Origin of the sequence: Pseudomonas sp. 58(2021), assembly GCF_017491585.1 — a bacterium.
Lineage (GTDB): Bacteria > Pseudomonadota > Gammaproteobacteria > Pseudomonadales > Pseudomonadaceae > Aquipseudomonas > Aquipseudomonas fluorescens_BT.
The window spans coordinates 57,672-115,342 of sequence record NZ_JAFGYZ010000006.1; the positions used below are offsets into that span (position 1 = coordinate 57,672).

At 60.1% G+C, this 57,671-nt stretch carries 46 protein-coding genes (1 of these 46 only partly in view); 22 read left to right on the top strand and 24 right to left on the bottom strand.

Annotated elements, in window-relative coordinates:
* Positions 1-245 precede the first annotated feature (245 nt).
* Positions 246-545: a DUF6388 family protein gene (locus J5M72_RS08595; RefSeq protein ID WP_085685841.1), complete on the top strand. Its 300-nt coding sequence runs from the start codon at positions 246-248 to the stop codon at positions 543-545.
* 51 nt (positions 546-596) lie between these two features.
* Here J5M72_RS08595 and nadC read toward each other — a convergent pair whose 3' ends face one another.
* The gene (nadC, locus tag J5M72_RS08600) at positions 597-1,445 is read right to left on the bottom strand and encodes a carboxylating nicotinate-nucleotide diphosphorylase (RefSeq protein WP_169428811.1); all 849 of its coding nucleotides are present in this window, start codon (positions 1,443-1,445) and stop codon (positions 597-599) included.
* 252 nt (positions 1,446-1,697) lie between these two features.
* Here nadC and J5M72_RS08605 point away from each other — a divergent pair, with 252 nt between their 5' ends.
* The 5 genes from J5M72_RS08605 (at position 1,698) to J5M72_RS08625 (ending at position 8,100) form a co-directional block, all read left to right on the top strand.
* Positions 1,698-3,884 (top strand): DUF1631 domain-containing protein, encoded by a 2,187-nt coding sequence (locus J5M72_RS08605; RefSeq protein WP_169428812.1) that lies wholly within the window; start codon positions 1,698-1,700, stop codon positions 3,882-3,884.
* Positions 3,885-3,948: 64 nt separating this feature from the next.
* Positions 3,949-4,509 carry a 1,6-anhydro-N-acetylmuramyl-L-alanine amidase AmpD gene (gene ampD / locus J5M72_RS08610; protein ID WP_207865172.1) on the top strand — a complete coding sequence of 187 codons (561 nt, stop codon included), beginning with the start codon at positions 3,949-3,951 and terminating at the stop codon, positions 4,507-4,509.
* Positions 4,506-5,342 carry a regulatory signaling modulator protein AmpE gene (gene ampE / locus J5M72_RS08615; RefSeq protein ID WP_169428814.1) on the top strand — a complete coding sequence of 279 codons (837 nt, stop codon included), beginning with the start codon at positions 4,506-4,508 and terminating at the stop codon, positions 5,340-5,342. The genes ampD and ampE overlap by 4 nt, the downstream gene beginning before the upstream one ends.
* Positions 5,343-5,526: 184 nt before the next feature.
* On the top strand, positions 5,527-7,557 hold the full coding sequence (locus J5M72_RS08620; RefSeq protein ID WP_207865174.1) for a methyl-accepting chemotaxis protein: 2,031 nt from the start codon (positions 5,527-5,529) through the stop codon (positions 7,555-7,557).
* Between the two features lie 153 nt (positions 7,558-7,710).
* Positions 7,711-8,100: a hypothetical protein gene (locus J5M72_RS08625; protein WP_169428816.1), complete on the top strand. Its 390-nt coding sequence runs from the start codon at positions 7,711-7,713 to the stop codon at positions 8,098-8,100.
* Here the strand turns inward: J5M72_RS08625 and J5M72_RS08630 are convergent, their stop codons facing one another.
* Positions 8,101-8,877 carry a TatD family hydrolase gene (locus J5M72_RS08630; RefSeq protein WP_207865176.1) on the bottom strand — a complete coding sequence of 259 codons (777 nt, stop codon included), beginning with the start codon at positions 8,875-8,877 and terminating at the stop codon, positions 8,101-8,103.
* A 3-nt stretch (positions 8,878-8,880) separates the two neighbouring features.
* Complete coding sequence (cra, locus tag J5M72_RS08635) at positions 8,881-9,876, bottom strand: catabolite repressor/activator (RefSeq protein WP_169428818.1); 996 nt, start codon at positions 9,874-9,876, stop codon at positions 8,881-8,883.
* A 306-nt stretch (positions 9,877-10,182) separates the two neighbouring features.
* Here cra and ptsP point away from each other — a divergent pair, with 306 nt between their 5' ends.
* The 4 genes from ptsP to J5M72_RS08655 are packed head-to-tail and all read left to right on the top strand — an operon-like array spanning position 10,183 to position 17,331.
* The gene (gene ptsP, locus J5M72_RS08640; protein WP_207865178.1) at positions 10,183-13,044 is read left to right on the top strand and encodes a phosphoenolpyruvate--protein phosphotransferase; all 2,862 of its coding nucleotides are present in this window, start codon (positions 10,183-10,185) and stop codon (positions 13,042-13,044) included.
* Positions 13,044-13,985 (top strand): 1-phosphofructokinase, encoded by a 942-nt coding sequence (gene pfkB, locus J5M72_RS08645; RefSeq protein WP_207865180.1) that lies wholly within the window; start codon positions 13,044-13,046, stop codon positions 13,983-13,985. The genes ptsP and pfkB overlap by 1 nt, the downstream gene beginning before the upstream one ends.
* Before the next feature lie 11 nt (positions 13,986-13,996).
* Positions 13,997-15,730, top strand: coding sequence for a PTS fructose-like transporter subunit IIB (locus J5M72_RS08650; RefSeq protein ID WP_207865183.1), 1,734 nt, complete (start codon positions 13,997-13,999; stop codon positions 15,728-15,730).
* Positions 15,731-15,789: 59 nt separating this feature from the next.
* Positions 15,790-17,331, top strand: a complete 1,542-nt coding sequence (locus J5M72_RS08655) for an alkaline phosphatase D family protein (RefSeq protein WP_207865185.1) — start codon at positions 15,790-15,792, stop codon at positions 17,329-17,331.
* 54 nt (positions 17,332-17,385) lie between these two features.
* Here J5M72_RS08655 and J5M72_RS08660 read toward each other — a convergent pair whose 3' ends face one another.
* Together J5M72_RS08660 and J5M72_RS08665 are read right to left on the bottom strand one after the other, a co-directional pair.
* Entirely contained in the window at positions 17,386-19,914 is a 2,529-nt protein-coding gene (locus tag J5M72_RS08660; protein WP_207865186.1) for a sulfite reductase flavoprotein subunit alpha, read from the bottom strand.
* A gap of 132 nt (positions 19,915-20,046) precedes the next feature.
* The gene (locus tag J5M72_RS08665) at positions 20,047-22,368 is read right to left on the bottom strand and encodes a TonB-dependent siderophore receptor (protein ID WP_207865188.1); all 2,322 of its coding nucleotides are present in this window, start codon (positions 22,366-22,368) and stop codon (positions 20,047-20,049) included.
* Positions 22,369-22,575: 207 nt separating this feature from the next.
* On the opposite strand from J5M72_RS08665, the gene J5M72_RS08670 reads away from it, so the two are divergent.
* From J5M72_RS08670 to J5M72_RS08685, 4 genes are all read left to right on the top strand, one after another.
* On the top strand, positions 22,576-23,256 hold the full coding sequence (locus J5M72_RS08670) for a Fe2+-dependent dioxygenase (protein WP_011332426.1): 681 nt from the start codon (positions 22,576-22,578) through the stop codon (positions 23,254-23,256).
* Positions 23,257-24,015, top strand: coding sequence for a tetratricopeptide repeat protein (locus J5M72_RS08675; RefSeq protein ID WP_347709517.1), 759 nt, complete (start codon positions 23,257-23,259; stop codon positions 24,013-24,015). It begins immediately after the preceding gene.
* Positions 24,016-24,250: 235 nt separating this feature from the next.
* On the top strand, positions 24,251-26,470 hold the full coding sequence (locus J5M72_RS08680) for an alpha-xenorhabdolysin family binary toxin subunit A (RefSeq protein ID WP_207865190.1): 2,220 nt from the start codon (positions 24,251-24,253) through the stop codon (positions 26,468-26,470).
* Positions 26,471-26,515: 45 nt separating this feature from the next.
* Positions 26,516-27,394 (top strand): hypothetical protein, encoded by an 879-nt coding sequence (locus J5M72_RS08685; RefSeq protein ID WP_207865192.1) that lies wholly within the window; start codon positions 26,516-26,518, stop codon positions 27,392-27,394.
* A gap of 43 nt (positions 27,395-27,437) precedes the next feature.
* On the opposite strand, the gene J5M72_RS08690 is transcribed toward J5M72_RS08685, so the two are convergent.
* From J5M72_RS08690 to J5M72_RS08710, 5 genes are all read right to left on the bottom strand, one after another.
* Positions 27,438-28,601, bottom strand: a complete 1,164-nt coding sequence (locus J5M72_RS08690; protein ID WP_039769212.1) for a type III PLP-dependent enzyme — start codon at positions 28,599-28,601, stop codon at positions 27,438-27,440.
* 593 nt (positions 28,602-29,194) lie between these two features.
* Complete coding sequence (locus tag J5M72_RS08695) at positions 29,195-30,349, bottom strand: ABC transporter ATP-binding protein (protein WP_007953692.1); 1,155 nt, start codon at positions 30,347-30,349, stop codon at positions 29,195-29,197.
* Positions 30,346-30,999, bottom strand: coding sequence for an ABC transporter permease (locus J5M72_RS08700; protein WP_085729571.1), 654 nt, complete (start codon positions 30,997-30,999; stop codon positions 30,346-30,348). Before J5M72_RS08700 ends, J5M72_RS08695 begins: the two co-directional genes overlap by 4 nt.
* Positions 31,000-31,012: 13 nt before the next feature.
* Positions 31,013-31,906: a glycine betaine ABC transporter substrate-binding protein gene (locus tag J5M72_RS08705; RefSeq protein ID WP_207865194.1), complete on the bottom strand. Its 894-nt coding sequence runs from the start codon at positions 31,904-31,906 to the stop codon at positions 31,013-31,015.
* Between the two features lie 21 nt (positions 31,907-31,927).
* Positions 31,928-32,617, bottom strand: a complete 690-nt coding sequence (locus J5M72_RS08710; RefSeq protein ID WP_169432591.1) for an ABC transporter permease — start codon at positions 32,615-32,617, stop codon at positions 31,928-31,930.
* A gap of 357 nt (positions 32,618-32,974) precedes the next feature.
* Here J5M72_RS08710 and J5M72_RS08715 point away from each other — a divergent pair, with 357 nt between their 5' ends.
* From J5M72_RS08715 to J5M72_RS08725, 3 genes are all read left to right on the top strand, one after another.
* Positions 32,975-34,558 (top strand): peptide chain release factor 3, encoded by a 1,584-nt coding sequence (locus J5M72_RS08715; protein ID WP_102717839.1) that lies wholly within the window; start codon positions 32,975-32,977, stop codon positions 34,556-34,558.
* Positions 34,559-34,685: 127 nt separating this feature from the next.
* Complete coding sequence (locus tag J5M72_RS08720) at positions 34,686-35,894, top strand: MFS transporter (protein ID WP_169428829.1); 1,209 nt, start codon at positions 34,686-34,688, stop codon at positions 35,892-35,894.
* A gap of 160 nt (positions 35,895-36,054) precedes the next feature.
* Positions 36,055-36,315: a hypothetical protein gene (locus tag J5M72_RS08725; protein WP_085729575.1), complete on the top strand. Its 261-nt coding sequence runs from the start codon at positions 36,055-36,057 to the stop codon at positions 36,313-36,315.
* Positions 36,316-36,423: 108 nt separating this feature from the next.
* Here the strand turns inward: J5M72_RS08725 and J5M72_RS08730 are convergent, their stop codons facing one another.
* From J5M72_RS08730 to J5M72_RS08770, 9 genes are all read right to left on the bottom strand, one after another.
* Complete coding sequence (locus J5M72_RS08730; protein ID WP_169428832.1) at positions 36,424-37,404, bottom strand: peptide ABC transporter ATP-binding protein; 981 nt, start codon at positions 37,402-37,404, stop codon at positions 36,424-36,426.
* Complete coding sequence (locus J5M72_RS08735) at positions 37,404-38,372, bottom strand: ABC transporter ATP-binding protein (RefSeq protein ID WP_169428833.1); 969 nt, start codon at positions 38,370-38,372, stop codon at positions 37,404-37,406. Before J5M72_RS08735 ends, J5M72_RS08730 begins: the two co-directional genes overlap by 1 nt.
* Positions 38,373-38,382: 10 nt before the next feature.
* Positions 38,383-39,309, bottom strand: coding sequence for an ABC transporter permease subunit (locus J5M72_RS08740; RefSeq protein ID WP_115076533.1), 927 nt, complete (start codon positions 39,307-39,309; stop codon positions 38,383-38,385).
* Positions 39,310-39,320: 11 nt separating this feature from the next.
* Positions 39,321-40,331, bottom strand: a complete 1,011-nt coding sequence (locus tag J5M72_RS08745) for an ABC transporter permease subunit (RefSeq protein ID WP_007953665.1) — start codon at positions 40,329-40,331, stop codon at positions 39,321-39,323.
* 74 nt (positions 40,332-40,405) lie between these two features.
* On the bottom strand, positions 40,406-42,001 hold the full coding sequence (locus J5M72_RS08750) for an ABC transporter substrate-binding protein (protein ID WP_169428834.1): 1,596 nt from the start codon (positions 41,999-42,001) through the stop codon (positions 40,406-40,408).
* Between the two features lie 78 nt (positions 42,002-42,079).
* Entirely contained in the window at positions 42,080-43,492 is a 1,413-nt protein-coding gene (locus J5M72_RS08755) for an OprD family porin (protein WP_169428835.1), read from the bottom strand.
* A 178-nt stretch (positions 43,493-43,670) separates the two neighbouring features.
* Positions 43,671-45,269 (bottom strand): ABC transporter substrate-binding protein, encoded by a 1,599-nt coding sequence (locus J5M72_RS08760; protein WP_207865196.1) that lies wholly within the window; start codon positions 45,267-45,269, stop codon positions 43,671-43,673.
* 296 nt (positions 45,270-45,565) lie between these two features.
* Complete coding sequence (locus tag J5M72_RS08765; protein ID WP_207865198.1) at positions 45,566-47,188, bottom strand: ABC transporter substrate-binding protein; 1,623 nt, start codon at positions 47,186-47,188, stop codon at positions 45,566-45,568.
* A 260-nt stretch (positions 47,189-47,448) separates the two neighbouring features.
* Positions 47,449-49,050 (bottom strand): ABC transporter substrate-binding protein, encoded by a 1,602-nt coding sequence (locus J5M72_RS08770; protein WP_207865200.1) that lies wholly within the window; start codon positions 49,048-49,050, stop codon positions 47,449-47,451.
* Positions 49,051-50,039: 989 nt separating this feature from the next.
* Here J5M72_RS08770 and J5M72_RS08775 point away from each other — a divergent pair.
* Positions 50,040-50,399, top strand: coding sequence for a DUF6124 family protein (locus tag J5M72_RS08775; protein ID WP_207865202.1), 360 nt, complete (start codon positions 50,040-50,042; stop codon positions 50,397-50,399).
* Positions 50,400-50,567: 168 nt separating this feature from the next.
* On the opposite strand, the gene J5M72_RS08780 is transcribed toward J5M72_RS08775, so the two are convergent.
* Positions 50,568-51,284, bottom strand: a complete 717-nt coding sequence (locus tag J5M72_RS08780) for an SIMPL domain-containing protein (protein WP_085729587.1) — start codon at positions 51,282-51,284, stop codon at positions 50,568-50,570.
* Between the two features lie 226 nt (positions 51,285-51,510).
* Between J5M72_RS08780 and J5M72_RS08785 the strand changes: the two genes are divergently transcribed.
* From J5M72_RS08785 to J5M72_RS08800, 4 genes are all read left to right on the top strand, one after another.
* A complete protein-coding gene (locus J5M72_RS08785) occupies positions 51,511-52,773 on the top strand; it encodes an ATP-binding protein (protein ID WP_169428840.1) in 1,263 nt (420 codons plus the stop codon).
* Positions 52,766-53,326 carry a response regulator transcription factor gene (locus tag J5M72_RS08790; RefSeq protein ID WP_003221630.1) on the top strand — a complete coding sequence of 187 codons (561 nt, stop codon included), beginning with the start codon at positions 52,766-52,768 and terminating at the stop codon, positions 53,324-53,326. The genes J5M72_RS08785 and J5M72_RS08790 overlap by 8 nt, the downstream gene beginning before the upstream one ends.
* 96 nt (positions 53,327-53,422) lie before the next feature.
* A complete protein-coding gene (locus J5M72_RS08795) occupies positions 53,423-55,150 on the top strand; it encodes an ABC transporter ATP-binding protein/permease (RefSeq protein WP_207865204.1) in 1,728 nt (575 codons plus the stop codon).
* A 104-nt stretch (positions 55,151-55,254) separates the two neighbouring features.
* The gene (locus tag J5M72_RS08800; RefSeq protein ID WP_207865206.1) at positions 55,255-56,001 is read left to right on the top strand and encodes a FadR/GntR family transcriptional regulator; all 747 of its coding nucleotides are present in this window, start codon (positions 55,255-55,257) and stop codon (positions 55,999-56,001) included.
* 7 nt (positions 56,002-56,008) lie between these two features.
* Here the strand turns inward: J5M72_RS08800 and J5M72_RS08805 are convergent, their stop codons facing one another.
* The 4 genes from J5M72_RS08805 to J5M72_RS08820 all read right to left on the bottom strand — a co-directional run.
* Positions 56,009-56,359, bottom strand: a complete 351-nt coding sequence (locus J5M72_RS08805; RefSeq protein WP_207865208.1) for a hypothetical protein — start codon at positions 56,357-56,359, stop codon at positions 56,009-56,011.
* A 191-nt stretch (positions 56,360-56,550) separates the two neighbouring features.
* Positions 56,551-56,925, bottom strand: coding sequence for a hypothetical protein (locus J5M72_RS08810; RefSeq protein ID WP_207865210.1), 375 nt, complete (start codon positions 56,923-56,925; stop codon positions 56,551-56,553).
* Positions 56,926-57,027: 102 nt separating this feature from the next.
* Positions 57,028-57,219 carry a hypothetical protein gene (locus tag J5M72_RS08815; RefSeq protein ID WP_207865212.1) on the bottom strand — a complete coding sequence of 64 codons (192 nt, stop codon included), beginning with the start codon at positions 57,217-57,219 and terminating at the stop codon, positions 57,028-57,030.
* A gap of 11 nt (positions 57,220-57,230) precedes the next feature.
* On the bottom strand, positions 57,231-57,671 hold the final stretch of the coding sequence (locus J5M72_RS08820) for a phospholipase (RefSeq protein ID WP_207865214.1). It continues 858 nt past the right edge of the window; only the last 441 of its 1,299 coding nucleotides appear in the window; the start codon falls outside the window, past its right edge; the stop codon is at positions 57,231-57,233.

A 57,671-nucleotide genomic window follows, 5' to 3' on the forward strand; every position in this document is an offset into this window, starting at 1 on the left:
GTGCCGATGTGGCACATGGCTATGACTTGGAAAGGCGATTTATGTTCCCCCGGTCAACTTTTTGTGGGAGAGATGTAAAGACCCGTGTAATTCGCTCGCCAAACGTCCTATATTCGCTGTCTGCATGAGCATCGCCCAGCAGTTTTCAGATGATCCCGAATGGTTCCGAAGGCCGGACAATCCGCGTCAGAGAGATCCTTGATGATCCACATCCATCTTCCATTCTTACGATCAGCGAGAACGCCATGACCGAGTTAACTCAAGAGCAACGCCACGAACAAGCGCTGGAAAAGTACAAGCTTGATGCGCCTGAGCTGATGGACGAGATCAAGGATCTCAGTCCCGATGATCAGAAGGACCAGATTCAGTGGGCGTTCGAAGACGAAGCCGAAGCCCAGGGCCTGCAACCTTGGGAGTTGACCCTCAAGTACACCAGCACGCCTGAGGAGTTCGAGGCCAAACGCCTGGAACTGCACAAGGAAGCGGCCGAAGTGTTGGGCGTCGAGTGGGATGAATATTGCGAGATGAACAATCTGGTGGTCTGAAACAAAAACGCCAGCCTCGAAAGGGCTGGCGTTTTTTATTGCGCGTTCGAATCAGAGGCTCAGGCGCATCGACAGGTCGACGGCCTTCACGTCCTTGGTCATCGCACCGATCGAGATGTAATCCACCCCGGTCTGTGCAATCGGCAACAGCGTGCTTTCGTTGATGCCGCCGCTGGCTTCCAGTTTCGCCTTGCCGCCGTTCAGGCGCACGGCTTCGCGCATGTCGTCCAGGCTCAGTTCGTCGAGCATGATGATGTCGGCGCCGGCCGCCAGGGCCTCCTTCAACTCTTCCAGGCTTTCCACTTCGACTTCCACCGGTTTGCCCGGTGCGATCTTGTGCGCTGCCGCAATGGCCTGAGGAATTCCGCCGCTGGCGGCGATGTGGTTTTCCTTGATCAGGAACGCGTCATAGAGACCGATGCGATGGTTATGGCAACCGCCGCAAGTCACCGCGTATTTCTGTGCCAGACGCAGACCCGGCAGGGTCTTGCGGGTATCGAGCAGTTTCACCCCGGTTTCGCCCACAAAGTCAGCAAGGTATTGCGCGCGGGTGGCCACACCGGACAGCAATTGCAGGAAGTTCAGAGCGCTGCGTTCACCGGTCAGCAGCGAGCGGGCCGGGCCTTCCAGGTGAAACAACGGCTGATTGGGCGAAACCCGTTCGCCATCGCGCACCTGCCAGTGCACCGCGACTCGCGGATCGAGCTGACGGAACACCGTATCGACCCAGGCTGTCCCGCAGATCACCGCGGCGTCACGGGTGATGATGGTGGCTTTGGCCAGGCGTTCGGCCGGGATCAATTGCGCGGTGATGTCGCCGCTGCCGATGTCTTCGAGCAACGCACGGCGCACGTTGGCTTCGATTTCGGCGGTCAAATCGGCGAGACGTAGATTCGGCATAACGGGCTCCACAAACTAAGTGGCCCGATTATAGGGGTATGGCACGGGCCAACCCAAGGCGAGAACCGCGTGGCTGCCTGCATCTGGTCGACTCCATGGAGCGAAGCCGTTGGGCGGCGGTCACTCAAGGGTGCGCCCGTCTAGGGGAAACCCTGACGCCTCTGGCGCCGGAGACAACTTTTGCAAGATAATCCGCCTTGCATTTGACGCCATGTCTTTGACGTCGGCAAATCACCGTTTCAGGAGGCTTGGATGCACAACGACGGGAACGTAGTGCCTTTGCACAAGGCTGCTACCGATCAGGCGAACCACTCGCCGCTCGCCCGCCTGCCTGTGATTCTGCTTCAGGTTCGCGACAAGGCTGCACAACGCCTGCGCAACGGCCTGCAGGAACTGTTCGATAACGCCGACGACACTCTGTTCGAAATGGCCGACCGGGCGCGCAACGACGTCGAGCAGAACATCTTTTTCGAAGCCATGCGCGACCTGCGCCTCAAGCGCAAGAACATCGAGCGCGGCTTTCTCGAGCAATACTTCGAGGCCTTTGTCGGTCTCATTCAATCCGATCCTGCCCAAAACGTCGTTTCGCATGCATTGCAGTACGAAGACGCCACGCCGCGTACCGACGACATGGAGCGCAACGTAGCCATCGAGACCATGGTGGGTCGGGTGCTCAACCGCGACGGTCTTGCACTCGATCAGTTGACCGCTCGGCTCAATGCGTTGCTGGGTAAATCCCTCGATGATCGCCACAACCCGCTGGGGCCGGCGATGCTCTGTGAGTATTTCCTCCAGGCCGGGCGCAATCTGGGGGTGGAGATCAAGGTCAAGCTGATTCTGCTCAAACTGTTCGAGCGCTATGTACTGGCTGATACCGCTCAGTTGTTCGCCGAAGCCAATCAACTGCTGGTGGCCACCGGTGTGTTGCCCGAACTGAAACCGGCCCCTTCGCGCCGGGTCGGGGATCATGCTGTGGCCAGCGTGGACGGCGAGTTTGACGATCTCGATCAGGCGCCAGCGGACGCCGGTGTACAGGAGGTTTTTGCCGCACTTCAGGAACTGTTGTCACACCTGCGCGGCAGTGTGGCGCCGACTCTGGAGCCCAGCGCGGCGACCCTGCCGATTTCCACCCGCGATCTGTTGCGCCTGCTGTCGCACTTGCAGCAATACGTGCCGGCGCTGGCGGGGCAGGAAGACTTCGACCTGCGCAACCAGCTTGAACAACTGCTGACCCGGGTCAGTGTGAAAAGCGGCAAATCCCGGGTCGTCGGAGAGGCCGACGAGGATGTGATCAACCTCGTCGCCATGGTCTTCGACTGCATTCTCGACGATCGCAATCTGCCGGACTCCCTCAAGGCGTTGATCGCCCGGCTGCAGATTCCCATGTTGAAAGTCGCGGTGATCGACAAGAGCTTTTTCAGCCGCAGCAGTCATCCGGCGCGCCGCCTGCTCAATGAAATCGCCGAAGCGGCCATGGGCTGGGGCGAGTGCGACGGCGATGCACGGGGCAGCCTGTACTTGCGCATCGAGCAAGTGGTACAGCGGCTGCTGACGGATTTCGTTGATGACCCGGCGATCTTCTCCGAACTGCTGGCGGACTTCCTAACCTTCACCAGCGACGAACGTCGCCGCAGTGAACTGCTTGAGCAACGCCTGCGCGACGCGGAAGAGGGCCGGGCGAAAACCGAGCTGGCGCGTGTCTGCGTCGAACAAGCGATGACCCGGGCGCTGCTGGGCAAAGTCCTGCCACCGTCGGTGGTAGCCTTCGTGCAGACGGCCTGGAGCAAAGTGTTGCTGCTGACCTGTCTCAAGCACGGCGATCAGTCCGCCGAATGGCAGGCCGATGTGCAGACCATGGAACAATTGATCTGGAGTGTGCAGCGTCACGCCGAGGCTGACGCGGGCCTGCGCTTGCTGACGCTGGTGCCGGGGTTGCTCAAATCGTTGCGTGACGGGTTGAGCAGCTCGGCCTTCGACCCGTTTGCCACCAGCGAGTTTTTCAGTGAGCTGGAGGGGCTGCATGTGCGCTTGCTCGAAACGCCGGCAGTGGATCAGTGCGAATTGCCACCGATGATCGAGGTTTCCCGGGCCATCGTTTTGCAGACCGCTGACGAGGCCGCCCTCACCCTGACCCCGGAGCGCTTGCCGGCCGACGACGCGAGCCTGCGCCAGGTCGATCAGCTGCGTCTGGGCAGCTGGGTGGCGTTCGAGGAGGATGACGAGCACGTCTTGCGCTGCAAACTGGCGGCGATCGTTCAGGCCACTGGCAAGTACGTATTCGTCGATCGCACCGGGATGAAGGTCCAGGAGCGCAACCGGCTCGCCCTGGCCATGGAGTTCCGCCGGGGCACGGTGCGGGCTCTGGACGATACCTTGCTGTTCGACCGCGCGCTGGAGTCGGTGCTCGGCAATCTGCGACGGCTCAATAACGGCAAGTGATCGCGCGTCGGGGGTCGATCGCGGCATACTGGGCGCCAACACAGTCGGCGTTGAAGGAATCGGTATGCAGTTGGATCCCGCAAGCGGGTGGTGTCATGGGGTGGAGGTCTGCCCATCGCCCAACTTCAATGAACGCCCGGCGGGCGAAGTTTCGCTGTTGGTCATCCACAACATCAGCCTGCCGCCGGCGCAGTTCGCCACCGGTAAGGTGCAGGAATTTTTCCAGAATCGTCTGGATGTCACGGAGCATCCTTACTTTGCCGGGATTGCCGACCTGCGCGTCTCCGCGCATTTCCTGATCGAACGTGACGGCAAGGTCACCCAGTTTGTCTCCTGTCTCGAGCGGGCGTGGCATGCGGGTGTATCGATTTTTGAAGGCCGCGAAACCTGTAACGATTTTTCCGTGGGCATCGAGCTCGAAGGCACTGATGATCTGCCATTTACCGATGCGCAGTATCAGGCCTTGATCACGCTGACCCGTCAGTTGCAAACAGCATTTCCGGCTATCACCGGCGCTCGTATCTGCGGGCACAGCGACATCGCACCCGGGCGCAAGACCGATCCTGGCCCGGCATTCGATTGGGCACGCTACCGCGCAGCCCTGGCACAAGAGGAAGGACAATGAGTTTTCTGGTGTTACTGCTGGCGGTCTGGGTCGAGAAGTTTTCGGCCCTGCGCCATCGGGTTCAACGCGATGGCGGATGGATCCGCGAACTGCACAAGCTTGAAAGCGGCAATCTGGCAAAACGGCCATGGCTGGTGCTGGTCATTCTGGTGTTGTTGCCGGTGGCCTTGCTGGGGCTGCTGCTGTTGGTGCTGGAGCCGGTTGCCTATGGCCTGTTGGCCTTGCCGGTGCATTTGCTGGTGGTGATTTACAGCCTGGGGCGGGGAGATCTGCTCGGCGGTCTCGGACCGTTCCGTGACGCCTGGCGCCGTGAGGATCTGCAAGCCGCTGCACATGTGGCCAAGCGCGATCTGGATATCTGCGCCGAGAGCGGCGAGCAACTGCTGGAGCAGGTACAGCAGCATTTGTTGTGGCAGGCGTACCAGAGTTTTTTCGCAGTGATTTTCTGGTACTTCCTGCTCGGTCCGGTCGCCGCCCTGAGCTATCGCCTGCTGGCCCTGGCAGAAGAGAACGCGCAGAACCCGGCGCTGGCCGAGCGGGCAGGGCAATTGCGGCACGCCTTCGACTGGGTGCCGGTGCGCCTGTTGGCGGCAAGTCTCGCGCTGGTCGGCAACTTTGTCGCGGTCAGCCGGATCATGCTGCATGAGCTGTTGAACTGGAACATCAGCGCCGCGCAACTGATCAACAAGGTCGGCCTGGCCGCCGGAGAGATTCCGCCTGCCGTCGTCGGCCCGGAAGGCATCAACACCCTCGATTGCCTGTGGGAGCTGCTGCTGCGTGCTGCGGTGTTGTGGTACGCCGGGTTTGCCCTGTGGACCGTCCTGATCCACTGATGCCTGCCTGAAGATCAATATGTCGCCCGAACGCAGCCCGCGTCCGGGCGATCCTTTGCCGTTAACCTTAAGTTACAAAACCTCCCTTCGATTTGAGCTATACAGAGATAGCGCCCGATAGTGGCTATCTGCTGTCGCCCCGCGCCTGCCAATAAAAACAAGAAAAAACCAAGGGAGACTTCCAGTGAAGAGCTTGCTCTATCCCGCCGTCTCGCTGATGAACCGTCTGAGCTTCGGCATGAAGTTCAGCCTGATCAGCGTGCTGTTCCTGGTACCGATGCTGGTGACCAATTTCTATCTGGTGCGCGATTCCTATCGCGAATTCCAGGGCACCCGGGTGGAGTTGCAAAGCCTCGACCTGCTGGGCAGCAGCCTGACCCTGCGTCGGGATCTGGAAACCCTCAATAACCTGGTGCAGATCAACGTCACCCTCGGCCAGTCGGGCAAGGCCGGCAATGTCGAGTCGCAAATCACCGGTCTGGAACAAAGCGTCCTGGCGCGCCTGCAGGGGCTCGCGGCCATGACCGACGACCCCGAGCAAATCAAGGTCTTCGATGCCAAGCGCGATGAAATGATTGCCGCGTTCAAGGCCCAGCAAGCTGAAAACTCCCTGCAAAGCAAAAGCGCGCTGATCGGCAAGCTGCTGGGCAGTGCACAGATCTTCAGCCAGATCATCGCCAGCCAGGCCGGCCTGAGCCGCGACACTCAGAGCGACATCCGCCAACTCAGCGAGCTGGTCACAGCCATCACACCAGCCATCACTCAGACCCTCGGCGAAGGCCGGGCCATGGGCTCCTTCTCGTTGGGTCAGGGGTTTCTCAACAGTTCCTCCAGCACTCGGTTTGATGAACTGCTGGCGCAGATCGAAAAGCTTCAGGGCGAATACGGGCTGAAACTGCAGGACGCGCTGGGTTCGAGCAAGGCTGCGCGTGACTCGCTGAGCCCCGCGGCCGATGCCAGCAAGGCGTCGCTGAAACAGGCCAGCGAAGTGTTTGAAGAACAAGTGGTGGTGGCCGAGACACTCGATGCCCCATGGCAGGCTTTCTACGATCAGATCACCGGGCTGATGGATCGCACTTATCAGCTCAACGAAGCCACCCTGAAATTTCTCGATACCCAGTTGCAGCAACGTCTGGCGCAGAACCGTACGCACATGGTGTTGCAAGCCGTGGCGCTGTCGGTGGTATTCGTGCTGATCTTCTACCTCTATGGCGGCTTCTACGCCTCGACCCGCAATACGCTAAAACGTCTTGGCGCGATGATGGACAGAGTCGCGGCCGGGGATATGACGGTCAACTTCGTGGCCCATAGCCGCGATGAACTGGGCGAACTGGGCGAGGTGTTCAATGGCACGGTGCGCAAGATCCATGACTTGATCGAGCGGGTCGGTCATACCGTCGGCGAGGTCGAGCGTCAGGCCGGGCAAGTGGAAAACGTTTCGGCGCAAAGCAATCAGGCGGTGGCCGGACAGCGCAGCCAGATCGAGCAGGTGGCCACGGCCATGAACCAGATGTCGGCGACCTCGCAGGAAGTTGCACGCAGTGCGGCGGCTGCGGTGAGCAGCGCCCACAGCGTCAACGACGAAACCATCAACGGACGTGGTCTGGTGGAGTCGCAGCAGGGCAGCATCGCGGCACTGGCCAGTGAGATCGATCAGTCGGTGCGGGTGATCAATCAGTTGGCCAGCGACAGTCAGTCGATCAGCCGGGTGCTGGAGGTGATCAAGAGCATCGCCGAGCAGACCAATCTGCTGGCCCTCAACGCGGCGATCGAAGCGGCGCGGGCCGGTGAGCAGGGCCGGGGTTTTGCGGTGGTGGCGGACGAAGTACGGACGCTGGCCAAACGCACTCAGCAATCGACCGAAGAAATCGAGCAGATGATCGCCAGGCTTCACGGCGGGGTCGGCGCAGCAGTGAAGGCCATGGGTGTCAGTCATTCGATGGCCAACGGTACGGTCGGACAGTCGGAAAAGGTCCAGCAGGCGCTGGAAAACATCCTCGGTGCGGTAGGAATGATCGTCGACCAGAACCAGCAGATCGCCGCAGCCGTAGAGCAGCAGACCGCTGTGGCCCATGACATCGACCAGAACATTGTCGAGATCAACCGCGCCGGTGAACGCACGGCCGAAGGGGCCTGTCAGACCGAAAACGCCAGTCGCGCCCTGTCGGCTCAGGTGGTTGAGTTGAAGCAGTTGATCAGCGCCTTCCGGGTTTAATCAGCCTGCCTCTCGCGAGGCAGGTTTGTCGGAATAATTTGTAGTACTTCTTTGCTTACATTTGTAAGCAATTTCCTGATTTCCTCCGTGCCCTGATTTTTCGTCTTCAATGGATCAAGATCACACCAACTGACCGTTTGGAGGAGGCCACACATGTCTGTTGCAACCCTGGGAGTCCAGGGCCGCTGTGCCCATTGCCAGACCACGTTGCTGCTCAAACCCTGGCAACTCAATGCCATCGCGATCAATGAACCGTTCACCTGTGCTCACTGCGAGAAAGCCCTCGAGCTGCGCTGCCCGAAACAGATCAGACGTTTCAGATCCCTCGATTCGCTGGGCTGGTTGCGCTTCAGTGCTTCGTTGACGGTGTGTACTGCGTTGCTGGTGGCGCTGGTGATGGAATGGATCGGGCTGCTCAACGTGACCGAGCAGTTGAATGCTTCACTGATCGTGGTTTTCGTCTACTTCGCGCTGATGCGTTTTGTTCACCATCGCCAGCACATGACCCTGACGCTCGACGCGGTGAAGGCCCACGGCGAATGACTACCAGCCGAACACTTCGCGGCAGTTGGCGGTGCTGGCCTCGGCAAGTTGTTCTGCGCTGATACTCATCAATCCCGCAAGCGCGTTGCAGATCGCCGGAAGATGCGCCGGTGTGTTGCGCAAGCCGGGGTACATGGCGGGTGCCATGTCCGGTGAGTCGGTTTCCAGCACCACCGAGCCCAGCGGTAAATCCGCCAGTACTCGATGCATACGCAAGGCCTGAGGCCAGGTCGGCGCGCCGCCGAGACCGAGTCTGAAACCGAGTTTGATGTATTCCCGCGCCTCTTCACGGCTGCCGGCGAAGGCGTGGATGATGCCGGCGCGTTTGAGTCTGAATCGCTTGAGCGTGGCAATCACCGCCGCATGGCTGCGCCGCACGTGGATCAACGCCGGTAACTCGAAATCCGCCGCCAGCTGCAGTTGCGCGTCGAACAGTGCCTGCTGGCGTTCACGGTCGAGAGTTTCGATGAAGTAATCCAGTCCGATTTCGCCGACGGCGCACAGCTGTCGATGACCGCGCAGCCGTGTCAGCCAATCGCCCAGCGCAAGCAAGTCTTGCGGCCGATGCTGATCCAGATACACCGGGTGCAGTCCGAAAGCCGCGTACAGCTCACGATCGCTCTGCACCAGATCCCACACCCGCTGCCAGTTGCCTTCGCAGACTCCCAGCACCACCATCCGCCGCACGCCGAGGGCACGGCTCTCGGCCAGCAACGCCGCTCGGTCGGCGTCGAAGTCGGGAAAGTCCAGATGGGTGTGGCTGTCGATCAGCTCCACGGTTCAGTCCCGGTGAATACGCTGCTTGAAGGTACGGGCGATGGCCTGCACGCCAGGCTGGTAATCCGATTGCTCGACCGCTGCCAGCGCCAGTGCCAGGGCCTTGTCGGCGATCAACTGGTGCTGCTGGGCCATGGCGTTGACCGGCAGCGGCAGGAAGTCCAGCAATTGGGTGTCGCCAAATGTGCCGAGGCGCAGCGGGCGGGATTTGAGCGGGAAGTCATGCAACGCGTCGAACACACCCTGCAACAGCACGTAGGACGTGGTCACCAGCGCATCCGGCAAATGCCCGAGACGTTGCAGGAGTTCTTCCATCAATTGCTTGCCGCATTCGCGGCTGAAGGACTCGGCGTGCTCGATCAGCACTTCGCCCTTGAAGCCGGCAAGGGCTTGTTTGAAACCGGCGGCACGTTCCTGGCTGATGCTCAGTTCCGGGCGGGCGCCCAGCAGCACGATCTGTTTCGGCTGCGGGTCGAGCAGGCTTTCGGTCAAGTGCAGGCTGGCCTCGCGGTCGTCGCTGACCACCGAGCAGAAATGCTCGGGGTCCATCACCCGGTCGATGGCGATGACCGGCAAACCCTTGGCCTGCAACTGGCGGTAGCTGTCATCACCGGCCGGCAGGCAACTGGCGACGATCAGCGCATCGCAACGCCGGGCGCGGAACAGTTGCAGCAGTTGCCGCTCGCTGTCCGGTGCATCGTCGGAACTGGCGATCAGCAACTGATAACCGCGAGCCCGGGCACCTTGTTCCAACAGCTTGGCGATCCGCGCGTAACTGGGGTTTTCCAGATCCGGCAGGATAAAACCCAGGGTCCGGGTATGCCGGCTGCGCAGCCCGGCCGCCTGTGGATTGGGAGTAAAGCCGTGCTGATCGACCACCGCCCGCACCCGCTCGACAGTCGCGGTGCTGATGCGTTGCTGTTCGGCCTTGCCGTTGATGACGTAGCTGGCGGTGGTCACGGACACTCCGGCCAACCGCGCGATATCACTGAGTTTCAACCCGGGATTTCCTTGTTTTTTCGAGCTTGCCGCGACATTTTCGCCAATCCTACCCGATTCAGGCAGGCGACCATTGTCTCAGCGCATCCGACAAGTTGGACTTCAAGGATGGGACATTATCGAGTAACGTGCCGATCAATCTAGATTAAACGTTTCAGCAAGCGTATTTTCTACGTTTTAGACGCCTTTGGCCGGTTCTGCCGTGAAACCGCCAAAACTGCCTCCTGAAAGGGAAGCCTACAAGCGCCTAAGCTGCAACCATTCAAAACAATACCTGGCGCATCAACGCGTCAAAAAGGAGATCGCATGCTCGAGCTCACTGTAGAGCAGATATCCATGGGCCAGTCGGCTGTGGATAAACCCGCCGCTTTGCAATTGCTGGCCAGTCATCTGGTCGCCGATGGCCTCGTCGCCGATGGATACCTCGCCGGCCTGCAGGCCCGGGAGGCTCAGGGCTCGACCTTCCTCGGTCAAGGCATTGCGATTCCCCACGGCACGCCCGAAACCCGTGACCAGGTGTTCGCGACCGGCGTGCGCTTGATGCAGTTTCCCGACGGCGTGGATTGGGGCGATGGCCAGATCGTCTATCTGGCCATCGGCATCGCGGCCAAATCCGACGAACACCTGCGCCTGCTGCAACTGCTGACCCGCGCCCTCGGCGAGACCGATCTGGGCCAGGCCCTGCGCCGCGCCAGTTCGCCCGAAGCGCTGCTGAAACTGCTGCAAGGCGCGCCACAGGAGCTGGCGCTGGATGCGCAGATGATCAGCCTCGGGGTCTCTGCCGACGATTTCGAAGAGCTGGTCTGGCGCGGTGCGCGTCTGCTGCGCCAGGCCGATTGCGTGAGCAACGGTTTTGCCGGGGTGTTGCAGCAAGTCGAAGCGCTGCCGCTGGGCGATGGCCTGTGGTGGCTGCACAGCGAACAGACCGTGAAGCGTCCAGGTTTGGCATTCGTCACGCCGGACAAACCGATGCGTTACCTCGGTCAGCCGCTCAGTGGTCTGTTCTGTCTGGCCAGCCTCGGTGAAGCGCATCAGGCGTTGCTCGAGCGGTTGTGCGCGTTGCTGATCGAAGGTCGCGGTCATGAACTGGGCCGCGCCACCAGCAGCCGTAAAGTCCTTGAAGTGCTCGGTGGCGAGTTGCCGGCCGACTGGCCAAACGCGCGGATTGCACTGGCCAACGCTCATGGTCTGCACGCGCGACCGGCGAAAATCCTTGCGCAACTGGCCAAGAGCTTTGACGGTGAAATTCGTGTGCGCATCGTCGATGGTCAGGACAGCGCCGTATCGGTGAAGAGCCTGAGCAAGCTGTTGAGCCTTGGTGCCCGTCGTGGCCAGATGCTGGAAATCATCGCCGAGCCGAGTATCGCCGCCGATGCGTTGCCGGCGTTGTTGGCGGCGATCGAGGAAGGCCTCGGTGAAGAAGTCGAACCGCTGCCGGCGGTCAGCCAACAACCCGAAGTGATCACCGACATAGCTGAAGTCATCATCGCCCCGGCCTCCGGCAGCTTGCTGCAAGCGATTCCCGCCGCCCCCGGCATCGCCATCGGCCCGGCGCACATACAGGTCCAGCAAGCCATCGATTACCCGTTGCGCGGCGAGTCCGCCGCCATCGAGCGCGAGCGTCTCAAGCAGGCGCTGGCCGACGTGCGTCAGGACATTCAAGGCCTGATCGAACGCAGCAAGGCCAAGGCGATTCGCGAGATTTTCATCACCCACCAGGAAATGCTCGACGACCCGGAACTCACCGACGAAGTCGACACTCGCCTCAAGCAGGGCGAAAGCGCCGAAGCGGCGTGGATGGCTGTGATCGAGGCCGCCGCGAAACAGCAGGAAGCGTTGCAGGACGCGTTGCTCGCCGAACGTGCTGCCGACCTGCGTGATATCGGGCGTCGGGTGCTGGCGCAACTGTGCGGCGTGCAGACGCCCGCCGAGCCTGAGCAACCGTACATTCTGGTGATGGATGAAGTCGGCCCGTCCGACGTGGCGCGTCTTGATCCGGCGCGGGTGGCGGGGATTCTCACCGCCCGTGGTGGCGCCACCGCTCACAGCGCCATTGTGGCCCGCGCGCTGGGGATTCCGGCGCTGGTCGGTGCGGGCGCTGCGGTGTTGCTGCTGAAACCGGGCACGCCGTTGCTGCTCGACGGCCAGCGCGGTCGCCTGCATGTGGACGCGGATGCCGCGACCCTGCAACGCGCCAGCGAAGAGCGCGACACCCGCGAACAACGTCTGAAAGCCGCCGCCGAACAACGCCATCAACCAGCGCACACCACCGATGACCATGCCGTGGAAGTGTTCGCCAACATCGGTGAAAGCGCCGGTGTGATCAGCGCGGTGGAGCAGGGCGCCGAAGGTATCGGTTTGCTGCGCACCGAGCTGATTTTCATGGCCCACCCACAGGCGCCGGACGAGGCGACTCAGGAAACCGAATACCGCCGCGTCCTCGACGGCCTCGCCGGTCGGCCGCTGGTGGTGCGCACCCTCGATGTCGGCGGCGACAAACCGCTGCCGTATTGGCCGATCGCCAAGGAAGAAAACCCGTTCCTCGGTGTGCGCGGGATTCGCCTGACCTTGCAGCGTCCGCAGATCATGGAAGCGCAGTTGCGCGCCTTGCTGCGTTCGGCGGACAACCGACCATTGCGGATCATGTTCCCGATGGTCGGCAGCGTCGAAGAGTGGCGTCAGGCCCGCGACATGACCGAACGCCTGCGCCTGGAAATTCCGGTCGCCGACCTGCAACTGGGGATCATGATCGAAGTGCCGTCCGCCGCGTTGCTGGCGCCGGTGCTGGCCAAAGAGGTGGACTTCTTCAGCGTCGGCACCAACGACCTGACCCAATACACCCTGGCCATCGACCGTGGTCATCCGACCCTCTCCGCCCAGGCGGACGGCCTGCACCCGGCGGTGCTGCAGCTGATCGACATCACCGTGCGCGCGGCCCATGCCCATGGCAAATGGGTCGGTGTGTGCGGCGAGCTGGCGGCGGATCCGCTGGCGGTGCCGGTACTGGTCGGCCTCGGTGTGGATGAACTGAGTGTGTCCGGGCGCAGCATTGCCGAGGTCAAGGCGCGCATCCGGGAACTCAGCCTGACCCAGGCTCAAACCCTTGCTCAACAAGCCCTGGCCGTGGGCAGCGCCAACGAAGTGCGCGCATTAGTGGAGGCCCTGTAATGGCCAAGATTCTTACCCTGACCCTCAACCCGGCGCTGGACCTGACGGTGCAGCTGCCGCTTCTGGAAGTCGGTCAGGTCAATCGCAGCGACGAGATGCACACCCACGCCGCTGGTAAAGGCGTGAACGTCGCGCAGGTGCTCGCCGATCTCGGTCATCAACTGACGGTCAGCGGTTTTCTCGGTGAAGACAACCTGCAGGCATTCGAAAACCTGTTCGTCAAACGCGGTTTCGTCGACGCTTTCATCCGTGTGCCCGGCGAGACTCGCAGCAACATCAAGGTCGCCGAACAGAACGGCCGTATCACCGACATCAACGGCCCGGGGCCGGTAGTGGACGTGGTGGCACAACAGGCGTTGCTGGATCGTCTGGTGCAGATCGCGCCGGGGCATGACGCAGTGGTGGTGGCCGGCAGCCTGCCGCGCGGAGTCAGTGCGAAATGGTTGCGGGAGTTGATTGAGCGCCTGAAGGGGCTGGGCCTGAAAGTCGCGCTGGACACCAGCGGCGAAGCGTTGCGCACGGCGCTCAAGGCCGGTCCGTGGCTGATCAAGCCAAATACCGAAGAGCTGGCCGATGCACTGGGCTGTGAAGTGGTGTCCCACGCGTCACAGGCCGAAGCGGCCGATCGGCTGCACGCTCAGGGCATCGAGCATGTGGTGATTTCCCACGGCGCCGAAGGCGTGAACTGGTTCAGCGTCGGCTCGGCGTTACATGCCACGCCACCGAAGGTCAGTGTCGCCAGCACGGTCGGTGCCGGCGATTCGTTGCTGGCCGGCATGCTGCACGGTCTGCTCAGCGCTGACACGCCGGAACAAACCCTGCGCACGGCCACGGCGATTGCGGCGCAGGCGGTGACCCAGATCGGTTTCGGTATTCATGATGCTGCGCAACTGGCGCGGCTTGAACAGGGCGTGCGCGTGCGTCCCCTGACAGAACAATAAGAGGGTTTGTCATGAAGTTAGCCATTGTCACGGCCTGCCCGAACGGCATGGTCACCAGTGTGCTGTGTGCCCGGCTGCTGGATGCCGCAGCCCAGCGTCAGGGCTGGAGCACCAGCGTCGAAGTGGTGGACGCAGCGCACCCGGAACGAGCGCTTTCGGCGGCCACCATCGAGGCGGCGGAGTGGGTGTTGCTGGTGGCCACCGGCGACATCGACATGACGCGTTTCATCGGCAAACGCGTGTTCCGGATCGCCCCGGCGCAAGCGCTGCAGGATGTCGAAGCGGTGCTGCGTCGCGGTGTCGAAGAGGCCGAAGTTCATGTCGCCAGCGACGTTGTCCCGGCTGCAGTCACGCAGACCGCACCACGCATCGTTGCCGTCACCGCGTGCCCGACCGGTGTCGCGCACACCTTTATGGCCGCCGAAGCCTTGCAGCAAACGGCCAAGCGTCTGGGTTATGAGTTCCAGGTGGAAACCCAGGGTTCGGTAGGGGCGAAAAATCCCTTGAGCGCGACAGCGATTGCCGAGGCCGACGTGGTGCTGCTGGCGGCGGATATCGAAGTCGCTACCGAGCGGTTCGCCGGCAAGAAAATCTATCGCTGCGGTACCGGGATCGCGTTGAAGCAGTCCGAAGCCACGCTGAAAAAAGCCCTGGCCGAAGGTGTTGTTGAAAGCGCTGCCGGCGACGGAAAAGTACCGGTCAAACAAGAGAAAACCGGCATCTACAAACACCTGCTGACCGGTGTGTCGTTCATGTTGCCGATGGTGGTGGCGGGCGGTCTGATGATCGCCTTGTCGTTCGTGTTCGGCATCACCGCATTCAAGGAAGAAGGCACGCTGGCGGCGGCATTGATGCAGATCGGTGGCGAGACCGCGTTCAAGTTGATGGTGCCGTTGCTGGCCGGTTACATCGCCTACTCGATTGCCGACCGTCCGGGTCTGGCGCCGGGAATGATCGGCGGCTTGCTGGCGAGCACCCTGGGCGCCGGCTTCATCGGCGGGATCGTCGCCGGATTTATCGCAGGCTACGCGGCCAAGGCGATCAGTCGGTATGTGGCGTTGCCGCAAAGTCTGGAAGCGCTGAAACCGATTCTGATCATCCCGCTGTTCGCCAGTCTGATCACCGGGCTGGTGATGATTTACGTGGTTGGCAAACCGGTGGCGGGGATGCTCGCAGCGCTCACGCATTTTCTCGACAGCATGGGCACCACCAACGCGATCCTGCTCGGTGTGCTGCTGGGCGGGATGATGTGCGTCGACCTCGGAGGGCCGATCAACAAGGCTGCGTATGCGTTCTCGGTGGGGCTGCTGGCGTCGCAGAGTTACGCACCGATGGCCGCGACCATGGCCGCCGGCATGGTGCCGCCGATTGGTCTGGGCATCGCCACCTTCATCGCCCGGCGCAAGTTCGCCCAGACCGAACGCGAAGCCGGTAAAGCGGCGCTGGTGCTGGGCTTGTGCTTCATCTCCGAAGGGGCGATTCCGTTTGCTGCAAAAGACCCGTTGCGGGTGATCCCGGCGAGCATTGCCGGCGGTGCACTGACCGGTGCACTGTCGATGTATTTCGGCTGCAAGCTGATGGCGCCCCACGGTGGCCTGTTCGTGCTGGCGATCCCGAATGCGATCAACCATGCGTTGTTGTATCTGCTGGCCATCGTCGCGGGCAGTCTGCTGACGGCGGTGGTGTATGCGCTGGTCAAGCGGCCGGAGGCCGTGGAACTGGCGCTGGAGCCCGCGAAGGCGTGAGGTGTCACACCCCTTTCATCTAGCGGTGCTTAAGTTTTCCTTTTTTCAGGGAGAACACCATGAGCGATTTCAACCTCGGTCGCCGGCGCGTGATGCAAGTGGTCGGCGCCGGTTTGCTGATGCCAGGGCTGGCGCCGGCCGTGATCGCCTCGGTCAAGGATCGGCCGCAACTCACCGACGGCGTGCAGTCCGGCGATCTGCAAGGCGACCGGGCGATGATCTGGAGTCGCAGCGATCGTCCGGCGCAAATGGTGGTGGAGTGGGACACCCGCAGTCAGTTCCGCCATCCGCGCCGGGTCGTCTCGGCGCTGGCCGATGCCCGCAGCGATTTCACCGCTCGTGTCGAACTCACCGGGTTGCCCGCCGATCAGGCGATTTTCTACCGCGTGTATTTCAAGGACGCCCGCACTGGCGTTGCCAGCGAACCGTGGCTCGGCCACTTGCGCAGCGCACCGACGGCGCGGCGCAATATCCGTTTCGTGTGGAGCGGTGACACCGTCGGCCAGGGCTTCGGCATCAACCCCGATATCGGCGGCATGCGCATCTACGAATCCATGCGCCTGCGCCTGCCGGACTTCTTTATCCACAGCGGCGACACCATCTACGCCGACGGCCCGGTGCCGGCGCAACTGACCACCGAAGGTGGCCGCGTGTGGCGCAACCTCACCACGGAAGCCAAAAGCAAAGTCGCGCAGACCCTCGACGATTATCGCGGCAATTACCGCTACAACCTGATGGATGAAAACATCCGCCGCTTCAACGCCGAAGTGCCGCAGATCTGGCAATGGGACGACCATGAGGTGGTCAACAACTGGTCGCCGGGCAAACAGCTCGACGAGCGGTATCAGGAAAAAGATATCCACACCCTGGTCGGACGTGCGCGCCAGGCGTGGCTTGAATATTCGCCGATGCGCCGGCAGGCAGCGGACGGTGGCGGGCGGATTTATCGCAAGCTGAGCTACGGGCCGATGCTCGATGTGTTCGTGCTCGACATGCGCAGCTATCGCGGCGCCAACGACGACAACCTCGGGGCGGAAAAACCGTTCCTTGGACGTGAGCAACTGAACTGGCTCAAGCGCGGATTGAAGGCGTCGAAAGCCCAGTGGAAAGTCATCGCTGCGGACATGCCGATCGGTCTTGGCGTGCCGGACGGTGAAGTCAGCCCCGGCGTGCCGCGCTGGGAAGCGGTGGCCAACGGTGATCCCGGCCCGGCTCAGGGCCGTGAGCTGGAAGTGGCCGAATTGCTCGGATTCCTGCGGACACATCAGGTGCGCAATTTCGTGTTCCTGACGGCGGACGTGCATTACTGCGCGGCACATCACTATCACCCGGATCGCGCGGCGTTTCAGGATTTCGAACCGTTCTGGGAGTTTGTCGCAGGGCCGCTGAACGCCGGCAGCTTCGGGCCCAATCCGCTGGACAAGACCTTTGGCCCGCAAGTGGTGTTCCAGAAAGCACCGCCGACGCAGAACGCCTCGCCGTTTGCCGGGTTTCAGTTTTTCGGTGAGGTGAACATCGAGGGGCAGAGCGGGGAGATGAGTGTGGTACTGCGGGATCTGAACGGTGTGGCGGTGTTTGAGCAGAAGTTGCAGCCGGTCTGAATCCATTGCTGAACCTGTGGGAGCAGGGTTGCTCCCACAGTTGCCCAAGGTGAATCAGTAGACGTCGCGACGATAGCGACCCTGTTCGATCAGGCGTTCGACTTCGGCGGCGCCCAGCACTTCATTGAGCACTTGATCCACACCTGACGCCATGCCTTGAAGGCTGCCGCAGATGTAGATCACCGCACCGTCCGCCAGCCATTTCTTCAACTCGCCGGCCGATTCGCGCAGGCGGTCCTGCACGTAAATCTTCTCGGCCTGATCCCGCGAGAACGCCAGGTCCAGTCGCGCCAGATCACCATTGATCAACCACTCTTCCAGCTCCGCGCGACAGAGGAAATCGTGCTCGCGATTGCGCTCGCCAAACAGCAGCCAATGACGCTGTTGGCCGTCGGCAATCCGCGCCTTGAGCAAGCTGCGCAGCCCGGCAAGGCCGGTGCCGTTGCCCAGCAGGATCATCGGCACCGGCGTATTTGGCAGGTGGAAACCGCTGTTGCGGCGTACCCGCAGGCTGATGCTGCCGCCGACCGGAGCATGCTCGGTCAGCCAGCCGGAGCCGATGCCGAGGGTGCCGTCGCTGTGTTGTTCCTGACGCACGATCAGCTCCAGCACGCCGTCGGCGGCAATCGAGGCGATCGAGTATTCGCGCATGGCCAGCGGCACCATCGCATCGACCAGCGCCTGAGCGTGCAGGCCGACCAGATGGGCGCGGTGCTCGGGCAACTGGCGGGTGGCGAGGGCCACTTCCAGCGATTCTTCCAGACCGTTGACCTTTACGCTGGTTTCGCCACGGATGCCGAGGCCGTCGAGGAAATGTTCGATGGCCCAAGGGCAGTTGCGTGGTAACACTTCCACCAGATCGCCAGCGAGCCAGCTGCTGGTGTCCGGTGCGCGAAGACCCAGCAGAAACACCGGCGAGCCGCTGCTGTCAGGGTTCATCAACTCGCGACGGACCAGCGTCCAGTTGCTGTAGCTCGGTGCCTGCCAGGTATCGACCGGCGCCTGGCCGGTGATCAGGCCAAGCTGGGTCTGCCAGTGCCGCAGGGCGTAAGGATCGCCGCTGTCGACTTCCACCGGAGCGAACAGCGTCTTGCCGCCGTGTTCGCCCAGCCATTGATGCAGGCGTCGGGCGAAACCGCAGAAGTGCTGATACTGACGGTCGCCGAGGCCGAGCACCGAGTAGTTGAGGTTGTCGAGAGCCGAGGCACGGGTCAGCACTTTGCGCTCGAAACCGCGAGCGCTGTCCGGCGCCTCGCCGTCGCCGAAGGTGCTGACCACGAACAGCGCGTTGTTCGATTCCTGCAGATCCTGCTCGCTGACATTCGCCAGCGGCTGCACCTTCACCGGCAATCCGGCGGCCTGCAACTGGCCGGCGGTCTGCCACGCCAGTTGTTCGGCAAAACCGCTCTGGCTGGCGAAACCGATCAGCCACGCGGGCGTATCGCCGGCCGGTTGGTCGAGGCCTTTGCGGGCATCCTTGATCTGCTTTTTCTTGCGTCGGCGATCCAGATAAAGCAACCAGCCAGTGATGAAGAACAGCGGCATCAACACCGCCGCGACGGTGACGATGATCCGCCCGACCAGACCGAAATAGCTGCCGACGTGCAGCGCATAAATGCTGGTCAGCAATTGCGCCTTGAAGCTCTTGTCGGCGTAGCGGTCGACGCGTTTGACAACGCCGGTGGCCGGGTCAAGGGTGATCTGGTTCAGCGCGCGCTCATGGGGCGAGTTGTCGAGCAGATAGAACACGGTCGCCGGTTGGCCGGCCACAGGGGGCATGCGGATGTTGTAGGAGGCGAGGCCCGGACCTGCGGCGCTGTAGATGCTGCTCCACATCGCGGCGTAATCGGCGGTCGGCGCCGGACCTTCGGGAGCCGGACCACGACCGCCGCGCACGCGCTCGTTCTGCGGTGCATCCGACAGTAGTTTCGTCAATCCCTTGTTGTACCACTCGTAGGACCAGGACAGTCCGGTCAGTGCCAGCAACAGATACACCAGCATGCACCAGGTACCGAACACCGAGTGCAGATCCCAGTTGAAGCTGCGGCCCTTTTTCTTCCAGTCCAGGGTCAGCCACACGCGCCAGCTGTTCCACTGGCGCGGCCAGCGCAGGTACAGGCCGGACAGGCAGAAGAACAGCAGCATCAGGGTGCAGGCGCCGGTGATGCTGCGACCGGTGTCGCCCATGGCGAGGAAACGGTGCAGTTGCAGCATCAGGCCGAAGAAGTCCTGACCGGTGGCGTCGCCCTTGAACTCGGCGGTGTAGGGGTCGAAGTAGCGCATCTCGCCACGGCGCTCACCCTTTGGCGGGGTGAACCAGACTCGCGCGGCGTTGCCGCTGTCGGTTTCGACCGTGAGCATTGAAACGGTCTTGCCCGCCGCCGCTTCGATGCGTTCCACCAGTTCGGCGGGCGGCAGGACGCCGGCGACCTGCTTTTCCACCTGCAGGACCGACGGATTGAGCGCCTTCAGAATTTCGTCCTGAAACGAATAGGCGGCGCCGGTGATGCCCATCAGGGCCAGCACCAGCCCGGCAGTGATGCCAAAAAACCAGTGCAACTGGAACAGGGTTTTCTTCAACACGTCGCCTGCCTTGTCCGTTCGGAAATTGTGTTCACGGCGTGCATTATGCCGTGCCTTATCGAGAAACGTTCTTTATTACGCACAAAAGCCCCGTTCACGTGAATGAACGGGGCCCGAGGCTTCCGGCTTCTGTCAGAAGTGGAAGTTGGTGCTCAGCAATGCCGTACGACCCGCCGCCTGGTTGGCGAAGTGAGTCGAGAAGGCCTTGTCGTAGTAGGTTTCGTTGGTCAGGTTCTGCACGTTCAGTTGCAGATCGACGTTCTTGCTCAGCTTGTACGCTGCCATCGCGTCGTAGCGAACGTAGGAGTCGACCATGGTGGTGTTGGCCACGTTGCCGAATACGTCATCCACGTAGAACGCACCGCCACCGATGGTCAGCTTCGGCGTGACCTGGTAAGTGGTCCACAGGCTGGCGCTGTTTTTCGGGGTGTTCGGCAGTTCGTTGCCGTTGTTGGCCTTGTTGGCCGGCAGGTCACCACCGTCCACTTGCTCGCTGTCCATGTAGGCGTAGCCGGCGAACACTTGCCACTTGTCTGTGATCTTGCCGCTGGCCGACAGCTCGATACCTTGCACACGGGTCTTGCCGGCGTTTTCGTACGAGGTGGTATCCACCTGGACGCGGGCGTTTTCTTTCTCGGTGCGGAAGATGTCGGCGGTCAGCGACAGGCGATCGTTCAGCAGATCCCACTTGGTACCGATTTCGTAGTTCCTGGTGGTTTCCGGCTCCATGTCGCTCTTGAGCAGGTTGCCGTTGCGATCCGGCGTGCCGCCCAGCGGGTTGCCTTCCTGACCTTCACCCAGGGTGTTGCCCGGCGGTGTGGCGGAGGTAGCGTAGGACGCATAGATGCTGCCGTTCTCTGCCGGTTTGTAGACGATGCCGAACTGTCCGGTGACGAACTCGCTGGTGTCCGAACCTTTGGAGGTGGTGGTGCCTGCGTTGGTGAACGTCTTGTAGCCGGTTTCGAAGTGGTCGTAACGCAGGCCCATGTTGACCAGCCATTGCTCGGACAGCTCCAGGGTGTCGAACGCATACAGCGCGTAGGTATCGGACTGGGTGTCGGTGCCGGCGTAATTGCGCGAAATGGCGCCGTTCCACGGATCGTTCGGGGTCGGGTTCGACAGCGAGGTGCAGTTGTAGCCGCTGGCGGCGCCAATCAGGCCCGGGTTGCAGTTGGTGGTCACGGCCGAGGTGCGCGGCGTGGTGTCGGTGTTGACGTTGTACGAGGATTTGCTGCTTTCCTCACGGGTGTATTCGACACCGGTGGAGAAGCTGTTCTTGAAACCGGCGACGTAGAAGTTGCCGAACAGATCGGTCTGGTTGGTGGTGGTCTCGGTGTTGCTCACGCGAGTGTTCGCACGACGCCAGACGCTGCCGTTGTTCACGTTGCCTTTGCTGTCGTCCGGCTGGGTCAGGATGTAATCCTGCATGCTGGTGCCGTGACGCAGGGTGTTCTTGATGGTCAGCGAGTCGCTCAGGTCATGCTCGATGGCGAAGGTCGCGGTGTCGGTGCGGCCCTTGCGGAAGTCGCGGTCCAGACCGTAGAAGTTGCTGTGATCGCCGCCGGCATAGGGCTTGTCCGGATTGGACTTGGTGCGCGCCGCCGAGCCACCGGCCGGAATCGTGTAAGGGATGCCCGAATCCGGCGTGTCGTTGCTTTCGAGATGGTAGTAGTCGAGGTTGACGCGGGTGTCGGTGCCCAGGCCGAAGGCCAGGGATGGCGCGATGCCCCAACGGTCGTAGTCGACCTTGTCGCGACCGGCGACGTTGCTCTCGTGGCTCATCAGGTTCAGACGACCGGCAGCGGTGTCGCTGAACTGGTAGTTGCCATCCATGGTGTAACGCTGGGTCTGGTCGGAGCCCCAGGTGAAGCCACCGTCGAACGAGTTGCCCAGGTGCGCTTTCTTGCTCACCAGGTTGATGCTGCCGCCCGCCGCGCCGCGACCGCCGATGGCGGAGTTCGGGCCCTTGCTGACTTCGATGTTTTCAACGGCGAAGATCTCGCGGCTCTGGGAGCCGGTGTCGCGCACGCCGTCGAGGTAGGTGTCGCCCTGGGCGTCGAAACCACGGATGAACGGACGGTCGCCCTGCGGGTTGCCGCCTTCACCGGCACCGAAGGTGATGCCCGGTACGGTGCGCAGCGCGTCCTGCATGTTCAGGGCGCCGGTGTCTTTCAGCACTTGTTGCGGGATAACGGTGACCGAGCGCGGCGTGTCGACCAGCGGCGCGGTGTACTTGGGTGAGGAGGCTTTCTCGACCTGGTAGGACGTCGAGTCCTGGGCTTCGCCGGTGATGGCGGTGGCGTCCAGGGCAATGGCATTGCCGGAGGCTTTGCTGTCGGTCTTTTCAGCCGCGAACACCATGTGGCCTGCGGAGCCGGCGGTCAGTGCAACGCCGATGGCAGAGGCGAGCAGACGTGGTGAACTGACGGGTAGTTGTGCTGGTTGACGTGACATTTTTATTCCCCTCCCCAAGGATTTGAGGCGGCGGAATATAGGGTAAACAGGTATTCGTATCAATTGCGAAACATTGTTATTCGCGACGAATTTACATTCTTTACAATTTAGCCTTACGGTTTTTACCGATTCATTCGTCTGGCGGGTTTTACACAGTCAATAAGAATCAATACCATTGCCGCCTCTTTGCCATCAGGTGACATTGCCATGCTGCTGCACATCCCTGCGCTGTTCGAAAAAGACGAAGTGCGGCGCATCCGCGAGGCTCTGGAACAGGCCGACTGGGCCGATGGCAAGATCACCGCCGGCTATCAATCGGCCAAGGCCAAGCACAATCTGCAACTGCCCGAAGGCCATCCGCTGGCCAAGGAAATCGGCGCCGCGATGCTTGAGCGCCTGTGGAAAAATCCGTTGTTCATGTCCGCCGCGCTGCCGCACAAAGTATTCCCGCCGTTACTCAACTGCTACACGGCGGGCGGCAGTTTCGATTTCCACATCGACAACGCGGTGCGCCAGCCCAAGGGCAGCATCGAACGGGTGCGCACCGATCTGTCGGCCACGCTGTTCTTCAGCGAGCCGGAGGACTACGACGGCGGCGAGCTTGAGATCCAGGACACTTTCGGCACCCAGCGCGTGAAACTGCCCGCCGGCGACATGGTGCTGTACCCCGGCACCAGCCTGCACAAGGTCAACGCGGTGACTCGCGGTGCGCGTTATGCCTCGTTCTTCTGGACCCAGAGCCTGGTGCGCGAAGACAGCCAGCGCGCGTTGCTGTTCGAGATGGACGGTGCGATCCAGCAACTCACCCACGACATGCCCGATCACCCTTCGCTGATCCGCCTCACGGGCACTTACCACAACCTGTTGCGTCGCTGGGTCGAGGTGTAAGTGGCGGACTTTCGGTTACGTCGCGAAGAAGTACTCGACGGCGAACGCCTCACGGCCATGCTCGAAGAAAGCCCGGCCCGCGCAGCTCAGGCAATTCTGCTGGCGGCGGGTGAGGGCGTGCTGGAAGCGCAGGCGCTGCTCGGGCAGATCCTGCTCGATGGTCACGGGATTGCTCAGGATCAGCCGCTGGCATTGCGCTGGTTTGAAATTGCCGCAGAGCAAGGTCATCTGATGGCGCGCAACATGCTTGGTCGCTGCCATGAACATGGCTGGGGATGTGCAGCAGATACGTCGATTGCCGCGCAGCACTATCGAATCGCAGCCGAATCCGGTCTGGATTGGGCAATGTACAACCTGGCCAATCTGCTCGCGACCGGGCGTGGTGTGGTTGTCGATCATCTTCAGGCAATGGCGTTGTATGAACGTGCGGCCAAAGCCGGGCATGCCAAGTCGATGAACCTGCTCGGGCGTTATCTGGAAGAAGGGCAAGTGTGCCCGGCGAATCCGGCAGCGGCCCGTGAGTGGTATCGACGTTCGGCCGAGGGCGGGGATTTTCGCGGGCAGTTCAGTTATGCGGCGGTGCTGGCGGCTGAGGGCTGCATTGATGACGCGTTGGTCTGGCTGGAGAAAGCATTGGCCGTCGGTAATCTGAATTTCCTGCGAGTCGCCAGTGTGTCTTTGTTGAATGCACAACATCCGCAAATTCGTGCGATGGCCGATGCTTATAAGTTGAGGCTGGCAGAGTTGACGGGTTTGTAATTATTTATTCGGTTGTTAGTTGCTTTTATCAAGTTGAAGGGGCTGTTGTCAGGCAGTAGTGTGGGTGAGTGATTGCTTTGTCTTGATTACTAATATTTAAGTGCTTGTTAGTTGTTTTCTTGCTGGCCTAAGGTTGTTTTGCGATATCGATGATCAAGTTGGAATGACTCGCTTGATAATGTCGTATATCCCAAATGACTTTTATTGAATATCCGAAGAAGACAAGGAGTCTCTTATGGAATTAAAAATGGACAGCAAGGTTGTCGAGGCCGCCGAGAAGGCGCCTCGGGTATTTGTAAGTGCTTCGCTCGGTGAAGGTGAAGAATACAACCGGGAAACCGGTATTCAATTAACTAAAGAACAGATCATCAGCCTGCGCAAGTATGAGGTACTGGGGCTGTCGCTTCCTGTTCGGCTGGCGGACGTTGTTGCCTATCTGAACTACGGCGCCGGGGATGCCGGGGGCGTTGGGCTCAAGGCAACAGACTTCCTGCGGACATTCACCTGCACCTACGACCATGCGAAACGCTGGTCGCCGTTGCGTGAAAAAATCATGCTCACCGGTACTGATCTGAAAATTTTTGCCGGCAGCATCATTCGTACGGGTAAGGGAATCGTAGAGATCTACGAAGACCTGAAAGCCTCCAGGTATCTGGAGGAATACGATATCAATACGCCGCAAGAGTATCTGGAGCTGAAACGCACGATTCCGGATCTTCCAGACCTGGGCTTGCCGTCCGGGGATGTGCCGGAAATCAAGGCCTATCTCAATGACATGCTGGCCAAAGTCATGCAGTGCCATGCGAAGGCCGAGCATGTCAGGTCAGAACTCGACAGTTTCGGCGCTGATATGCGCGAGACCGTGCTGCCGGAGATCAAGCTGCGACTGGAGTTCGTGTCGCGCAATACCTATCAGGCAGACATTCAGGTCCTGCAGGGCGAAATCGACCAGCGCTCGAAAGAAATCGATGAACTGAACAAGCAATATGATCAGTTGGTTCAAGAAGCGATCCGGTCGGCAGCGACATTGAATATCGGTGGTTTGATTCTCGGCATCTATCAGGGCGTCAAGGCCGAAAAAATCCGCAAGGAGCGAAACCGGTTGAAGGCAGAGCAACAGGCCTCCAACCAAGTAATGGCCAGCAAAAACCAGACGCTGAGTTCCCTGAACAAAGTGCGCGATGATTTGCAGAACCTGAGTTATGTAGCGATTGAAGCCGAAGTCGCCACGCAAAACCTGATGCTGGTATGGAATGCACTAAGCACTTATATCAATGCCTCTGTCAAAGAAGTGGATCTGCTTAAAGAGGCAGCTTCCCTGAGGAAGTTCAAGAACCAGATTCTCGGCATTGTTGATCCGTGGGAGCAGATCAAGGTGAGTTCCGATCAGCTGTTGGGCGTCTTCGCTGCGGCAGATAAAGAGTATGGAAACAGCTTTGCGGTATTCGGGAGTAAAAGAACTATGTTGACGCTCAACAATCATCCAGCCGTTTCGGATTTTGACATCGCTGCCTTGCGCTCCTGCGCTGCAGCTGTTCAAACAAGCAATGTCACTGCACAGATGCTCGGTGAGGAGTTCAATTACATGCCGGGTACGGTCCGCACAATGAATGGGCTGACGATGGCTATCCAGAAAGCCACCTTTGAACTTCGTAATCAGGCCCAGACGACGGGGATCGATCTGGAGCGTGCGCAGAAGAAGTTGAAAACATCTCAGGACGAACTTCTCGAGTATCCGGATGATGCGGATGAAATCCACGAGGAAATGGAAAGCGAACTCAAGAATGTATCGATGAAAATCTCCGAGCACGCTGACGATTTGAAGATGACGCACAACGGCCTGACTACCGCTTACGACCGATCGGCTTCGGCGCAATGGATCGTGACGCTGCAGCAGGACCGGGCCTTCACGGAAGCACTGAAGGTCACATCGGAAGAAAAAGTCGTCGATTTCGAAAAGCAGATGAAATCGGTGTCTGAAGCGCTCGAGCTGATCGCGAAAGCCGGGGTGGAGAAAATCGGTCAGGAAGCCCAACTGACGCTGGATAACCTGAAAGCACTGGGGCTGGCACCACCGCAGGTCCAGATTGCATTGTTCGCCATTGATACCTTGAAAAAAATGATCGCGGGTATCGGTGAAGCCATTTCCTATCTGAACATGCTGGCGGGTTACAACCAGCTCAAGGATAAGGTGGCTGATCTGAGGACGCAGTTGAAGAAGTACGTCAACGAGATCGCCCAGATCGATGGAAAGATTCACCTGGTTCAGATCCTCGATCAACTGGACGAAGAGCGTTGGAGTTACGTGAATGAATTCTCGAATCTGGTGGCCCGATTCGAGTCATATGCCGGAGACTTCAGGCAAGACAAGTTACAGCCTGTCGAGCAACGAACGACTGCTGCAATCGCCCGGATTGCCGACGTCCGGCAGTATTTGAAAACGGTTCAGCAATAAGGAGTCGAGGCGGTGGGCGCCGCGCCCATCGCCTCCTGATCAGTCATGAATACACTTGCCTATGAACTTGGCGCAGCACAACGGCGGACACTGGACCGATACACAAATTTCCTGAGTTCACTTCATCCCACTTTCAACAACATCCCTTTGGTATTTGAGCGCCGCAGAACCAGCGGTCATCAATTGGCGGTACTGGCCAGCGATTCGCGTTTGAACAACGCCAGTTTCAATGCGCGCTATTTGCAGGCGTTCTGGCAGCGCACCGAAGAGGCTCGGCGCCTCTGCAGCACTTTCGTCGCGGATCTCGCTACGTTCACCGCCGAAACGCTGGAAATCACCCGGAACACTTCAAGGAACGAGCCTCTCAGTCAGGTGGATTTCAATCTGTACAGCTTATCCAGGTCGCCGACCTGGAAGCTGTTTCCCCCCACCGATGTCCCGGATCTTGTTCACGAGCTGGCGCTTCGGTTCTGCTCGTTAAGGGCGGCGATTCGCCAACTGAAATACACAATCGTCGAGGTGCATGACGAGTCGTTCGGTCTCAAGTCGGTGTTTGTCAGGGCGATGGATCATCGCACGTGTCAGTGCCATACCCAGCCGACAGTGGTCGAGGAGTTGTTTCGCGAAGCGCGCACTACGCCGGTTTGGGACGTGGCTTATTCGTCAGCGGATCCGCTTGTCAGAGGCGCCGAATACAAAACTGATATAGCCGGCTTGTTTAACGGATTGGCTTCCGTGAGTTCGCATATCAGCGTGTTTCTCGAAGAAACGGGCTTGCGCATCGACACGGTGTTCAATGAATTATTGAAGGCAGAGCGCGCGTCGAAACTCGGCGAGTTGAATTTCCAATTGGCTGCTGCGAAGGAGGGCGCTGACGAGTTCATGGCGATGATCAATCATCTTGAGGCATGGCTGCGCAAATAAAAAAGGCCCATGCATGCATGGGCCTTTCCATTTGAAGCGTCGCTTACACGTAGAACGACTTCAGTGGCGGGAAGCCATTGAACTCTACGGCGCTGTAGCTGGTGGTGTACGCACCGGTCGACAGCCAGTACAGGCGATCACCGATCGCCAGGTTCAGTGGCAGGCCGTACTTGTAGTTTTCGTACATGATATCGGCACTGTCGCAGGTCGGGCCCGCGATCACGACTTCTTCCATTTCGCCTTTCTTCTCGGTCCAGATCGGGAACTTGATGGCTTCGTCCATGGTTTCGATCAGGCCGGAGAACTTGCCCACATCGGTATAAACCCAACGCTCGACGGCGGTACGGGATTTACGCGCAACCAGTACCACTTCGCTGACCAGGATACCGGCGTTGGCAATCAGCGAACGGCCCGGTTCCAGAATGATTTCCGGCAGGTCATCACCGAAGTCTTCCTTCAGGAAGCGAATGATTTCTTCGGCGTAGGTTTCCAGGCTGTTGGTGCGGGTGATGTAGTTGGCCGGGAAGCCACCGCCCATGTTGATCAGCTTGAGGTGGATGCCGTCTTCCTCCTTCAGGCGCTCGAAGATCACTTTGACCTTGGCGATCGCCGCGTCCCAGACGCTGATGTCGCGCTGTTGCGAACCGACGTGGAACGAGATGCCGTAAGGCACCAGGCCCAGGTCACGGGCGAGGATCAGCAGGTCCATGGCCATGTCGGTCTGGCAGCCGAATTTGCGCGACAGTGGCCAGTCGGCCGTAGTCGAGCCTTCGGTCAGGATGCGCACATAGACTTTGGCGCCCGGTGCGGCCTTGGCGATGTTGCGCAGGTCGGCTTCGGAGTCGGTGGCGAACAGACGCACGCCCTTCTCATAGAAGTAGCGGATGTCCTTGGATTTCTTGATGGTGTTGCCGTAGCTGATCTGGTCCGGGCTGACGCCACGGCTCAGCACTTTGTCCAGCTCATAGATCGAGGCGATGTCGAAGCTCGAGCCTTTCTCCTTGAGCAGGTCGATGATCTCGACGGCCGGGTTGGCCTTGACCGCGTAGTAGACCTTGGCGAATTCGAAACCGGCGCGCAGGTCATCGTAGGCCTGGGCGATCATCGCGGTGTCGATCACCACGAACGGGGTTTCCTGTTTGTCGGCGAACGCCTTCATTTTCTGAAAGGTTTCGCGCGCGAAATAGTCTTCGACCTGGATCGACATACTTGGGAGCTCCTATGGGCAAACTCGTGAAATCAATGGGTGCAAATGAACGCCCTCCGTATCCCCACTTTGGTTCGCCTACTTCCCAAGGCATGTCGCCGAAAGCAAAAAGGCCATGGGAAATGTAGTCTTTCTTTCCCTTGGCCTTGCTGTCTCGTCGTCAGTACTTGAGCCGGATGGATCGTTTCCAGCATGGACGTTCGGCGCGAACTTTAGGGCGTGAGGGGCCTGAGATCAACTAAAAATGTCGCGTTTTTGCACGCTTCTGACGTACGTCGCGGATATCACTCTTTGTACCCGACCGAGATGACGGTCAGATGTTCCGCAATAATTTTCAGGTGTTAAAAATACCTGCACGTTCGATGCTGATGTGTGCCAAGTCATGGATAACTACGATCACTTCAACATCGGCGACGTTGGCGGCGAGAAAGGCAGGTGAGGGGGAAGTTGCTGGTTCAGGCTGGCAAAATCGGCCGGGTTCGGCTCTCGGGTGTGTTGATATTTCTTGCCGGCTCATCGTCGGTAGGAAAATCCCGGCCTTGAGTTTCCGGCGGTCGAAAAAAAGGGCTGTCGAACAGCCCTTTTGCTTTTGATCAGGCCACCGCTTCGGCCGGCGACACGATATTGGTCTTCATTCCGCGTGAACGACCCGAACTCAGGTACGCCGCAATCGACTCCTGGGTGACTTCGCCAAGGAAAACCCGCTCGGCATCCATCACTGGCAGCCACGCCCGATTGAACTCGTACATGCGCGACAACAGAATGCGCAGGTGTTCGTCATAGGCGGCCGTGGCGTTGAACTCGCGCAGGAATTGCGCGCATGTACCGGTCTGACGGTGAAGATCGCGACGGCGCACATAACCCAGTGCCTTGTTCTCAGCGTCAGTCACGACAACATAACGACGGTCATGTTCGTCCATCAACTCCAGCGCATCGGCCACCGGGGTTTCCGGGCTGACTGACGGCGCGTTGTCTGCTGCGTCTTCGGCTTTCACCAGCAGCAGGCGTTTGAGGGTGCTGTCCTGGCCAACGAAGTTGCTGACAAAGTCGTCCGCCGGATGGGCGAGCAGGGTGTCCGGATGGTCGATCTGCAGCAGTTTGCCGGCGCGGAAAATCGCGATCTTGTCGCCGAGCTTGATCGCTTCGTCGATGTCGTGGCTGACCATGATCACGGTCTTGTTCAGTGCCCGCTGCATCTCGAAAAACTCGTTCTGGATCATCTCGCGGTTGATCGGATCGACCGCACCGAACGGTTCGTCCATCAGCAACAGCGGTGCATCTGCCGCCAGGGCGCGGATCACGCCGATCCGTTGCTGCTGGCCGCCGGACAATTCGCGCGGATAACGATGCAGATACTGCTTGGGCTCAAGCTTGATCATGCTCATCAGCTCGCGGGCGCGGTCGTGGCATTTCTGTTTGTCCCAGCCGAGCAGCTTCGGCACCACCACGATGTTCTCTTCGATGGTCATGTTGGGGAACAGGCCGATCTGCTGGATCACGTAGCCGATGTTTCGGCGCAGGGTCACTTCGTCGAGGTCGGTGGTGTCTTCGCCATTGATCAGGATCTTGCCCGAAGTCGGTTTGATCAGGCGGTTGATCATTTTCAGCGTGGTGCTTTTGCCGCAGCCCGATGGCCCGAGGAATACGCAGATTTCGCCTTCATTGACGGTCAGGCTTACCGAGTCCACGGCTTTCACATCTTTGCCGTTGCTTTGGAAGGTCTTGCTGAGGTTTTGAAGTTCGATCATTTGAGTAATCCTTTTGGAGTCAAAGAGCGTTGCAGCCACTGCAAAAACAGGTCGGCGAAGATCGCCAGAAGACTGACCAGCAGCGCGCCGACGATCAGCATCGACATGTCGCTGCGGCTGATGGAGGCGAGGATCAGCACGCCGAGGCCGCCGGCACCGATGGTTGCGGCGATGGTCATCACGCCGATGTTCATCACCACGGCCGTACGCACGCCGGCCAGGATCACCGGCACCGCGATCGGTAGCTCGACCATGCGCAGGCGCTGGCCGAAGGTCATGCCGATGCCGCGTGCGGCTTCGCGGATGCCCGGTTCGACACCGGTCAGGGCGAGGTAGGTGTTGCGCATGATCGGCAGCAGTGAATAAAGGAACACGGCGGTGATCGCCGGCATCGGGCCGAGGCCCTGACCGAATTTCGAGTAGAACGGCAGCAGCAGGCCGAACAGCGCAATCGACGGCACGGTCAGCAGCACTGTGGCGCTGGCCTGCAAAGGGCCGGCGAGGCTCGGGAAGCGAGTCATCAGAATGCCCAGCGGCACGCCGATGAGAATCGCCAGACTGACGGCGATGCCGACCAGGGTGATGTGCTGCCAGGTCAGGTGCATCACCTGCTGCCAGTCGAGGTGGGAAAAGGCGTTCAAAAATTCCATGACTTTTCCTCCTTTAGTTAAGTGGGTGCTGGCGCAGGAAATCGGCAGCGACTTTCGACGGGCTTTCGTGATCGACATCGACCCGCGCATTGAGCTGGCGCATGGTTTCGTCGTCGAACAGCTCGGCCAGGGGTTTGAGCTGTTCCGCCAGTTGCGGGTGGGCGTCGAGGTAGGCCTGACGCACCACTGGCGCGGCGGTGTAGTCCGGGAAGTAATGCTTGTCGTCTTCCAGCAGCTTCAGCCCGAACGCATTGAGGCGACCGTCAGTGGTGTAGACCAGACCGGCAAACACCTGGCCGTTACGCAGGGCGGTGTAGACCAGTCCTGCGTCCATCTGCCGGATGTTTTGGCGGGTCAGGTTCATGTCGTACAGCTTGACCATGCCGTCCAGACCGTCGGAGCGGTTGGCGAACTCGGTGTCCAGCGCCACCAGATGATTGCTCCTGGCCTCGCTGCGCAGCACGTCGTTCAACTGGCTGATGTTGCTGATCTGCGGATATTGCTCGGCAACCTTTTTCGGCAGGGCGAGGGCGTAGGTGTTGCTGAATTTCGACGGTGTCAGCCAGACCAGGCCTTTTTTCGCGTCGAGTTCTTTCACTCGTGCGTAGGACTGTTCGCTGTCGAGTTTTTCGGTGACATGGTTGTAGGCCACCAGCGACACGCCGGTGTATTCCCAGAGCATGTCGAGTTGCCCACTCTCATGGGCGCTGCGGGCCAGGTTGCTGCCCAGGCCACCGGTAATCTGCGCGTCGTAGCCTTTGCTGCGCAGGTATTGCGCAGTGATTTCCGCGAGCAGGGTTTGCTCGGTGAACACCCGGGCACCGAGGCGGATGAGCGGCTTTTCCGCCGCCTGGGCAAATCCTGCGAACAGCAGGGCGCAGCCTAGAATCAAGCTAAGTCGTTTCATGAATATTCCTTTGCCGAAGCCTTAAGACGGGCGCAAACCGCGTTCCAGCCAGAGACGGCTGGCGAGGGTGACCACGCCATCGAGCAGCAACGCCAACAGCGCGGTGCACGCGGCGCCGAGCAGCAGTTGCGGCTGATTGTTCAGGGCGATGCCGGGGAAGATCAGGCTGCCGAGGCTGTTGGCGCCGATCAGGAAGGCCAGCGGCGCCGTACCGACGTTGATCGCCAGGGCCACCCGCACACCGCCAACGATGATCGGCACGGCGTTGGGCAATTCGACCTGCCACAACACCTGGCGCGGAGTCATGCCGATGCCGACTGCGGCTTCTTTCAGCGAACCCTGGACGTTTTTCAGGCCTTCATAGGTGTTGCGCACAATCGGCAAAAGCGAGGCGAGGAACAAAGCGAAGATCGCCGGACCACTGCCAATGCCGAGTATCCCCAGGGCAATCGCCAGTACGGCCAGCGGTGGCACAGTGTTGCCGATGTTGAAGATTTGCATGAAGCGTTCGGCGCGGCCGACCATGGTCGGGCGGCTCAGAAAGATACCGGCGGGGATGCCCACGACAAGGGCGGCCAGCATTGAAGCGAGGACGAGAATCAGATGAGCTTGCAGGTAAAACAACAAATCGTCGCGGTAGTGTTCGATCGTGTTGATGCCGATCCAGTGGACCAGCAGGGCCAGGAGCGCGATTACCACCGCACCTCCCATCAGCCCTTTGCCATAGCGGATAGCCACAGGCGGACTCCTTTTTTATAGTCGGCGGACGCTGTCCCGAGTGGCATGCCATGCCTGGCTGCCGGGCGTGAACGTTCGCGAGAAGCAGCTCCCCCAGCACCGGCCAAAAGCGGTCTGAAAGTGAGCCATGAGCGCAGCCTCGTCAGGCTAACTTGCTGATTTTTCAGCCCCTGACGAAAAGTCGTAACAGGGGATGGACGTCTCCGTGCTTTAAAAGGTTCCCATCTGAGGCAGCATTTGGCCACCCTTAATGTGCTCAACGGTTCGGTTATTGTCTTGACTTGGGCTATAATCGCGGCCCTTTTTTGAATCACCGCCAGGCGATTTCCCATGACCAGACAGGCCGCCGAAGTCGCGAAACGCCGCACTTTCGCCATTATTTCCCACCCCGATGCCGGTAAAACCACGATCACCGAAAAGCTCCTGTTGATGGGCAAGGCGATTGCAGTGGCCGGTACGGTGAAATCCCGTAAATCCGACCGCCATGCGACATCCGACTGGATGGAGATGGAGAAGCAGCGGGGTATTTCCATTACCACGTCGGTCATGCAGTTCCCGTATCGCGAACACATGATCAACCTGCTCGACACCCCGGGCCACGAAGACTTCTCCGAAGACACCTACCGCACCCTGACCGCGGTGGACTCGGCCTTGATGGTCCTCGACGGCGGTAAAGGTGTTGAGCCACGTACCATTGCGCTGATGGACGTCTGCCGTCTGCGTGACACGCCGATCGTCAGCTTCATCAACAAACTCGACCGTGACATCCGTGACCCGATCGAACTGCTCGACGAAATCGAAGCCGTTCTGAAGATCAAGGCCGCACCGATCACCTGGCCGATCGGTTGCTACCGCGACTTCAAGGGCGTTTACCACCTGGCCGACGACTACATCATTGTCTACACCGCCGGCCACGGTCACGAACGCACCGAAACCAAGATCATCGAAAAGCTTGATTCCGACGAAGCCCGCGCCCACCTGGGCGACGAGTACGACCGCTTCCTCGAACAGCTGGAACTGGTGCAGGGCGCCTGCCACGAGTTCAACCAGCAGGAGTTCCTCGACGGTCAACTGACCCCGGTGTTCTTCGGTACCGCACTGGGCAACTTCGGTGTCGATCACGTGCTCGACGCCGTAGTCGACTGGGCACCGCGTCCGCTGCCACGTGTGGCCAACGAGCGTACCGTGGAGCCGGTGGAAGAGAAGTTCTCGGGCTTCATCTTCAAGATCCAAGCGAACATGGACCCGAAACACCGTGACCGCATCGCCTTCATGCGCATTTGCTCGGGCAAGTACGAGAAAGGCATGAAGATGCGTCACGTGCGTACCGGCAAGGACGTGCGCATCGGCGACGCCCTGACGTTCTTCTCCTCCGAGCGTGAACAGCTCGAAGAAGCGTACGCCGGCGATATCATCGGTCTGCACAACCACGGCACGATCCAGATCGGTGACACCTTCAGCGAAGGCGAAACCCTGGGCTTCACCGGTATCCCGCACTTCGCCCCGGAACTGTTCCGCCGCGTACGCCTGCGCGATCCGCTGAAATCCAAGCAACTGCGCCAGGGCCTGCAACAGCTGGCCGAAGAAGGCGCGACCCAGGTGTTCTTCCCGGAGCGCAGCAACGACATCATCCTCGGCGCCGTCGGTGTGCTGCAGTTCGATGTGGTCGCCAGCCGCCTGAAAGAGGAATACAAGGTTGAGTGCTCCTACGAGCCGATCACCGTCTATTCCGCGCGCTGGATCGAATGCAGCGACAAGAAGAAGCTCGAGGAATTCTCCAACAAGGCGGTGGAAAACCTGGCGCTGGACGGCGGCGGTCATCTGACTTACCTGGCGCCGACCCGGGTCAACCTGGCCCTGATGGAAGAGCGCTGGCCGGACGTGAAATTCCGCGCGACGCGTGAGCACCACTAAGCGCTGACTGGCGACACCCGAAAGCCCACTGTTAAAACAGTGGGTTTTTTTTGCGTGTTGATTAAGTATGCGAACTCATTCAAGTCGGGCGCAGTGCATCTGGTCCCATCAATAAGGGAGCGATCGAATGACAGGGAGGCTCGCTTATCTGCTTCGGCCCAATGGTTATTTCAGCCTGATGGCCTGGGTGCTGGCGGCGTTGCTCTTCATTAATCGCCTGAGCAGCATGGTCAAGCTGTTCATGGCGTTGTACTTGCGCCAGGAGCTGGGGCTGGCGATTGAAACCGTCGGCTGGCTGCTGTCGGCATATGGCGGTGGTCTGCTGATCGGCTCGATGCTCGGCGGATGGCTCAGTGACCACGTCCGCACGGCGCGCCTGACGGCGGCGCTGTTCTTTGTCTCTGCGTGGGTTCTGGTCTTGCTGGGTCTGGTTACGCAAGTGCCGTTGCTGGCCGGGTTGTTATTGCTCAGCGGCACTCTCGATGGCGCGATTCGCACCCTGCATCAGCGACTGATCATGGAGTATTGCGAGGTTGCGCAGCGCCCACGGGCGCAGGCCTTGAGTCGCATCGCCCGGAACCTCGGGATGGCCGCTGCCGGTGTAGCGGGCGGTGTTCTGGCACAGGTGGATTTTCGCTGGGTGTTTTTCATCAGTGCCGGGCTCACGCTGCTGGCGCTGCTCTGGTTCATCCGCACGACCTGGCGCCGGCCGGTGCTGATCGCTGACGAGGCGCCACCGGCGCAATCGGGTTCGGGCCTTCCCTATCGCGACAAACCATTTCTCTGGTTGCTGGCGGCGACCGTCCTTCTTGGCATGTCGTTCGACACGGTCTACAGCACCTTGGGCAACTATCTTCGCGACTATTACCGTTTGAGCACCGAGGCCATCGGCTGGCAGTTCGCGATCAACGCGATTCTGGTGGTAGCGCTGCAGATTCCCATGTCGCACTGGGGGGAACGCTGGGGCGCGCGTCGGCCATTGATCGCCGGTTGTGTGTTGCTGGCGGTCGGACTCGGCATGTTGCCGCTGGGTTCCGGCTTGTTTTATGCCTGTCTCTCGACAGTCATCTGGACGCTGGGGGAGGCGTTGTTCATGCCACCGTTGAACGTGCTGGTAATGCAGCATGCACAAACCGGAAAAAGCGGCCGTTACTTCGGTCTGTTCTTCATGGCCTGGAGTGCGAGTTCCCTGTTGTCGCCGGTGCTGGGTGGGCAGCTCTACGGCCAGTTCGGTGGCCACAGTGTCTGGCTGGCGAGTGCCGTACTGGCCTCGCTGTCAGTACCGCTGATTTATCAGGCCACCCGTATTCGAACCACGCAATGCGCAAATGCTTAGCCGATCCGGTTATAGGCGTTATTCGAAAGCGGTCTGTCCACGCATGGCATTTTCGGGCATGGGGCAACGTCCTATCTGGTGAACCCGGCGGATCGGAACTAGATTTCAATCAGCGTCAGGTCAGCATGAATTTCTCACTTGGAACAGGATGGACTCGGCTATGAAAAACAGGTTGCTACGGGTTTTGCTGCTGTTGAAAGTGATGGTGATGCTGTCCCTCGGCACCGCGACGGCCTGGGCCGAGTGCGAGGATCACGATACCCAGGCGTCCAGCGGGCAGGTGGGGCACAGCGCGCTGATGCTGGCCAAGTCCGAGTCCGAGCCGGGCGATCAGGGCCAGGGTGGCAGCGCCGACGATGACGACTCGACCACCGACGAGCCGGACTCCGATGATCCGGATGAAGGCGATAGCCAGACGTAAATTCCGGACAAAAGAAAACCCCTTCTTTCTCGACTGATGCGCAATCGAGGCAGAAGGGGTTTGGTCAACATCATCAACAACCCGCCCCAGGAAACCGGGCGGGTTTTTTCATGCCGCGCCGTCGAGGAACTGTTCGGCGTAGTGGCAAGCCACCTGCCGATTGTCGAGGTGGCGCAACGCCGGTTCTTCAGTACTGCAACGCTCGGTCGCGTACGGGCAGCGCTTGTGGAAAGCACAGCCCGGTGGCGGGTTCAGCGGGTTAGGCAACTCGCCGACGATCTTGATTTTCGGCTTGTTCGGGTCCGGATGGATGGTCGGGGTCGCCGACAGCAGCGCCTGGGTGTACGGGTGCAGCGGGCGTTCGTAGATGTCGTTCTTCGGACCCATTTCCACGGGGCGGCCGAGGTACATCACCATCACGTCATCGGCCACGTGTTGCACCACCGCGAGGTTGTGCGAGATGAACACATAGGCGGTGTTGAACTCCTGCTGCAGATCCATGAACAGGTTCAGTACCTGGGCCTGGATCGACACATCGAGCGCCGAGGTCGGTTCGTCCGCCACCAGCACTTTCGGTTGCAGCATCATCGCTCGGGCCAGCGCGATACGCTGACGCTGACCGCCGGAGAACATGTGCGGATAGCGCTGATAATGCTCGGGACGCAAGCCGACCTGCTTCATCATCGCCTGGACTTTCTCGCGACGTTCGGCGGCCGACAGGTTGGTGTTGATCAGCAGCGGCTCGGCCAGTTGATCACCGATCTTCTGCCGTGGGTTCAACGAGGCGTATGGGCTCTGGAACACCATCTGCACGTCTTTGCGCAGTTGCTTGCGCTGGGCCTTGTCGGCGCCGGCCACTTCTTGCCCGGCGATTTTCAGGGAGCCGGACGACGGCTCCTCGATCAGGGTCAGGGCACGGGCCAGGGTGGATTTGCCGCAGCCCGATTCGCCCACAACGGCGAGGGTCTTGCCGGCTTCCAGTTCGAACGACACACCGTTGAGGGCGCGCACGGTCGCGTGGCCCTTGAACAGGCCACGGGAGACTTCGTAGTGACGGGTCAGGTCGCGGGCGGTAAGTACGACGGCCATTACGCCACCTCCTGGTTCAGCGGGTAGAAGCAGCGGGCGAGGCTGTGGCTTTTCGGGTCAAGGGTCGGACGCTGTGCGCGGCAGCTGTCCTGCACGTACGGGCAGCGCGGTGACAACAGGCAGCCTTGCGGACGGTCGTAACGGCCCGGAACGATGCCCGGCAGGGTGGCCAGACGCTCGGCACCCTGGCTGTGCTCCGGAATCGCCTTGAGCAGCGCTTCGCTGTACGGGTGCGCGGGGATGTCGAACAGTTGCGGCACCTGACCGACTTCAACGGCTTGCCCTGCGTACATCACGCACACGCGCTGGGCGGTTTCAGCCACCACGGCGAGGTCGTGGGTGATCAGCACCAGGCCCATGTTCTGCTCTTTCTGCAACGCCAGCAGCAGGTCCATGATCTGCGCCTGAATCGTCACGTCGAGTGCTGTGGTCGGTTCGTCGGCGATCAGCAGTTTCGGCTCGCCGGCAATCGCCATGGCAATTGCCACGCGCTGGCTCATGCCGCCGGACAGTTGATGCGGGTAGGCGTCCATACGGTTCGCGGCGCCCGGGATTTCAACCTTTTCCAGCAGTTCGATGGCGCGCTTGCGGGCGGCCTTGCCGGACATTTTCAGGTGCAGGCGCAGCACTTCCTCGATCTGGAAACCGACGGTGTAGCTCGGGTTCAGCGCGGTCATCGGATCCTGGAACACCATGGACAGGTCTTTACCGACGATCTGCCGACGCTGGCGATTGCTCAGTTTGAGCATGTCTTTACCGTCGAAGCTCAGGGAGTCGGCAGTGACGATCCCCGGGTGTTCGATCAGGCCCATCAGCGCCATCATGGTCACGGACTTGCCGGAACCCGACTCGCCCACGATCGCCAGGACTTCGCCCTTGTCGACTTTCAGGTCGAGGCCGTCGACCACTGGTGTGGCGTTCTTGTCGCCGAAGCGAACGTTGAGATTCTTGATTTCTAGCAGTGACATGGGAATCTCCTCAGGCGGCGTTCTTGAGTTTCGGGTCCAGCGCATCGCGCAGACCGTCGCCCATCAAGTTGATTGCCAGCACGCTGAGCAAAATGGTCAAACCAGGCAGACTCACGACCCACCAGGCGCGTTCGATGTAGTCGCGGGCCGAAGCCAGCATGGTGCCCCACTCAGGGGTTGGCGGCTGGACGCCGAGGCCGAGGAAGCCCAGAGCGGCGGCATCGAGGATCGCCGACGAGAAGCTCAGGGTCGCCTGGACGATCAGCGGTGCCATGCAGTTGGGCAGCACGGTGATGAACATCAGGCGTGGCAGACCGGCACCGGCCAGGCGCGCAGCGGTCACGTAGTCGCGGTTCAGTTCGCCCATCACCGCGGCACGGGTCAGACGCACGTAGGACGGCAAGGACACCACGGCAATGGCGATCACGGTGTTGATCAGGCCTGGGCCGAGGATGGCGACGATCGCCACGGCCAGCAGCAGCGACGGCAGGGCCAGCATGATGTCCATCAGACGCATGATGGTCGGGCCAATCATTTTCGGGAAAAAGCCGGCGAACAGGCCCAGCAGAATCCCCGGGATCAGCGACATCACCACCGACGACAGACCGATCAGCAGCGAAAGACGCGAACCCTGGATCAGACGCGACAGCAGGTCGCGACCCAGTTCGTCGGTACCGAGCAGGAATTGCATCTGCCCGCCTTCGAGCCACGCCGGCGGCGTCAGCAGGAAGTCACGGTATTGCTCGCTCGGGTTATGCGGGGCGACCCACGGCGCGAAAATCGCGCAGAAAATTACCAGCAGCATGAACAGCAGACCGGCGACGGCGCCCTTGTTCTTGGCAAAGGCCTGCCAGAACTCTTTGTACGGTGACGGGTACAGCAGACTTTGATCCACGGCGGTGGCGGCGGTGACTACTGAGGAAGTTGGAGTGCTCATGGGTATTGACCTCAGCGCTGATGACGGATGCGTGGGTTGGCAAAGCCGTAGAGGATGTCCACCACGAAGTTGACCAGAATCACCAGGCAGGCGATTAACAGGATGCCGTTTTGCACAACCGGGTAGTCCCGGGCGCCGATGGCTTCGATCAGCCATTTACCGATGCCGGGCCAGGAGAAGATGGTTTCGGTCAGGACCGCACCGGCCAGCAGGGTGCCGACTTGCAGGCCGACCACGGTCAACACCGGGATCAGCGCGTTGCGCAGGCCGTGCACGAACACCACGCGCGACGGCGACAGGCCTTTGGCCTTGGCGGTACGGATGTAGTCTTCACGCAATACTTCGAGCATCGACGAGCGGGTCATCCGCGCGATCACCGCCAGCGGAATGGTGCCCAGCACGATGGCCGGCAGGATCAGGTGGTGCAGGGCATCGAGGAACGCGCCCATGTCATCGGCCAGCAGGGTGTCGATCAGCATGAAACCGGTGCGCGGCTCGATGTCGTAAAGCAGGTCGATCCGTCCGGATACCGGGGTCCAGCCCAGGCTCACGGAGAAGAACATGATGAGGATCAGGCCCCACCAGAAAATCGGCATCGAGTACCCCGCCAGGGAGATGCCCATCACCCCGTGGTCGAACAGGGATCCTCGCTTGAGGGCCGCAATCACCCCGGCCAACAGGCCCAGGATGCCGGCGAACAGCAGGGCGGCCATGGACAGTTCCAGGGTCGCCGGGAAGAGGGAGGTGAACTCGGTCCATACGCTCTCGCGGGTGCGCAGGGATTCACCGAGGTCGCCGTGGGCCAGTTTGCCGATGTAGTCCAGGTACTGGGCGTACAGCGGTTTGTTCAGACCGAGGCGTTCCATTGCCTGAGCGTGCATTTCGGGGTCGACCCGACGTTCGCCCATCATCACTTCCACGGGGTCGCCGGGAATCATGCGAATCAACGCGAAAGTCAGCAAGGTGATGCCGAAAAACGTGGGGATCAATAACCCCAGTCGGCGGGCAATAAAACTAAACATCGTGTGTGGTACCTCATCAGCCGGTTAGGCGTGCCCGGTTTCCCTGGGGTCAGGGAAACCGGGAGTTTTCTTATCTACTTCACCTGGGTGGTGGCGAAGTTATTGGTTGTCAGAGGGCTGATGTGATAACCCTCAACGTTGTTGCGCATTGCAGTGAACATCCGGGTGTGGGCCATGCTGATCCACGGTTGGTCCTGATTGAACAGCACCTGGGCTTGTTCATACAGCTTGGCGCGTTCGGCCGGATCTACTTTAGCCCGTGCTTCGTCAAGCAGTGTCTGGAATTTCTCGTTGCACCAGCGAGCGTAGTTTTCGCCGTTCTTGGCGGCTTCGCAACTGAGCATAGGCGTCAGGAAGTTATCCGGGTCGCCGTTGTCGCCCGCCCATCCGGCCGACACCATATCGTGTTCGCCGGCCTTGGCGCGCTTGAGCATCTCACCCCATTCCATCACACGGATGTCGATCTTGATCCCGACTTTCGCCAGGTCAGCCTGCATCATTTGTGCGCCGAGCATCGGGTTCGGGTTGGTCGGGCCGCCGCCATTGCGGGTGAACAGGGTGAACACGGTGCCTTCCGGCACGCCGGCTTCCTTGAGCAGGGCGCGGGCCTTGTCGAGGTCACGTGGCGGGTTCTTCAGCTCGTGGTTGTAGCCCAGCAGGGTCGGCGGGTACGGGTTGACCGCGACGGTCGCGTTGCCCTTGCCGAACAGCGCGTTGACGTAGGCTTCCTTGTCGAAGGCGATGTCGATGGCTTTGCGCACCCGCACGTCGCTCATGTACTTGTGCTGGGTGTTCATGGCGACATACGAGACGGTCATCGCATCCAGTTCGTCGACTTTCAGGTTGCTGTCTTTCTTGATGCTCGGGATGTCATCCGGTTTCGGATACAGCGCGATCTGGCACTCGTTGGCCTTGAGCTTCTGCAAGCGCACGTTGTTGTCGGTGGCGATCGCCAGGATCAGCGCGTCAGCCGGAGGCTTGCCACGGAAGTAGTCCGGGTTGGCCTTGAAGCGTACCTGGGCGTCCTTGTTGTAGCGCTGGAAGATGAACGGCCCGGTGCCGATCGGTTTGCTGTTCAGGTCGCCGGTCTTGTTGGCCTTGAGCAACTGGTCGGCATATTCGGCCGGATAGATCGAGGAGAACGCCATGGCGATGTCGGCCAGGAACGGCGCTTCGCGGCGGGTCAGGGTGAACTTGACGGTGTTGTCGTCGACTTTCTCGACGCTTTTGAGCAGTTCCTTGAAGCCCATGCTTTCAAAGTACGGGAAGCCCACGCTCGACAGCTTGTGCCACGGGTGATTCGGGTCCAGCTGACGCTGGAAGCTCCAGACCACGTCGTCGGCATTCATGTCGCGGGTCGGCTTGAAATAGTCGGTGGTGTGAAACTTGACGCCTTTGCGCAGGTGGAACGTGTAGGTCAGGCCGTCTTCGCTGATGTCCCAGGACTCGGCCAGCGCCGGAATCACTTCGGTGGTGCCGGGCTTGAAGTCCGCCAGACGGTTGAAGATGGTTTCGGCCACCGCGTCGGCAGTGACTGCAGTCGTGTACTGGACCATATCGAAGCCTTCCGGACTGGCTTCGGTGCAGACCACCAAGGGTTTGGCCGAGACGCCGATGGCGGCGCTCAACAAGGCGGCAGCGACGGCCGCACGTAGGGGAAGCATTTTCATCGTTAACCCTCTGCAATCGGTTGAAGACAAAAAGCCGAACGGCCGACTCGTCACTGAGTCAGCCGTCGGCACGCGTTTTTACAGAATGTTGAATGGTACGGTGGTCACGAGACGGAACTCGTTGATGCTGCCGTCAGCCTGGTTTTCGCTGGCACGGTGAGCGGTGTAGGTAGCGCGCACGGTGGTCGCCTTGAGCGGACCGCTCTGTACCGCGTAGGTGGCACCGATGCCGTATTCGTAGTGGTGTTCGCCGTCCATGTTTTTCACGTCATACGCAGTGCCGGTGTAGTGAGTACCGTCGATGCCCCAGCCGCGAGCCTGGTAGATGTTGAACTTCAGGCCTGGTACGCCGTACTCGGCCATGTTCAGACCGTAGGCGACCTGGAAGGATTTCTCGTTCGGGCCGTTGAAGTCGGACAGCAGGGAGTTGGCCAGGTAGATGCCGTTGGTTTCGTGCAGGTAGTCGAAGTACTCGTTACCGTTAATTTCCTGGTACGAGAAGGTCAGGCTGTGTGCCTGGTGGGTCAGGCCGAACGACAGGGAGTAGGTGTCGTTGTCGATGTTGCCCATCTCTTTTTTGCCGGTATCGACCGTCTTGTAGTAGTTCAGGCCGGTGGTCAGGCTCACGACATTGCTGTCACCCAACTCGTGGGTGGCGCCGAAGTAGTACTGGTTCCAGAAGTCTTCAACCTTGGAAGCGTACAGGCTGGTCTTCAGGCTTTTCAGCGGCTGGTAGTTCAGGCCGACGATGCTCACGCGATCGGTTTCGGCATTGTTGTTGGTGTACTCGGAGCGGAATTTCGACAGGCTTTCTTCGGTACGCGGCGATACGCGGTCGAAGCTGCCGGCGTCGAACGACAGGTTGTTCAGCTCTTCGCTGTGCAGGCTGACACCTTCAAAGCTCGAAGGCAGCGCACGGTTGCCGATGGTGTCGACGATGGGGGTGCTGAAGTTCTGGCGACCGGCGGTCAGGGTGGTGTTGGAAACGCGGAACTTGACGTTGGCCAGGCCCAGTTTGCTCCACTGACCTTCGGCATCACCGCCTTCTTTGGTCAGGGTACGGTTGTTGCCTGCGCCTGGACGCGAGCCCGGTGCGCCACCATTGTTGGAGGCCAGATCCTTGCGGTCGCGCTCCAGGGCAACGGCGTTGTACGCGGCCACTTCAGTGCTGACACCGACGGTGCCCTGAGTGAAGCCGGAGGTGTAGTTGACGATGGTGCCCTGCACCCAGTTGATACGACGATCGGTCGGGGTTGCAACGCCGTCTTTGCGGTAGGTGAACTTGCCGCCACGTTTCAGTTGCTCGTTGGCGTACCAGTTACGGGTCGTGCCGCTGATCTTGGAGCCTTCGAGAAAACCGGTGGCTTCAGCCTGGGCGCTCTGCTCGTTGACGGTAACCGGGGTGAACGCCTGGCTCTGTTCCTCGGCATAAGCCGTGGCGGTGATGCTGCTGATGGCCAGGGCCAGTATCGCGGTGCTGCTCAGTTTCATGGGTGAAGCTCCTTTACTTTCTTTTTATGCCGGCTTTTTTTATAGGGCCGGTTTTTGGTTTTAGAACTCATTCACACATCGCAAACGTTTGCAAAAGGCCTGATTGGCGAATTTCGGCAAAGCGCTTGCGTGAGGAGGTAGACGGCCTCCTCAGCGATGCGGCTAGTCGGTTTTTTGTTTAATCGATGCTGACACCCGAAAACACGTTGCGACCGAACGGGCTCACCTTGAACCCCTCGACTCTCGCGCTCAGCGGCTGGTTGACCGTCGAGTGGGCGACAGGCGTGATCGGCACTTGCTGCTTAAGCAACTGTTGGGCCTGTTTGTAGAGCACGGTGCGCTGCTCACGGTCGGTGACCACCTTGGCCTCCTTGATCAGCTTGTCGTAAGCCGGGTCGCACCACATGGAATAGTTGTTGCCGCCAATGGCGTCGCAGCTGTACAGCGTGCCGAGCCAGTTGTCCGGGTCCCCGTTGTCACCGGTCCAGCCGATCAGGCTGATGTCGTGTTCGCCATTCTTGGTGCGCTTGATGTACTCGCCCCATTCGTAACTGACGATCTTCACTTTCAGACCGATCTTGGCCCAGTCAGCCTGGAGCATTTCGGCCATCAGCTTGGCGTTCGGGTTGTACGGGCGCTGCACCGGCATGGCCCACAGGTTGATCTCTGTGCCTTCCTTGACGCCGGCAGCCTTGAGCAGTGCCTTGGCTTTTTCCGGGTTGTAGGCGGTTTCCTTGATGGTGTCGTCGTAGGCCCACTGGGTCGGTGGCATGGCGTTGACGGCCAGTTGACCGGCGCCTTGATAAACAGCGTTGAGAATCCCTTGTTTATTCACCGCCATGTCCAGCGCCTGCCGCACTTCGAGCTGGTCGAACGGTTTATGGCGCACGTTGTAGGCGATGTAGCCGAGGTTGAAGCCCGGCTTTTCGATCAATTGCAGTTTCGGGTCGTTCTTCAGTGCCGGCACATCCGCCGGGCGTGGATGCAGTGTGACCTGGCACTCGCCGGCCTTGAGCTTCTGCACGCGAACCGAGGCGTCGGTATTGATCGCGAAAATCAGGTTCTTCAGCTTCACCCGGCTCTGATCCCAGTAATGCGGGTTACCGGTGTAGCGGATGTTCGAGTCTTTCTGATAGCTCTTGAACACGAACGGCCCCGTGCCGATCGGCTTCTGGTTGATGTCGCTCGGCTTGCCTTCGGCCAGCAATTTGTCGGCGTATTCGGCAGACAGAATGGCGGCGAAGCTCATGGCGATGTTCTGGATGAACGCGGCGTCGACGCTGTTGAGCGTGAACACCACGGTCAGCGGCCCGGTCTTTTCGACCTTGGCGATGTTCTTGTTGAGGCTCATCCCGTTGAAATACGGGAACTCGGTCGGATAAGCCTTACGGAAAGGCTGTTGCGGATCGAGCATGCGATTAAACGTGAACAGCACGTCGTCGGCGTTGAAATCGCGGGTAGGTTTGAAGTACGCCGTTGAATGAAACTTCACCCCTTCACGCAGGTGAAAGGTGTACTTGAGACCATCCTCGGAAATATCCCAGCTCGTTGCCAGACCCGGTACGACATTGGTCGCGCCTTTTTCGAATTCAGCCAGGCGGTTGTACAGCGGTTCGGCGGCGTCGTTATCGGTGGCCGTCGTGTACTGCGCGGTATCGAAACCGGCCGGACTGCCTTCGGAACAGAACACCAGGCTGTCGCTGGCGGCAAAACTCGCGGACGTGGCGGCCAGCAGGCCGGCGCCCAGCAATGCGGAAAAAACCAAGGTATGGCGCATGACGCTCCCTCTTTATCTCAGTGTTTTTCAATGCGCCGTGATCCCTTCCAGGGAAGTTGTGGCTGCATTGAGCTCAAACCCACAGCAAACCGATAGCCCACGCAGTCACTGGTCAGAACCTGACGGTAGGGACCGCAGGTCTGGCAGTAAATGCGCAGAGTCCTAAAGACTCGTAGGAAAAGGCGACACGTCCTAAACCAACCTGGTAGGGCCAGGTGGAAATGGATGTAGGCAAATTCCTGACTAATCGGCAGAAAAAAACGGCGGCAACGCTGAAAACGTCGCCGCCGGCTTTTTTACTTGATGCTGACGCCGTAGAAGGAGTTCAAGCCGAATGGGCTGATCTTGAAGTCCTGCACGTTGGCGCGCATGGGTTGATACACCGTCGAGTGAGCGATAGGTGTCATAGGGACTGCATCTTTGAGGACGTGTTGCGCCTCTTTGTAGAGTTCGGTGCGCTTGGCCTGGTCGGTGGTGCGCTTGGCTTCTTTCACGAGGCCGTCGAATTTCTTGTCGCACCATTTGGAGAAGTTGTTGCCACTCAGGGAGTCGCAACCAAACAACACGTTGAGCCAGTTGTCCGGATCACCATTGTCACCGCTCCAGCCAATGATCATGGCCTGGTTCTCGCCACCTTTGGAACGCTTGATGTACTCGCCCCACTCGTAGCTGGTGATCTTCACGTTCAGACCGATCTTCTTCCAGTCGGACTGGAGCATTTCGGCCATCAGTTTGGCGTTCGGGTTGTACGGACGCTGAACCGGCATCGCCCACAGGACGATCTCGGTACCTTCCTTGACGCCGGCTTCCTTGAGCAGCTGCTTGGCTTTCTCAGGATCGTACTTGGCGTCCTTGATGGTGGTGTCGTAGGACCACTGGGTCGGCGGCATGGCGTTGACGGCCAGCTGGCCCGCGCCCTGGTAAACCGAGTCGATGATCTGTGGCTTGTTGACGGCCATGTCCAGCGCCTGGCGAACACGCAGGTCGGCCAGCGGGTTCGGCTCGTTGCTGCCTTTGACCTTGTCCATCACGTTGTAGGCGATGTAGCCCAGGTTGAAGCCGGCCTGGTCAGGCATCTTCAGCGCAGGGTCGGCTTTCAGTGCAGCGAGGTCGGCCGGACGTGGGAACAGGGTGACCTGGCACTCGTTCTTTTTCAGCTTCTGGATACGGACCGACGGGTCGGTGGTGATGGCGAAGATCAGGTTGTCGATCTTCACGTCTTCAGGCTTCCAGTAATCCTTGTTGCCGGTGTAACGGATGTTGGAGTCTTTCTGGTAGCTCTTGAACACGAACGGGCCAGTGCCGATCGGCTTCTGGTTGATGTCGGCAGCCTTGCCTTCCTTCAGCAGCTGGGCTGCGTACTCGGCGGACTGTACCGAAGCGAAGCTCATGGCCATGTTCTGGATGAACGCGGCGTCGACTTCTTTCAGGGTGAACTTGACGGTGTGGTCGTCGACTTTATCGATCTTGGTGATGTTGGTGTCCATCCCCATGTCGGTGAAGTACGGGAATTCGGTCGGGTACGCCTTACGGAACGGGTCATCCTTGTTAATCATGCGATTGAAGGTGAACAGCACGTCGTCGGCGTTGAACTCACGAGTCGGCTTGAAATACGGGGTGGTGTGGAACTTGACGCCTTCACGCAGATGGAAGGTGTAAGTCAGGCCGTCATCAGAAATGTCCCACTTGGTCGCCAGACCAGGAATCACGGCGGTACCGCCACGCTCGAACTGGGTCAGACGGTTGAACATGGTTTCGGCTGAGGCGTCGAAGTCGGTTCCGGTGGTGTATTGGCCTGGATCGAAACCGGCCGGGCTGCCTTCGGAGCAGAACACCAGGTTAGTCGCAGCGGTGGCGAAAGGTGCGGAGGCTAACAAGCCTGCGCCGACTAAAAACGGAATGACCGCGTGTTTAAGCATGTTGGCCTCATGATTTGTTGTCATTTTTTAATATTGAGGTACGACCTCGTGAGTCGTGCCTGCGGATACTTATGCAGGGCCCATACCCAATGCAAGATCCAGAGCGCCCGGCGGCATCAAACGGTGGCACGAACGTACCTTAATGTCGCATCTGTATAACTTCTGACGCATTTGACCGTTTGCGGTCGGTTTTTACGGTGCAAACGAAGCCCCAAAACGGTGCATTGGTCACGTTTTGCGCGCCGAATCGGGGCCCGGTGTTACTTATTTATACCCACGCCATAGAAGGGGGTTAGACCGAACGGGCTGATCCTGAAGTCGGTGACTTCCTTGCGCAGCGGCTGGAACACCGTGGAGTTGGCGATCGGCGTGATCGGCACCTGCTGTTTAAGGATCAGTTGCGCCTGTTGATACAGTTTTACCCGTTGCGATTTATCCGTGGCCACCTTGGCCTGCTGCACCAGTTTGTCGTAGGCCGGATCGCACCATTTGGCGTAGTTGCTGCCTTTCACCGCCGCGCAGCTGTAAAGCACGCCCAGCCAGTTGTCCGGGTCGCCGTTGTCACCGGTCCAGCCGTAGATCATCGCGTCGTGTTCGCCATTCTTGGCGCGCTTGATGTACTCGCCCCATTCATAGCTGACGATGTTGGCCTTGATACCGATCTTCTCCCAATCCTGCTGGATCATCTGTGCCGACATTCGCGCATTGGGGTTTGAAGCGCGTTGCACGGTCATGGCCCAGAGGTTGATGGTTGTACCAGGTGCAACCCCTGCTTCCTTGAGTAGCGCCTTGGCTTTTGCAGGGTCGTGCGGCGCGTCTTTTATGTTCGGATCGAACGACCATTGCGCGGGCGGCAGGGCGTTTTGCGCCAACTGCCCGGCACTCTGGTAAACCGCCTTGATGATCGCCGGTTTGTCGATGGCCATGTCCAGTGCCTGACGCACCTTGAGCTGGTCCAGTGGTGGATGGGTGGTGTTGTAGGCGAGGAAACCGAGGTTGAAACCGGCCTGCTTCAACACGCGCAGGTTCGGGTCTTTTTCCATCACTTCGATGTCGGCCGGGCGCGGATAGCCGCTGACCTGGCACTCGCCGTTCTTGAGCTTTTGCAGGCGAACGGCGGCGTCCGGAGTGATCGAGAACACCAGGTTGTCGATTTTCACGTCTTCGGGTTTCCAGTAGTCCTTGTTCGCCGCGTAGCGGATCTGCGAGTCCTTTTGGTAGCGCTTGAACACGAACGGGCCGGTGCCGACCGGTTTCTGGTTGATATCCGCCGCTTTGCCTTCCTTCAGCAACTGCGCGGCATATTCGGCCGATTGCACTGAAGCGAAGCTCATGGCGAGGTTTTGAACGAACGCGGCGTCGACGTTGTTCAGGTTGAAGCGCACGGTGTTTTCGTCGAGTTTTTCCACAGATTTGATCGTGGTGTTCAGGTCCATGTCGGTGAAGTACGGGGACTCGGCGGGGTAGGCCTTGCGAAAGGCGTTGTCCGGGTCAAGCAGACGCTGGAAGGTGAACAGCACGTCGTCGGCGTTGAAGGTGCGGGTCGGGGTGAAGTAGTCGGTGGTGTGGAATTTTACGTTTTGGCGCAAGTGGAAGGTGTACCGGAGGCCGTCCGGGCTGACGTCCCAGCTTGTGGCCAGGCCGGGTTCGATGTCGGTGCCGCCGCGTTTGAATTGGGTGAGGCGGTTGAAGACGGTTTCGGCGGAGGCGTCGAAGTCGGTGCCGCTGGTGTATTGGCTGGGGTCGAAGCCGGCGGGGCTGGCTTCGGAGCAGTAGACGAGGGTTGTGGCTGCGTTTGCGATTGGGGTTATGGCTGTCAGGGCCAGGGTTATTAGAAGTGGTTTGAGGGTGAATCGATCCATGGAGTCCCCGGGTGTATTGGAGGTAGTTGTGGGGAGGAGGGTAGCCGGGGTTTCGGTGGGTGCGGAAATATCGTTTTTCTAGGTGAGGTGTCTATCTCGGTATATCTGGGGAGGTTGTGAACATATCCGTTTTTTCGGGTGCTGCGGCTTATGGTTCCGCCCTTACGGCGGGTCACTTTTTACAAACGCCTAAAAAGTAACCAAAAACGCTTGCTCCTGCGTTCGGCCCGCTCGCTAGGGCTCGGGGTTCCTTCGCTCCGGGATTCATCCGGGGGGCATCGCCTACGGTTTGCTTCGCTGCACCTCCTCTCGATGTGTTTGGCTTCGCCAAACGGTCGCTGCGCTCCCACCCCCGGATAAATCCCTCCACTCAGCCTTCCGACGTCGCCCGAAGATCAAAAGCGGTACTCGAGCTAACGCTCATCGTGTTGAGTGGGGCGGCATGCGCCGCGTGCGGGTTGTCCTTGCCTACTTTGTAGGATCTGCCGAAGGCTCGGGCCGCGATCGGACGATCTTTTGATCTGGCTTTTGCTGTTTTGTGGGAGCTGGCTTGCCACCGATGGCGGCCTGGTAGCCGACCAATGTCTGGGCAGGTGTACTCGGTTGAAACTGTGGGAGCGGGCTTGCTCGCGAAGAGGCCCACACAGTCACCCGATTACTTTGCTGTGTTTAGAGGTGTGTGAAATCACCAGAACCTTCCCACAAGGTTTTCAGGTTGTCCGTCGGACGTGCGCTCTCTAGGCTTGGGTTGTCGCTGAAGGTTCAGCGATCGGGTGTGAGAACCCGGCAATTCATAGTCATTCAGTGTTCATGCCCGCATAATTGCCGCCAGCCAATCCGCTGCATGCAAATGCGTTATGGCGGCTCTGTGCGGGCAGACTTATGTCTGGCCGGGTGCCTATGACCGGTTTTCTCACCCCGCACAAAGCTGCCACCTCTTCGCCGTGTGAGAAACGGCAGGAGATGGCTCAATTTCATAGGTGAAACGCATGACTAAGCCTGTACCCGATCCACCCGAAGAAAAACCAACCCCACTCGAAGAAGCTCTCCGCGCCGATGACCTCGCTCGAAACCGCGAAGCCATCAAACGCGCCCTCGATTTCTATCTCTGCCCCAACCTTTCCAAACCACGCCCGAGCACGATGTACATGGTCACGCCCAACGTCGACACCGAAAGCCTGCTGGCCAATGCCTGCGAATCCCTGGCGTCGGCCAGTACCATCGCCAGCAATTTCGCCAATGAGCTCAGCGGTTCGCAGCGCAGTACGGCGCTCGGGATCCAGCAGATCATCATGCTGGCCGAGCTGGCGGTGAACCGGGCGCTGGATCGGGTTGATCCGCAAACCTGAGACCGTGTCATCGTTCATCGCCAGCAGGCTGGCTCCCACAGGAGTTCGCATTCCAAATGTGGGAGCTAGCTTGCTAGCGATGACGGCGGAGCTGACAACCCAAATGCCGGGCACAAAAAAACCGGCGATCATCACCGATCGCCGGTTTTTCATTCAGCTGTCACTCAATCACTGCATCAGCACTTCAATCGAGCCATCAGCGGTCAGGCTGACCTGGCTGGTGCCGGCTTCGACTTCAGGCGTGACGGGCGCCGAATCCATGCCGGCGGCTTTCATCATCATCGGGGCGCGCATGTACGGTTGTGGGAAGCCGTTGCTGTTGAGGTTCAGGTTGACGATTTTGTAGCCCTTGCCGCCCAGGGCGTCGGTGGCCAGTTGGGCGCGGGCCTTGAAGGCGGTGACGGCTTCTTTCAGCAGCTTGTCTTCGCTGGCCTTGCGGGTCGGGTCGGCGATGGCGAAGTCCATGCCGCCCATTTTCAGGTCGGTCAGCAGTTCGCCGGTGAGCTTGGACAGGGCGGCGAAGTCGGCGCTTTCCAGACGCAGTTCGGCGCGTTCGCGCCAGCCGGTGATTTTCTGGCCCTTGGTGTCGTAGATCGGGTAGCTGTTGCGGCTGCCCTGGCGCAGGGTGATGTCTTTGACCTGCTTGGCCTGGGCCAGTGCCTTGTTCATGGTGGTGCTGACGTCGGCGGCGAGTTTGGCCGGGTCAGTATTCTGTTCTTCGGTGTAGAGGGTCACGATCATCAGGTCGCGGGCCACTTCCTGGCTGACTTCGGCGCGCAGGGAAATCTGGTTGTAGTGCAGCTCATCGGCAGCTAGGGCCGGAAGGCTGGCGACACTGCCGACGGTCAGGGCGAGAAGGGCGGCGCTGCGGCGAAATGTGTGCATGAAAGCTCCTTGATGAGGGCGCAGGTGATGGTTCGGGGGCCTGCGTGAAACCATCAGACTCTAGCGTTTATGATCCGGTTCGCCCAGTTACAACTTCTATACAGATGGGCCTTATAGCCGCCGCGACGCTTTTTGCCATGTGGTCGTTTGCCGCACTTTCGCCTCTCGAGCCCGCGCCTTGGTTATACTCCGTGCGATCCGCCTGGAGCGCTCATCAGGAGAGCTCATGCTCGCCCCCGTACAACTGACTTCCGCCACTCGCCAGAACCTCTGGCGGCTGACTTTCATCCGCACCCTGGTGCTCGCCGCGCAGGCCGGTTCCGTGGGTCTGGCCTACTGGCTGGATCTGTTGCCGTTGCCGTGGGTGCAACTGGTGATGACCCTCGGCTGTTCGATTCTGCTGTGTGTGTTCACCGCCGTGCGTCTGCGCACTTCGTGGCCGGTGACCGAGCTCGAATACGCGCTGCAATTGGCCTGCGATCTGGTTATCCACAGTGCCTTGCTGTATTTCTCCGGTGGTTCGACCAACCCGTTCGTTTCGTATTATCTGGTGCCGCTGACCATCGCTGCGGTGACGCTGCCTTGGCGTTATTCGGTGGTGCTGTCCGGTATTGCGCTGGCTTTGTACACCCTGATGCTGACGCATTTCTATCCGCTGGAAACCCTGCCGGTGGCCCGGGAGAACCTGCAGATCTACGGCATGTGGTTGAGCTTTGCCCTGGCGGCGGCAGTGATTACGTTCTTCGCCGCGCGCATGGCTGAAGAGTTGCGCCGGCAGGAGGAGTTACGGGCGATCCGCCGTGAAGAAGGTCTGCGCGATCAGCAGTTGCTGGCCGTGGCGACTCAGGCCGCCGGTGCCGCCCATGAATTGGGTACGCCGCTGGCGACCATGAGCGTGTTGCTCAACGAAATGCAGCAGGATCATCACGACCCGATGCTTCAGGAAGACCTGAAGGTGCTGAAGGATCAGGTGAAGCTCTGCAAGGAGACTCTGCAGCAACTGGTGCGCGCGGCCGAGGCCAATCGCCGGATGGCGGTGGAGATGCAGGACGTTACCGACTGGCTCGACGAAGCGCTCAATCGCTGGCACCTGATGCGCCCCGAGGCCAGTTACCGCTTCCAGCGCCTGGGCCAGGGCCCGCTGCCACGTGTGGCGCCGCCGCCGGATCTGACCCAGGCCTTGTTGAATCTGTTGAACAACGCCGCCGACGCCTGCCCGGAAAACCTTCAGGTGACCCTGGACTGGACCGCCGAAGACCTGACCATCAGCATCCGCGATCATGGTGCCGGTGTGCCGCTGGCCATCGCCGAACAGATCGGCAAACCGTTTTTTACCACCAAGGGCAAAGGCTTCGGCCTGGGCCTGTTTTTGAGCAAGGCCAGCGTGACACGCGCCGGCGGCTCAGTGAAACTCTATAGTCATGAGGAAGGCGGCACGCTCACCGAGCTGCGCCTGCCCCACGGCGTCCGAGGAGAGCAACATGAGTGACGAAATCCAAGTCGAAGGCGAAGAACTGCCGCATTTGCTGTTGGTCGATGACGACGCGACCTTCACCCGGGTGATGGCCCGTGCCATGGCCCGCCGTGGCTTTCGCGTCAGCACCGCCGGTTCCGCCGAGGAAGGTCTGACCATCGCCCAGGCCGATCTGCCGGACTATGCCGCGCTGGACCTGAAAATGGACGGCGACTCCGGTCTGGTCCTGCTGCCGAAGCTGCTGGAGCTGGACCCGGAAATGCGCGTGGTGATCCTCACCGGTTACTCGAGCATTGCCACGGCCGTCGAAGCGATCAAGCGAGGCGCCTGCAATTACCTGTGCAAACCGGCGGACGCCGACGACGTGCTGGCGGCGCTGCTGTCCGAGCACGCCGACCTCGACAGCCTGGTGCCGGAAAACCCGATGTCGGTGGACCGCCTGCAGTGGGAACACATCCAGCGCGTGCTGACCGAGCACGAAGGCAACATCTCCGCCACTGCCCGCGCCCTGGGCATGCACCGCCGCACCCTGCAGCGCAAACTGCAGAAGCGCCCGGTTCGTCGCTGAACCTGCGCTGAACGGCCATCGCCAGCCCTCGCGATAAAGCGCACCGATCAACTATGATCGGTGCGTGTCTGTTCTTTTCTTTATCGAGCCTTATCCATGAATCAGAACGCTGAATATTCCGCGGTCAACGATGCTGTGCGCGGGCAGTTTTTTCGCAAGGTGTGGGCCATGACCACGCCTTACTGGCGCAGCGAAGAGAAGGGCAAGGCCTGGACATTGCTGATGGCCGTGATTGCGCTTTCGCTGTTCAGCGTGGCGATCTCGGTGTGGATCAACAGTTGGTACAAGGATTTCTACAACGCACTGCAAAAGAAGGATGAGGCGGCGTTCTGGCAACTGATCCTGTATTTCTGCGGTATTGCCACGGTGGCTATCCTCGGCGCGGTGTATCGCCTGTACCTGACGCAGATGCTGACGATCCGCTGGCGGGCATGGCTCACCGAGAACCACTTCAAGCGCTGGCTCGGGCACAAGAATTACTACCAGCTGGAGCAGGGCGGTTATACCGACAACCCTGACCAGCGGATTTCCGAAGACCTCAACACCTTCACCGCCAACACCCTGAGCCTCGGGCTGGGACTGATCCGCACGGTGGTCAGCCTGGTGTCGTTCTCGATCATTCTGTGGGGCGTGTCCGGCAGCATCGAAGTGTTCGGCATCGAAATTCCCGGCTACATGCTCTGGTGTGCGCTGCTGTACGCGGCGGTCGGCAGTTGGTTGACCCACCTGATCGGTCGACGTCTGATCGGCCTGAACAACCAACAACAACGCTTCGAAGCCGACCTGCGTTTCTCCATGGTGCGAGTGCGTGAGAACGCCGAGAGCATCGCCTTGTACAACGGCGAGCCCAACGAAAACCGTCGTCTGAGCAGCCGCTTCGGTCTGGTCTGGCACAACTTCTGGGACATCATGCGGGTGTCCAAGCGCCTGACGTTCTTCACCTCGGGTTATGGCCAGATCGCGATCATTTTTCCGTTCATCGTCGCGGCACCGCGCTACCTGGCAGGCAAGATCGAGCTGGGCGAGCTGATGCAGATCAACTCGGCGTTCGGCAATGTGCAGGAGAACTTCAGCTGGTTCATCAGCGCGTATTCGGATCTGGCGGCCTGGCGCGCCACTTGTGATCGTCTGCTGAGCTTCCGTCAGGCCATGAGTGAAAACGAAGACCGGGCACCGGCCATCGATGTGCAGAATCAGGGCAGCGAATTGAAGGTACACAACCTCGGGCTCGATCTGGCCGATGGTCGTCATTTGCTGACCAGCGCCCACATGACCGTGGAGGCGGGCGACCGGGTAATGCTCAGCGGCCGCTCCGGCAGCGGCAAGTCGACGCTGTTGCGGGCGATGGGGCATCTGTGGCCGGCAGGGCACGGCAGTATCCGCTTGCCGGCGGCACGTTATTTGTTCCTGCCGCAAAAGCCGTATTTGCCGATCGGCACACTGCGCGAAGCCTTGAACTATCCACAACCGGGCGATACCTACGCGCCAGAGCGTTATGCACAAGTGCTGGAAACCTGCCGTCTGCCGCATCTGGTGGCGCGACTGGACGAAGCCAATCACTGGCAGCGCATGCTCTCGCCGGGTGAGCAGCAACGACTGGCCTTTGCTCGTGCGCTGCTCTACGCACCGCACTGGCTGTACATGGACGAAGCGACGTCGGCGATGGACGAAGAAGACGAGGCCACGCTGTATCAGGCGCTGATCGATCAGTTGCCGGGCTTGAGCATCGTCAGCGTCGGCCACCGCAGCAGCCTCAAGCGCTTCCATCCACGGCACGTGCGGATCGATGGCGGGCATCTGGTCGAGCAGACCGTCACGGCCTGATGTGCACTGAATCTGTGGGAGCCTGCTCCCACAGAGTACGGTGATCGTACAACCTCCTTGGGCTATGATGCCTCTCTAGCCGAAATTCGAGATAACTCCAGACCATGGAAAACCCGATCGACACCCCGCGCCTCCCTCGCAAGCGCCGCAGCCTGGCACAGGAACTGGTGACGGTGCTGACCGAGCAGATCCGCGACGGTCTGCTCAAGCGTGGCGACAAGTTGCCTACCGAGTCGGCAATCATGGAAGCCCATGGCGTCAGCCGCACCGTAGTGCGCGAGGCGATTTCCCGGCTGCAGGCTGCAGGGCAAGTCGAAACCCGCCACGGCATCGGCACCTTCGTTCTCGACACGCCGAGCCCGAGCGGTTTCCGCATCGACCCAGCCACCGTGGTCACCCTGCGTGACGTACTGGCGATTCTCGAATTCCGTATCAGCCTCGAAGTCGAATCCGCCGGCCTCGCCGCACAACGTCGCAGCGCCGAACAACTGGCCGCCATGCGCGCCGCCCTCGATGCGCTGAACGAAAGCGTGGCCCACGCCAGCGATGCGGTGGCGTCGGATTTCCAGTTCCACCTGCAAATCGCGCTGTCCACCGGCAACCGCTACTTCACCGACATCATGACCCACCTGGGCACCAGCATCATTCCGCGCACGCGGCTGAATTCGGCGCGACTGGCCCATGACGATCAGCAGCACTACATGAATCGCCTGAGCCGCGAGCACGAAGAAATCTACGACGCGATTGCCCGTCAGGATTCCGATGCCGCCCGTGCGGCCATGCGCCTGCACCTGACCAACAGCCGCGAACGGCTGCGTCAGGCGCATGAGGAGGCACAGGCTCAGGGGTGATTGTTACTTATCGTTCGAGTCGAATTGTCAGCAATGGGGACATCAAAGAGTTACCGTTTTGGGTAATTATGTAACGCAAGTTGGCATTGGCACCCGGAACTAGATTTTTCTCAAAGACACTTTTGGGGATGGCGAAGATAACGTGCTTTCCCACCTCGGCTGCGGTCAGTACGTGGGAGCCTTTCCATTCGTTACCGGTCGAAGTCTCTGCCTGCATAGTAATCTCGTCGCCAGCAGCGGCCAGGGGGTAAGGCGGTACATCACCGTGAGCGTCTACTTTCAGTTGGCTAACGTGTAGCACACCGTTCACGGCTTCTTTGAGATCCGGCGCTACCAAGGTTTTGGCTTGTGCAGTCATGATCTAACTCCTTTTCACATCCATTTGAACCGTTGTAAGAGCGCAATTCATGGTGTTGCGCTGATGGAGCCGGTTCGTGAACTCCCAAGTCAGTAAGCCCTAACCAGCCGAACGCTCGCACCTGTCAGAAATGACAGTTGCGATGAGCGGTAGTAGTTGCTCGGTCTTGGGAAGGACTCGAAAGAGCAGGATCAGGACTCGATGTACAGTTTCAGCGGCTCCGAACAAGGCTCCAGACTGGATTCATCGGCAAATTTGTAGCGCAGCTCAACGGTGCTGTTCAGGTACTTTTCCAGCTCGAATCTCGGGATGCTCAACTCGATTCCGGTCAGGCCGACCATGTCATCCAATCCGTCATCCCAGACGCCGGTCGGCTCCGACAAACCCTGCCATTCAGGCTCTTCCGGGTCCTCGCCGAGGATCGGGTACACATCCCAGTTCGGCGGGGTGCTCTGGCCATCGGGTACCTGAACGATCAAATCGTCATCCAGAGTCGACAACCGCAGGATGATCGAGTCGCTGGCGTGATCGGGGAATTGCGGAAGGTGTGCAGCGGCAAACGTCATGCTTCGTTCTCCTTGAAAGATCTGCCGCGATCCTTCGCGGCAGTCGTCGCACTTTACCCGGCGAATCGGTGAGGCGCGCCGGGGCAATCTTGTCCGGGCATTTCAGCTCTGGGGCAGAATCGAACGATCGACCCTGACCGCCAGTTTGCCCACGCCGGGCCTGACGTCGAACGTTGCCTGGCCCTGAGCGTCCACCGACGCCCGGGCGATAGCCACGCCGTCGCGCAGCAATTGCAGCGGCGCACCTTTCATCGATTGGCCCGAGGCCAGTTCCAGTTTCAATTTGAGGGTCATCGAATCGCTCCTTAATTCGTGTTGCCGGTCGGGTGATAGTCCTTGAGCAGCAGGTAAGTGCTCCAGCCCCACCAGTCGTCGACGGTGGCGGTATCGTTGAGGTTGTTGACGTCCTTGCGCCGCAGGACTTTGTTGTCCTGGACGCGGAACAGGGGCGAGAAGTTGTTGGCCGGATTCATCACGAAAGTCAGATCCGGCAACCGTTGCAGCGCGTTGAAAGTGGTCGGCACGTTGCCGCTGGAATACGCGGCATACACCTCGTCCGCCGAATCCTGCACTGCCTGATTCACCTGATTTCGGTTGTCGGCGTCCGTGGCATCGAAGTAGCGCTTGTCACCGAATGCCCGCCATTGCTCGCCATGTCCATTGCGCACCTTGAGCCCGAACTTGCTGTCTTCGTCGTGCATGAAGCGGGTGATGAGCGAGCCCAGATCACTCGGCGTCACGGCGGC

Coding starts and splice junctions, on each gene's coding strand:
- J5M72_RS08725 (WP_085729575.1), top strand. CDS start 36,055: ATGAAAAACAGGTTGCTACGGGTTTTGCTGCTGTTGAAAGTGATGGTG.
- J5M72_RS08720 (WP_169428829.1), top strand. CDS start 34,686: ATGACAGGGAGGCTCGCTTATCTGCTTCGGCCCAATGGTTATTTCAGC.
- J5M72_RS08785 (WP_169428840.1), top strand. CDS start 51,511: ATGCTCGCCCCCGTACAACTGACTTCCGCCACTCGCCAGAACCTCTGG.
- J5M72_RS08695 (WP_007953692.1), bottom strand. CDS start 30,349: ATGATCGAACTTCAAAACCTCAGCAAGACCTTCCAAAGCAACGGCAAA.
- J5M72_RS08740 (WP_115076533.1), bottom strand. CDS start 39,309: ATGAGCACTCCAACTTCCTCAGTAGTCACCGCCGCCACCGCCGTGGAT.
- J5M72_RS08710 (WP_169432591.1), bottom strand. CDS start 32,617: ATGGGAGGTGCGGTGGTAATCGCGCTCCTGGCCCTGCTGGTCCACTGG.
- J5M72_RS08655 (WP_207865185.1), top strand. CDS start 15,790: ATGAGCGATTTCAACCTCGGTCGCCGGCGCGTGATGCAAGTGGTCGGC.
- J5M72_RS08735 (WP_169428833.1), bottom strand. CDS start 38,372: ATGTCACTGCTAGAAATCAAGAATCTCAACGTTCGCTTCGGCGACAAG.
- J5M72_RS08685 (WP_207865192.1), top strand. CDS start 26,516: ATGAATACACTTGCCTATGAACTTGGCGCAGCACAACGGCGGACACTG.
- J5M72_RS08715 (WP_102717839.1), top strand. CDS start 32,975: ATGACCAGACAGGCCGCCGAAGTCGCGAAACGCCGCACTTTCGCCATT.
- ampD (WP_207865172.1), top strand. CDS start 3,949: ATGCAGTTGGATCCCGCAAGCGGGTGGTGTCATGGGGTGGAGGTCTGC.
- J5M72_RS08770 (WP_207865200.1), bottom strand. CDS start 49,050: ATGGATCGATTCACCCTCAAACCACTTCTAATAACCCTGGCCCTGACA.
- J5M72_RS08810 (WP_207865210.1), bottom strand. CDS start 56,925: ATGACGTTTGCCGCTGCACACCTTCCGCAATTCCCCGATCACGCCAGC.
- J5M72_RS08815 (WP_207865212.1), bottom strand. CDS start 57,219: ATGACCCTCAAATTGAAACTGGAACTGGCCTCGGGCCAATCGATGAAA.
- J5M72_RS08745 (WP_007953665.1), bottom strand. CDS start 40,331: ATGTTTAGTTTTATTGCCCGCCGACTGGGGTTATTGATCCCCACGTTT.
- J5M72_RS08795 (WP_207865204.1), top strand. CDS start 53,423: ATGAATCAGAACGCTGAATATTCCGCGGTCAACGATGCTGTGCGCGGG.
- ptsP (WP_207865178.1), top strand. CDS start 10,183: ATGCTCGAGCTCACTGTAGAGCAGATATCCATGGGCCAGTCGGCTGTG.
- J5M72_RS08605 (WP_169428812.1), top strand. CDS start 1,698: ATGCACAACGACGGGAACGTAGTGCCTTTGCACAAGGCTGCTACCGAT.
- J5M72_RS08730 (WP_169428832.1), bottom strand. CDS start 37,404: ATGGCCGTCGTACTTACCGCCCGCGACCTGACCCGTCACTACGAAGTC.
- J5M72_RS08755 (WP_169428835.1), bottom strand. CDS start 43,492: ATGAAACTGAGCAGCACCGCGATACTGGCCCTGGCCATCAGCAGCATC.
- J5M72_RS08690 (WP_039769212.1), bottom strand. CDS start 28,601: ATGTCGATCCAGGTCGAAGACTATTTCGCGCGCGAAACCTTTCAGAAA.
- J5M72_RS08595 (WP_085685841.1), top strand. CDS start 246: ATGACCGAGTTAACTCAAGAGCAACGCCACGAACAAGCGCTGGAAAAG.
- J5M72_RS08650 (WP_207865183.1), top strand. CDS start 13,997: ATGAAGTTAGCCATTGTCACGGCCTGCCCGAACGGCATGGTCACCAGT.
- pfkB (WP_207865180.1), top strand. CDS start 13,044: ATGGCCAAGATTCTTACCCTGACCCTCAACCCGGCGCTGGACCTGACG.
- J5M72_RS08780 (WP_085729587.1), bottom strand. CDS start 51,284: ATGCACACATTTCGCCGCAGCGCCGCCCTTCTCGCCCTGACCGTCGGC.
- J5M72_RS08705 (WP_207865194.1), bottom strand. CDS start 31,906: ATGAAACGACTTAGCTTGATTCTAGGCTGCGCCCTGCTGTTCGCAGGA.
- nadC (WP_169428811.1), bottom strand. CDS start 1,445: ATGCCGAATCTACGTCTCGCCGATTTGACCGCCGAAATCGAAGCCAAC.
- J5M72_RS08680 (WP_207865190.1), top strand. CDS start 24,251: ATGGAATTAAAAATGGACAGCAAGGTTGTCGAGGCCGCCGAGAAGGCG.
- J5M72_RS08665 (WP_207865188.1), bottom strand. CDS start 22,368: ATGTCACGTCAACCAGCACAACTACCCGTCAGTTCACCACGTCTGCTC.
- J5M72_RS08800 (WP_207865206.1), top strand. CDS start 55,255: ATGGAAAACCCGATCGACACCCCGCGCCTCCCTCGCAAGCGCCGCAGC.
- J5M72_RS08700 (WP_085729571.1), bottom strand. CDS start 30,999: ATGGAATTTTTGAACGCCTTTTCCCACCTCGACTGGCAGCAGGTGATG.
- ampE (WP_169428814.1), top strand. CDS start 4,506: ATGAGTTTTCTGGTGTTACTGCTGGCGGTCTGGGTCGAGAAGTTTTCG.
- J5M72_RS08625 (WP_169428816.1), top strand. CDS start 7,711: ATGTCTGTTGCAACCCTGGGAGTCCAGGGCCGCTGTGCCCATTGCCAG.
- J5M72_RS08750 (WP_169428834.1), bottom strand. CDS start 42,001: ATGAAAATGCTTCCCCTACGTGCGGCCGTCGCTGCCGCCTTGTTGAGC.
- J5M72_RS08775 (WP_207865202.1), top strand. CDS start 50,040: ATGACTAAGCCTGTACCCGATCCACCCGAAGAAAAACCAACCCCACTC.
- J5M72_RS08670 (WP_011332426.1), top strand. CDS start 22,576: ATGCTGCTGCACATCCCTGCGCTGTTCGAAAAAGACGAAGTGCGGCGC.
- J5M72_RS08805 (WP_207865208.1), bottom strand. CDS start 56,359: ATGACTGCACAAGCCAAAACCTTGGTAGCGCCGGATCTCAAAGAAGCC.
- J5M72_RS08765 (WP_207865198.1), bottom strand. CDS start 47,188: ATGCTTAAACACGCGGTCATTCCGTTTTTAGTCGGCGCAGGCTTGTTA.
- J5M72_RS08790 (WP_003221630.1), top strand. CDS start 52,766: ATGAGTGACGAAATCCAAGTCGAAGGCGAAGAACTGCCGCATTTGCTG.
- J5M72_RS08760 (WP_207865196.1), bottom strand. CDS start 45,269: ATGCGCCATACCTTGGTTTTTTCCGCATTGCTGGGCGCCGGCCTGCTG.